We start from the raw sequence: 57,538 nt of genomic DNA on the forward strand, positions 1-57,538 counted from the left end.
CCTGCGCCTGCGCGGCGACAGGCGCAAACATCGCAGCAAGGGTGGCGAGCAGGCGGGAAGGGGTGCGGTGGATCAAGGCTCACTCCGGGAATGGTCGCTGAGACGGCTCATTATGGAAGATACGTAGCTTTGCGTCTCGCGGATGCGGGGAATACCGCCGGCACGCTCCACGCGGCCCGGTCCGGCATTGTAGGCGGCCAGCGCGCGTTCGATGTCGCCGCCGAAGCGGTCGATCTGTTCGCGCAGGTAACGGGCACCGCCTTCGAGATTGGCGAAGGGATCGTCTGGGTTCACGCCCAGATCGCGGGCGGTGCCGGGCATCAGCTGCGCCAGGCCGCGCGCACCCACCGGGGAACGCGCATCCGCGCGCCAGCGGCTTTCCTGCCATACCAGCGCCTCGATCAGGGTCGGGCTGAGGTCATAGCGCTGGGCCAGTTCGGCGACCTTGGCGGCATAAAGCTGCGGCACGATGCCAGCGCGCCCGGCGAGCATCGCAACGGCATGGTCGGGAACAATGCCCGCTTCCAGGGGTACTTCGGCCAGCGGTGCTGCTGACCCCGTTGCCGGCACCAGTTCGGAGCCGCCCGTCAGCCACACGACTTCGCCCGACGCACCAATCTCCAGCACATCGGCATGTGCCGGAATGCTGGCGATCATCAGCATGGTTGCCATGGCAAAAGGTGCAGCGCGCAGAATCATTGGTGCTCCAGAAAGCGCGCCAATGCTTATGCCAGATGACAGCGGCGTGACACAACCGGCTGTGTCGACAAGCAAATTACGAGGTTTGACCGGATGGCGCACCGGCCATCCGGTCACCTAGGGTCATCGACGTGCCAGCAACGGTCGGTCAGCAAGGCCGGCCTGCGCCAGCCGCGCGGCACGGCGCGAGTCGACCCAGCGGCCATCTGCCAGTTCCAGATCGTACCGGGTGTTGCTGACCGCAGCCGCCTCGAAAGCGGTCTGCGCTTCCGCCATCCGGCCGAGGCGCAGATAGGCGCTGCCGAGATTGATCAGCAGCGCAGGGTCGCCCGGGCGGGACGCGAGTTCAGCATGGATCACGTCAAGCGCGGCTTCGGTCTGGCCGGTCGCCAGCTCCTCATATGCGACATCGCGCAACTCGGTGATCCGCAGGTCGGGCCCGGGCACGGACGTGATCGGCTGGCCCACAAGGACCGCTGCGGCAAAGAATGGGATCAGGGACATGGGCACTCTCCGATTATCGTTTCTGGAGTGATGCTACGCCCGCCGCACCCAAATGCAATGAAACCGTCACATTGTCATAAAACTGTAATTTCGTGTGATGGAGCATGCGATGATGCGCTGCAAAGAAACTGTCACAGCATGGTCGTAGGCGCCGGGCAGCGACACTGATCGCACGAATTGATTCTCGCCTTCACATGGGGGATGTGCTGTGACCTACCTGACCCGTTCGCTTGCAATTGGCTGCAGCCTGCTTGCGCTGTCTGCCTGCGGGCCTGACGAAATCGCCTCCCCCGGAAGTGGCGGGACCGTGATCATCAATCCGCCTGCAACTCCGGCGCCGTCGCCGGCTCCGACCCCCGCACCCACGCCGGGGACCGGCGTCACCCCGGCCAGTGGTTGCCCGACGATTGCCGACACGCAGGGCCTGGCGGATGAAGGCACGATCACCGGGCCGACCGGCAGCTATCGCGTCTGCTCGCTGCCGCCGCGCATCAACGCTTCCAGCCAGCTGCCCTATGTGGCTGGCGTGCTGTACCGCATGAATGGCCGGGTGGATGTCGGCACCGATGGCGGCCCGGCGGCCGACGCTTCGGACGGGCAGTCCGACACGAACGTCACACTGACGATCGATCCCGGCGTGATCATCTACTCCGCGGGCGAGAGCTTCTTGAACGTCAATCGCGGCAATCGCATCAGCGCGGTCGGCACCGCCACCCGTCCGATCATCTTCACCAGCCGTGACAATGTCGTCGGCCGCAACACCGATGCCTCGTCCGGCCAGTGGGGCGGCGTGGTGCTGAGCGGGCGCGCGCCCGTGACCGATTGCGAGGCAAGCGGCGCCGACAACGGTTCCGTCCAGTGCGAACGCCAGGTGGAAGGTGCCGCCACCCCGGCCTTCTTCGGCGGTGCAACCCCCAACGACAATTCGGGTCGCCTGAGCTACGTGCAGCTGCGCTTCTCCGGCTTTACCCTGACGGGCGGCAGCGAATTGCAGTCGCTGACGACCGGCGGGACCGGCAGCGGCACCCAGTTCGATCACATCATGAGCTTCAACAGCTCGGATGACGGGATGGAGCTGTTCGGCGGCCTGGTGAACATGAAGCACCTGATCGTGGTCGGTGCGGAAGATGATTCCATCGACACCGACACCGGCGTGAAGGCCAATCTGCAATACGTGATCGTGGCGCAGAACACGAACGTCCACGACACGATCATCGAAGCGGACTCGGCCGCCAACCGCGACTTCGTGCCGCGGCAGAACACCCGCATCGCCAACTTCACCTTCCTGACGAATGGCACGGCGATCGATGGTGGCGCCTCGCTGCGTCTGCGTGGCGGCACCGATTTCGCGCTGGTCAACGGCATCATCGTCAGCCCGCAGGACGAGTGCCTGCGACTGGAGCATGCCGAAACGGTGCAGGGCCCCAATGCGGCGCTGGACGAGCTCGGCGTGCCGATCTTCCAGTCGGTGGTCATGCAGTGCTCTTCCACCCCGTTCATCGGTTCCAGCGGCCCCAGCGCGGCTGACGTGCAGAGCATCTTCACCAGCGGCAGCTCGAACAACAGCTTCACCTACACGCCGACGCTGACAAACCTGTTCATCAATGGCGCGAACGAAAGCGCCGTGGTGGCCTCCAACCCGCAGGCGCTGAGCAGCTTCTTCGACAACACCAGCTATATCGGTGCGGTGCGCAATGCCGAGGACACCTGGTACGCCGGCTGGACCTGCAACTCGGCAACGGCCAATTTCGGCGCCAACAATACCGGACTGTGCACCAGCCTGCCGGTCTACCAGTAAGAACTGACGGTCGCGGGGCGCGCCATCCGGTCCGGGTGGCGCGCCCTGTCGCGCATGTTCCGGGCTTTCGCCCACGCTATCCTGTCTGATGAAGGTGCCTCGATCATGACCATTGGCCAGCAATTGAGCGGGTTGCTGCTGCTCACCTCCGCGCTGACCGCGCCGGCCGTTGCCTGGGCGCAGGGCACCACGGGCGATGCCAATGCCGGCATCCCCGGCAGCGTGCCGGTGCAGCAGCCGCCGCAGACGAACGGCATGCCCGGGCAGGATGAGCCGGCATTCGAAGAAACCGACATCTCCGCGCCGGGCGCCGGGGAGATCATCGTCACGGGCCGGGTCAACCGCGACCCCACCCGCAATTCGACGCAGGTCCTGTCCGTCCTGTCGGCGGAGCAGATCGCCCGCACGGGCGAAGGCGACATCGCAGGTGCGCTGGGGCGGGTGACCGGCCTGTCCGTACAGGGCAATGGCTATGTCTTCGTGCGCGGCCTTGGCGACCGGTATTCGCTGGCCATGCTGAACGGTCTGCCGCTGCCCAGCCCGGAACCGCTGAGCCGCGTGGTGCCCCTGGACATCTTCCCCACCAATGTCATCGCCTCGTCGCTGGTGCAGAAGACCTTCAGCGCCAACTATCCAGGCGAGTTCGGTGGCGGCGTCATCAACCTGACGACGCGCGCGGTGCCGGCGGAAAGCTTCCTCAGCATCGGTGGCGGGATCAGCGGCAATACTGAGACCACGGGCCAGGTCGGCTACAGCTATTTCGGGTCGGACAGCGACTGGACCGGCTTCGACGACGGATCGCGTGACCTGCCCGGCTCGCTGCAGGATTTCCTTGGCAGCGGGCAGCAGATCAACGAGGTGGACCGCCCGACGCAGCGCACGCTGCTGAAGGATCTGTCCAACGCCAACTTCACGACCCTGCAGCGGCTGAACCGCCTGCCGGTCAACTTCTCGGGCTCCATCACCGGTGGCACCAGCACCGATGTGTTCGATGGTGGGCGGCTGGGCGTGATCGCCACCGCATCGCTGAACAACAGCTGGCGCAACCGGCTGATCTCGCGCGACTTCGCGGCTGATCAGGATCTGGGGGTTCTGAGCACATCCCAGAATTACACCACGGACAATCGCGTGCTGGTCAACGGCCTGCTGGGCGTCGGCCTGGAGATCGCCGAACATCGGTTCCGCTGGACCAACCTGTTCATCCGCGACACGCTGAAGCAGTCCGTGCTGGGCATCGGGCAAGATCTCGAGAACACGCAGGACGAGGTGACGCAGGACACCTCATGGTTCGAGCGGCAGCTGCTCGACACGCAGTTCGTGGGCGAGATGGAGTTCGGCGATCTGGAGGTCGACGTTCGCGCCGGCTACGCCCAGACGCAGCGCGAGGCGCCGTTCGAATACAGCTTCTCCTATTTCCGCACGCCGGACTCGATCTATGGTGACCTGTACCGCAACACGCTGGACGGTCAGCGCAGCGACGCGACCGTCGCCTTTTCCGATCTGACCGAAGACCTCTACAGCGCGGGGCTCGATCTCAGCTACCGCCTGCTGGACGGCGTGACCGCGACGATCGGCTATGCCTATTCCAAGACGGACCGCTATTCCAGCCGGCGGGAATTCCGCTTCGCTTCCAGCAACCTGCCGGCGGCGTTCAGCCTGTTCAACCCGGCCAACCTGCTGAGCGATGCGATCATCGACTTCGGCGAGGATCCCGCCAACACGACGCCCTATCTGCTGCAGCTGATCGAGAACACGCAGGCGACGCCGGCGTTCATCGCCGGGCTGGAGGTCCACGGCGCCTATGGCCAGCTGCTGCTGCAGCCGCTGGACGGGGTGACGCTGGATGTCGGCGTGCGTTACGAGACGGCCGATCAGGATGTGCGCCCGGACACCAGCGTGTTCACCTCCGGCTCCATCGTCGATGCGTCCACCGCGCTCAGCAATGATTACTTCCTGCCGGCAGCGACCCTGACCTACGAAGTGGGCGATGGCCTGCAGGCGCGGGTCAGCGCGTCCAAGACCATCGCGCGCCCGCAATTCCGCGAGCTGATCTTCCAGCCCTATACCGACCCGGAGACCACCCGGCAGTATACCGGCAATCCGCTGCTGACGGACAGCACGCTGATCAACCTGGAAGCCCGGCTGGAATATTACATCGGCGGCGGCAGCCGGGCGACGGTGGCCGGCTTCTACAAGGATATCGACCGCCCGATCGAGGCGTACAATATCCTGGCCGACAATCGCGTGCGCACCAGCTTCGCCAATGCGCCATCCGCCAAGCTGTACGGCGCGGAGTTCGAACTGCAGTACAATCACGAGCTGATCGACCTGGGCGGTTTCTTCACCAACAAGGAAGCGCTGGTCGTCGCCAACTACACTTACACGAACTCGGAACTGAGTGTGAAGCCGGGTGACCAGACGGCGGTATTCGGTTCGTCGGTAAACGATGCTTCGCTGTATTTCCGCGATGGCGCGCCGATGACGGGGCAGTCCGACCACCTGCTGAACCTGCAGCTGGGGATCGAGGACACGGAAATGCTGCAGCAGCTCACCTTCCTGGTGAACTATGCCAGCGAGCGGGTCGTCAGCCGCAGCTACAACTTCCAGCCGGACGTGCTGGAGGATCCGGGCCTGAGCTTCGACATCGTCGCGCGGCAGGGCTTCACCGTCCGGGGCAAGGAAGTGCAGCTTAAGCTGGAGGCGCGCAACATCTTCGGGGAAGATCACGAAGAGTATCTCGACAATGGCGAGAACCGGATCGAGTTCAACACCTACGACATCGGGACGACCTTCGCCGCATCGGTCTCGGTGACCCTGTAAACGGCGAAAACGGGGCGCCCTGCTAGGCGTCCCGTCCGGTTACAGGATGTCGAGCACGTAGCCGCGACCGTGGACCGTGCGCAGCAGGCTCTGCGCGCCGGCGACCTTCAGCCCGAAGCGCAGCCGCTTGATCCACACATCTACCGTGCGCAGGTAGTCGGGATCACCCGCCTTGCCCAGCGCGGCCACCAGTTCCTGCCGGGTGAGCACGCGGTTCGGGTGTTCGACCATGAAGCGCAGCACACGGAACTCGTTGGGGCGGAGCGGTATGAGCCGACCCTGCCACGTGGCCTGCTGTCCCGCGACATTGACTTGCAGATCCCCCAGGCTGAGCTGCTGTTGCGGCGGAGTCGTGGCCGGACCGGTGTCCAGCGCCAGCACGCGATCCAGCATGGTCCGCCGGCTGAGTGGGCCTACGGCGTAATCATCCGCTCCTGCAGCCAGCGCCCGGCGGCGATCTTCCGTGCTGTCCTCCTCCAGCAGCATCGTGACATGCGCCGACTGCAGCCGGGGATCGGCCCGCAGCCGGCGGCACAGTTCCAGTCCCGACAGGTCTGGCAGCAACCAATCGATGAACAGCCACACGCTGCCGTCGATCAGTCGCACCGGCGCCGTGGAGCCCAGGGCGTGGAAGAAGTAGGTCGTTTCCCCGTGTCTGAAGGGCGGAAAGCCGGCGCAGCCGGGATCGGTGCCGTAGATACTGACCTGCTTGCCCATGTCTGTCCTGCCGCTGCCTCGTCCGCGTCGTTGCAACAGCCGTATGACCGGTCTGTGACGGAGCAGCGCTTGGCGCCCTGGTTGACCCGGGGCCAAGCGTGGCTACACGATCATTATGTTCGAACACGCAACCCTAAGTCCGCCGCCCTCCCTGCCTGACCTGTGCCGCGAGCGGCCGGTGGCGTTGTTCCTGGATTTCGATGGCACGCTGGTCGATCTGGCCCCCACGCCCGACAGTATCAGCGTGCCCGCGACGATGGCGGACGATCTCGCCACGCTGAGCGAACGGCTGGATCATCGGCTGGCGCTGGTCAGCGGGCGCGCCATTCCGGATCTGCAGCGCCATCTCGGGCCCTTGCGCGTGGCCCGGGCCGGGTCGCACGGCATTGCGCGCGAGCTGGCAGACGGGTCGGCCTTGGGCGAGATGCCCGCTGCCTTGCCGGAGGAGGCGGCAGCATCCTTGCGCACCTTTGCGGCAGAGCACGGCTTTGCGCTGGAGGAGAAGCCCCATGGCGCGGCGCTGCATTTCCGCATCGATCCCGGGCTGGAACCCGCCGGTCTGGCTTACGCGCAGCAGCTGGCCAGCGTGCATCTGCTGGAGGTCAAGCGCGGCAAGAGCGTGATCGAGCTGGTGCGGCCCGGCGTCAGCAAGGAAGGCGCCGTGCGCGCCTTCATGCAGGTGGCGCCGTTTGCGGGCGCGGTGCCGATCTTCATAGGGGACGACATAACGGACGAGGACGGCTTCCGCGCGGCGGATGATCTTGGCGGCTTCGGCATCCTGGTAGGGGATCGCACGCCCACACGCGCCCGTTATCAGTTGCCCGATACGGCCGCAGTGCACGACTGGCTTGCCCTGTGAGCGGCGGCACGCCCGCCAATCTGGAGCTGTGGCCGGTCGGCAATTGCCAGGTCTCCGGCATGATCGACGAGCGGGCCGGGCTGGTCTGGGGCTGCATCCCGCGGGTGGATGGCGATCCGGTATTCTGCGCGCTGCTGCATGGCGACAAGCCGCACCGGGGCGTGTGGCGGTTCGAGCTGGAAGGACAGGTGCGCGCCAGCCAGACCTACGAACGCAACACCCCGATCCTGGTCACCCGGCTAGAGGCGGAGGATGGCAGCGCGGTGGAGATCACCGACTTCTGTCCGCGCTTCGAACGGTCGGGGCGCATGTACCGCCCGGTTGCCTTCACACGCATCGTGCGGCCGGTGGCAGGCGTGCCGCGGCTGAAGATCACGATGGCCCCGCTGCACAGTCATGGGGCTGGGGAGCCGGGCACCACCAGCGGCAGCAATCACATCCGCTACCTGCTGGGCGAGGAGGCCATGCGCCTCTCGACGGACGCCCCCGTAGGCTATGTTCAGGCGGGCAAGACCTACCGCGTAGAGAGCGACCAGCATTTCTTCCTGGGGCCCGACGAGCCGTTCGTCGGCAATCTGCGGGCCGAACTGCGCCACATGGAGGAGCAGACCCGCAAGTACTGGCGCCTGTGGGTGCGCGGGCTGGCGACGCCGTTCGAATGGCAGGACGAGGTCATCCGCTGCGCCATCACGCTGAAGCTGTGCCAGCACGAGGAGACAGGCGCCATCGTCGCGGCGCTGACCACCTCCATCCCGGAGGCACCGGGATCGCAGCGCAACTGGGATTACCGGTTCTGCTGGATCCGCGACTCCTACTACACGGTGCAGGCGCTCAACCGCCTCGGTGCGCTGGACGTGCTGGAGAAGTATCTCGGCTATCTGCGCAACATCGTTGACGATGCGCGCGGCGGGCAGATCCAGCCGCTCTACTCGGTGATGGGTGTCGCCGAACTGACGGAGAACGTCGCACCCGATCTGTCTGGCTATCGCGGCATGGGGCCGGTGCGGATCGGCAATGCAGCCTACCATCAGGTGCAGCACGATTGCTACGGCCAGATCGTGTTGCCCACGGTGCAGGCCTTTTTCGACCAGCGCCTGTTGCGCATGGCGGACGACCGTGATTTCGCCCGGCTGGAGCAGGTGGGCGAGATGGCGTGGAAGATGCACGACCAGCCCGACGCCGGACTGTGGGAATTTCGCACGCGGGAGGAGGTCCACACCTATTCCGCGGTGATGTGCTGGGCCGCCTGCGACCGGTTGCGCAATGCCGCGGAGCGGCTGGGCAAGCCGAACCGGGCAAGTTTCTGGCAGGACCGGGCGGACGCGATCCGAGCCCGGATCGACCGCGATGCCTGGGTGCCCGACACGGACGAGCGTGACGGCTTCTACAAGGCGAGTTTCGAGAGCGAGTATCTGGATGCCAGCTTGCTGCAGATGCTGGAGCTGCGTTTTCTGGAGGCGGACGATCCACGTTTCGCCAGCACGATCGACGCGGTCGAGCGCGACCTGCGCCGGGGCGAGCACATGCTGCGCTACCAGAAGGAGGACGACTTCGGTCCGCCCGAAACCGCTTTCAACATCTGCACCTTCTGGCTGATCGACGCACTGGCGCGGATGGGCCGGAATGGCGAGGCGCGCGAACTGTTCGTGACGATGCTGGGCCATCGGACCCGGTCGGGGCTGCTGTCGGAGGACATGGACTTCGTAACCGGGGAGCTGTGGGGGAACTTCCCGCAGACCTATTCGCTGGTCGGGGTGATCAATTGTGCTGGTCTGCTGTCAAAGAACTGGAACACTGTCCGTTGAGCCGTCTTGTCGTAATTTCGAACCGCGTCGCAGTCCCGAAGGCGCGGGGGGCGGCTGGCGCGCAGGGCGGCCTTGCCGGCGCGTTGAATTCGGCATTGAAACAGAATGGCGGGATCTGGTTCGGCTGGTCCGGGCAGGAAACCGACACCTTCACCGGCAACATCAATGTGCAGCGGTCCGAAGGTGTCACCACCGCCACGATCGACCTGGAACAGGCGGATGTCGAAGAATATTACAACGGCTATGCCAATTCGACGCTGTGGCCGCTGTTCCATTACCGCATCGACCTGACGGAGTACGAACAGGAGTTCGGCCGTGGTTACGAGCGGGTCAATGAACGCTTTGCCGAAAGCGTGCTGCCGCTGATCGAGCCGGAAGACACGGTATGGGTGCATGATTATCACCTGATGCCCTTGGGCGAGCGGCTGCGGTCGCGCGGGGTGAAGAACCGGATCGGTTTCTTCCTCCACATTCCGTGGCCGCCGACGCGGCTGTTCGTCTCCCTGCCGTTCCACGAACGGCTGGTGCGGGCGATGCTGCATTATGACCTGATCGGCTTCCAGACGAGTGAATGGCTGGAAAGCTTCATCCATTATTGCGAGCGCGAGCTTGGCGCGGTGGTCGATCATGATGCCTGCGTGATCGAGCTCGACGGCCGCCGGACGGTGGCCAAGGCCTATCCGATCGGTGTCGATTACGATCACTTCATGGCGCAGGGCCAGACGATGGCCGCGAAGACCGCCTATCGTCGGCTGGCCGATTCCTCCCGCACCCGCACCGCGATGATCGGGGTCGACCGGCTGGATTATTCCAAGGGCCTGCCCGAGCGGATGGACGGGATCGGCCGCTTTTTCGACACCTACCCGGAACGGGTGAAGGATCTGCTGTTCATCCAGATCGCGCCGCCCAGCCGGGAGGATATCGGATCCTACCAGAAGATCCGCACTACGCTGGAACAGAAGACCGGGCAGATCAACGGCGCGCGCAGCGATGTCGATCTGGTGCCGATCCGCTACGTGAACCGGGGTTACAGCACGGCGGAGCTGTTCGGCTTCTATCGCGCGGCCAAGATCGGGTTGGTGACCCCGCTGCGTGACGGCATGAACCTGGTGGCGAAGGAGTATGTGGCGGCGCAGGATCCGGAGGATCCGGGCGTGCTGGTCCTGTCGCGGTTCGCAGGCGCGGCCTTGCAGATGGGCGAGGCGCTGCTGGTCAACCCGTACAGCCCGGATGACGTGGCGCACAATATCCGTCTGGCATTGGACATGTCGCTGGCGGAGCGCAAGGCTCGGTGGGAGCAGCTGATCGTCACCGTGCGCGACGACAATGTGCTGCGCTGGACCGAGAACTTCATCAACGATTTGGAAGGTGTATCCCCGCAGGCGGACGGCTGAAGCGGTTTCAGCCGACGCTGGCGAGCACCTTCGCGAAGCTGGCCGCATCGGTATTGCCGCCTGACAGGATCAGCGCGGTGCGCCCGTCCAGCGGCACCCGGCCGGCCAGCGCCGCCGCTAGCGCAATCGCGCCGCCGGGTTCCAGCACCAGTCGCAATTCGGCGAAGGCATAACGCTGCGCGGCGCGCACCTCGGCTTCGCTGACGGTGGTGGCAGTGACGCGATCACGCAGCACGGCGAAGTTGACCGGCCAGGTCGCCGGCGTCTGCAGCGCATCGCAGGAGGTGGGCGGCGCATCGGTCGCCACGCGCTGGATGGAGCCGGCCGCCAGGCTGCGCCCGACATCGTCCCACCCCACAGGCTCGACCGCGACAATCTGAGCATCCGGGCAGGCCAGCGCCAGACCTGCGGCCAATCCGCCGCCGCCGCAAGGCGTGATGATGCGGGTCGGCCCGACGCCCGCCAGCGCCTCCATCTGCAGGGCCAGTTCCACGCCGACGCTGCCTTGCCCCTCGATCACCCACGGATCGCCAAAGGCATGGACCAGCGTGGCGCCACGTTCCGCCGCCAAAGCTTGCGAGATGGCGTCCCGATCCTGGGTCGCGCGATCGTAAGTGACGACCTCCGCCCCGAGCTCCCTCACGCGGGCCAGCTTCACCCGCGGGGCATCCGCCGGCATGACGATCGCCGCCTGCATCCCCAGCCGCCGGGCCGCCCATGCGACGCCCTGCGCATGGTTGCCGCTGGAGACCCCGACCACGCCCCGCACGCGTTCCTCCGCGCTCAGGTCCGACAGGCGGTGCCACGCCCCACGGATCTTGAACACGCCGATCGGCTGCAGGCACTCGGCCTTGGCCCAGACCTGCAGGTTGCCGATGGTGAAGGGCAGCAACGGGGTGGGCGGGAGGATCGCGGCGACCTTCTCCGCCGCGCGCAGCACGCCGGCCTGTGTCGGAGTTCTGACCGGGGCGACACTCATCTTGCTCCTCCTGCGCTTTTCCGTAAACGGGCGCCATCATCGCGCTGGCACCGGCGACCGGGCCCAAGCGTTAGGCGCGTAAGCACGCATTTTCGAGATGGGAGTATCCATGTCCACAATCCTGGTGATCGGCGCAGGTGGGGTGAGTTCGGTTGCAGTCCACAAGATGGCCATGAACCCCGGCATCTTCAGCGCGATCCATCTGGCCAGCCGCACGAGATCCAAGTGCGATGCGATCGCCGCGAGCGTGAAAGAGCGCACGGGGCAGGACGTCGCGACGTATGAGATCGACGCGGAAGAGGTGCCGGCGATGGTCAATTTGATCCGTCGCGTGCAGCCCAAGCTGGTCGTCAATCTGGCGCTGCCATACCAGGATCTGCCGATCATGGATGCCTGCCTGGACGCGGGTGTCGACTACTTGGACACGGCCAATTATGAGCCCAAGGATCAGGCCAAGTTCGAATATCACTGGCAGTGGGCATATCACGACCGGTTCAAGGACGCGGCGATCATGGCGCTGCTGGGCAGCGGATTCGACCCCGGTGTGACGAGCGTGTTCACCATGTGGCTAAAGAAGCACAAGCTGAAGACCATCCAACGGCTGGACATCCTGGACTGCAATGGCGGCGATCACGGGCAGAGCTTCGCCACCAACTTCAATCCGGAAATCAACATCCGAGAAGTGACCGCGCCGGCCCGCCATTGGGAAAATGGCGAGTGGGTCGAGACCCCGGCGATGAGCGTGAAGCAGGGCTTCGACTTCGAAGGCGTCGGCCCCAAGAACATGTACCTGATGTACCACGAGGAGCTGGAAAGCCTGGCCCGCTTCGTGCCGGAGCTGGAGCGGGCGCGGTTCTGGATGACCTTCGGAGACGAGTACATCAAGCACCTGACCGTGCTGCAGAATGTCGGCATGACCCGCATCGATCCGGTCATGTATGAAGGCCGCCCGATCGTGCCGCTGCAGTTCCTGAAGGCCGTGCTGCCGGAGCCTTCCAGCCTGGGATCCACGACCAAGGGCAAGACCAATATCGGCGTGATCGCCACGGGCGAGGCGCTGGACGGTTCGGGAGAGCAGACCTTCTACATCAAGAATATCTGCGACCACGAGGACGCCTTTGCCGAAACCGGCAACCAGGCGGTCAGCTACACCACCGGCGTGCCGGCGATGATCGGCAGCGCCATGGTGCTGACCGGCGCGTGGAAGGGCGACGGCGTGTTCAACATGGAGGAGTTCGATCCCGATCCCTTCATGGACATGCTGAACAGCCAGGGCCTGCCCTGGACCGTGGAGCAGATGTCCGCTCCGGTGGAGTTCTGACGGTGCGCATCATGCTCATGGCAGGTTTGGCCGTCTTGGCCGCTTGCGCACCCGTGCCGGCGGAGCAGTCGGCACCGGTCGGCCCGAACTCAACCATGGCAGACAACGCTGCAGCTGAATGCCGTGCGCTTGGCGGAGTGGTGGAGCGGCGCGGCCGCCTGCAAGCCGAACTGTGCGTGCGGCCCTTCGCCGATGCGGGAAAGACCTGCACCGATGGCGACCAGTGCGCCGGCGATTGCGTGACCGAAACGGCGCATCAGGATGGCGCGCCGGTTACCGGGCAGTGCCAGGCGGATGACCGTCCGTTCGGCTGTTTCGCCAAGGTGGAAAATGGCCGGGCGACCGGCGGGATCTGTATCGACTGATGGAAACCAGAGCCGGCGATCCGGGCGCCTTTGCCCAATTCGACCTGAGCCGGGTGGACAGCCCGGCCTTCGTCATCGACGCGGCGAAGCTGCGCGCCAATTTGCAGATGCTGGCGGACGTGCGCGACGCTGCCGGCATCAAGGTGCTGGCGGCGCTGAAGGCGTTCTCCATGTGGTCGGTTGCGCCGATCATCGGGGAATATCTGGACGGCGTCTGCACGTCCGGCTTGTGGGAGGCGCGGCTCGCTTCGGAGTTCTACGATGGCGAGATCGCAACCTACTGCGCCGCCTACAAGCCGGAGGACCTGCCGGAAATCTGCCGGCTGTCGGACCATGTGATCTTCAATTCGCCCGCGCAGCTCGAACGCGCCAGCCTGATCCTGGACGATGCCCGCGTGCGCGGCGGGAACTTCGATATTGGCCTGCGCATCAACCCGCTGCATGCCGAAGGCGAGGTGCCGCGTTACGATCCGTGTGCGCCGCACAGCCGCCTGGGTTGGCCGGTCGACCAGCTGACCGAGGAGCACATGGCGCTGGTGGACGGCATCCACCTGCACACCTTGTGCGAACAGGATCTGGAGCCGCTGAAGCGGACCTGGGACAAGCTGTTCGACCATCTGGAGCCCTATTTCGGGCAGATCAAATGGCTGAACTTCGGCGGCGGCCATCACATCACCCGCGCCGATTACCAGCGCGAGGAGCTGGTCGAGTTCCTGCGTGACGTGAAGGAGGATACCGGAGCCGAGATCTACCTGGAGCCGGGCGAGGCGGTGGCGCTGGATGCCGGCATCCTGGTCGGCACGGTGCTGGACACGCACTGGAACGCCATGCCGCTGGCCATCACGGACGTTTCCGCCACCTGCCACATGCCCGACGTGATCGAGGCGCCATACCGCCCGGCCATGCTGGGCGAGGTGGAAGACGGGCAGGGTGATCCGGTTCGGCTGGGCGGCCCGTCCTGCCTGGCGGGTGACGTGATCGGCGATTATCGCCTGCCGGTGCCGGCGCAGCCGGGTGCGCGCTTCGCCTTCCTGGATCAGGCGCATTACTCGATGGTCAAGACCACCACCTTCAACGGCGTGCCGCTGCCCTCCATCTGGCTGTGGGACAGCGAGACGGATGCGCTCGAATGCATCAAGCGCTTCGAGTACGAGGATTTCCGCAATCGGCTGAGCTGACGCGCTACGGACCGCTGTCGATCGTGGCGGCGAGCAGGCCGATGACCACCTCGTTCGCACGGGCGCGGACCGTAAGCGATTGGAGGGTGCGCGCCGGGTCGAGTTCGAGGCCGAGCACGGTTGCGGACCCGCCCTCGATCCTCGCTTCGGGCCCGGTGCCCGCACCCGCTTCGCCGCCCTGCCGCACGCGGGCCGTCGCCAGATCGACGCGCAAGGGACGGGGGCCGGGAACTCGGAACTGGTAGTCGTCGGGCAGGTAGTCCCGCTCGATCGGCCACCAGGTTGTGGGATTGTGCAGCGCCAGCCGAGTAGTGGTGCAGTCGGTATAAGTGACGACCACCTCGCCATTGTCGATCCGGCTTTGCATGGCATTGGTGGTTCCGGCCATCAGCAGCCGCAGGAATTGGCCGCTGCCGGACAGGGGCAGGGTAACCTCGTCCGGGTAGTTATCCCACTTCGATACGAACAGCGCATTGTCGCGGTCGGCGGGCAGGGCGAAGCGGCCGCCATCGGGCAGGGTGAACCAGCCATCGCCGGCGCGAGACGCCTGCCGCAACCCGCTATCGTCAATTGTGGCAGAGGCATTCACGTGCCCCGCCCAGGCGCCAAGCCCCTGCGAGGGCAGCGCCAACGAAGCGAAGGGCGAACGGGGGCTGACATACTTGCCCGGCGCGAAGATGTTGGTGACCGCGTCGTTGTAGGACTGGGCCAGCTCCACCGCGCGCTGCGACCCGGTCGGCGCCGCGTCAACCAGCGTCGGGAAGGTGGCCTCTTGCATGGCGGGGCCGACCGGCGCCCACCAGCGCATGGCGCCCTGCTGCCATTCGGCAAAGCGTGTGCCGGTGCCATTGGGCTGGGCGATCGGGTCGCCGGCCCAGCGCACGACCAGTTCCGCCTCCGCGCCCAGCAGTGCGTCAATCAGGATCGCCGGCGTGCCCACAGCTTCGGTGTCCACACGCCATTGCACCGGCTTGCCGGCCAGGGTGACGGAAGCGACCTGATCGGATCGCGCAGGCAGGCGCAGGTGCAGTTGCGCGAAGCGATCACCGGTCTGGGTGATGCTCCACCGCTCCTCCGCTCCAGTGCGGCGGAAGGTGAAGGACAGATCGGGGTGGTGCAGTTCCGCATGGTCCCATTCCGCCGGCAGGCCGGGCTGTATGGTCAGGTTGCGGGCCAGCGCGTCCGGCTGCAGCCCGAACAGCCCTTCCACCATCGTCCGCGCCATCACGCCCGACCCATCGGCAAAGTCGCGCTGCGCCTCCCGGCGATAGACGTCGAGATAGTTCATGGAACCGACATTGCCGGGGCTGATCCCCATGAACATGCTGGCAAGCAGCGCACTGCGGGCCAGGGTATAGGCCTCCTCCGCCCGGCCGGCCTGCCACAGGCCCAATGCGGTATGCAGGTTCTCCCCCATGACCACATTGTTCACCGACCAGGTGTAGGGCATCCAGGTGCTGCTGGCATAGAGGCCGTGGCGGCGATCCTGCGGCACGCCCGGACCTCCCACCGGCAGCAGCGGCATGGTGCGCCCGATCGCCTCCGCCATGCGCCATGCCTCCTGCCGGTCCGGCACGCCGGAATCCAGCACGTGGTAGAAGCTCCACAGCCCGGCCGCCGGATGTGCGGCCTGCTCACCCAGCCAGTCGCGATATTCGGCGAATTGCCCTCGCTCAGGCAGCCACAGATGCGCGCGCATCCCCTGTCCGATCGCTTCCGCCTCCGCCTCGTACGGCGCCGCATCCTCGCCCAGCGCGCGGGCGAGGCGCGCCGCCTGCCGGTTGTGGAACAGGTTGTAGGCGGAGGCATAGGCGACGCCGCCGCCATTGTAGCCGATATCGTCGCTGGCCCAGATCTGGGCATAGGCTTCGTACAGCGGCAGCCCGTCAGGGCCGAACGGGCGGCGGAACAGCCGCCTCTCCCACGCAAGGTGGCGCTGGATGGCGGGCCAGGCCTCCCGCGCAAAGTCCAGATCACCGGTCCAGGCGATGTGCCGGAACAGCGCATCCACGAACACGGCATTCATGTCGTAATGCGCGTTCGCCAGGTCGCCATTGGAATGCAGCGCGGTCTCGTTCCGGGCAAGGTTGCTGTCGCTGTCCGCCGGCGGGATCACATCGGGAATCGGGTCGGTGTTCTGGCGCGGCAGCCAGGCGCGGAAATTAGCGCGCGCGCGATCGTGCCAGCCGAGCGCATCGAGCGAATAGGGCCCACGCCAGCCGACGAGCTTCGTCCGCCACGCCACCGCGCCGTGCATGATCGCCGATTGCGGGCCGTCCCATACCGCGTCCGCCGCGACGTTCAGCGCAGCCGCAGCTGCGTTCAGCCACGAATCGGGAGTGACGATCCGTACCTGCCCGCGCAATGCCGCGAAATGCGCGCGGGCGTCGGCCAGAACCTGCGGCAAGGCATTCGCCGCATAGCGCCGGGCCAGAGGCGGCAGCGGCGCAGGGGCCCGCCGGTCGGCGCTGACCTCGGCATAGGTGGTGAGATCGGCATTGGCTGCCGGCGCATAGGCGGTGCGCTGCAGGACCAGATAGCCGCCTTCGCCGCCCAGTTGCAGGCTGCCGGTCATCACAGGCCGATCCGGCTCATCCGCGGTGCCGGCGAACAAGGCGGCAGGTGTGTCCCACGCCTCGCCGGGCGCCGTGCCGGTGACGCTGCCTTGCAGCAGCGTGCCGGTGATCGTGCCGGGCTTGCCCGTCAGGGTGAAGCCGCTTTCCAGCAACCCGACGGAATTGTCCTGGGCGAAGGCGGGCTGGAAGCCGAACCATTCGCTGATCGGCACCTTCTCCGTCCCGATATCGCCGTCACGCGTGCCGCGCTGGCCATTGATCCCGCCAAAGGCCCAGGCAAGCTGTACACCGCCGGCAAGGCCCTGGCCCCTGGCATGGATCGCCAGCCCTTCGGTCTCGGCGAGGGCCACGGCCACCAGCTCGATCGCGCCCGTGCCCAGACGGGGGTCTGTGATACGGTACGTCAGTTCGCCCGGGCGGTAATGGGTGGTGATCGCCGCCGCGTCATGCAGCCACCAATGCGTGCCGTCCGCCAGCCGCACGGCGAAGCGCAGATTGCCGCCGCGCCCCGGCAGGTAAAGCACGAACTCCGGCCGGTCCCCGCCATCCACGCGGAAGGCGGTGTTGCCCCCGTAAAGCGGGCGGTTGTAGCGTTCTGTCCCGTTCTCGATCCTGAAGGCGTCGCCATCGGGCGTGTAGCGTACCGGGCGGGCCAGCTCGCCTTCCCGGTTGGGCGTGACGCCGCCGGTTGCGACGAGTGTCTGCGCCAGCGCCGGGCGGGGCAGGGCAGACGTCAGGGCCAGCGCGCTTGCCAGCAAGATGAACGGGCGGGTCATGTCCGTACTCCTCGACCAATAGGGTGCCGGCACAAAAGCCAGTGAAAAGAACGCCCGACCTCCCTGAAGAGGCCGGGCGAAGTGTCCTCGGGGAGGAGGAGCTAGAGGTCGGCGATGATGCCGAAATAAAAGGTGCGGCCGCTGAACAGCGAGTCATACATGTACGGTGTTCCGCCACCAATGACGCGGAACTGGTCGGGCACGTACTTCTCGATGGATGTGTTCAGAAGGTTCTTGCCTTCCACGAACAGCTGCAGCTTCGGCAAGATGGCGTAAGATGCGCGGGCATCGAGGTTCTCGGTACCGTTCTTGTAAACGGGCGAGATGTACTTGAAGTAGCTCGCAGCCGTTGATCCATCGAGATCCGCGGACGAAGGTATGCGGTTGCGTCCATCTGCGTTTGTCTGATCGTAGAAGAGATCGCGGCGCTGATAGGCAACACGGGCGTTGAGCTTCCCGTCATCGTACCAAAGGTTGACGTTGTAGTAGTACTTCGACTGAGACCGCGGCGGGAGGGCGATGCCGGTGAACAGATCGGTTTCCCGCGTGTCCTCGTTCGACTCTGTGTAGGAATAGTTGAAGCCGCCGCCGAGATACTGAAGCGGTCCCGGCAGGAAGGTGAACGCGGTTCGACCAGCAATCTCGAAGCCGCGCTGGGTAAGCCCGCCCGGACCGTCACGAAAAGTATCCACCAGATAGGCAGCATCGTCGAGCTCGTATCCATCGGTCTGGAAGTTCTCGGGCCGGCCGGTCTTTACCGCGATCTGGTAGATTGCTGCGGTCAGCTGGGTGTCGCCGTTCGGATACCATTCGAGCGACAGGTTCTGCGTGGTCGCGCCGTAGCCTGCCAGTTCCGGGTTGCCGATCCGGCCCGAGCAGCGATTGACGAAGTTGGCCAGCAGATTGCCGGATTCGCCCTCGTCATCATTGCTGGGATCATCGTCCTGGATGCGCCCGGGGAAATTGGCGTTGAAGTCCTGCAGTTCCTCCAACAGACCCGGCGCGACGATGGCGCAGTTGGACACGCTTGCGCCGGTCAGCTGCTCCATGCTGGGACGTGCACGCTGCTTGGCGATGGAATAGCGCAGACCAAGTACGTCCTCGATTGGCCATGCCGCAAGGTTGAAGCTGGGCAGGAAGTCGTCGCTGGTACGGCTGACAGAACCAACATCGCGTCGGAGCAGAGCGGTGCTTACGACATATGCAGGCAGACCGTCCGCTGCGGTGATGCGCGTTGCCGTGCGGTTCGAGAAGTCTATGACCGGTGCGGCATCCACCTTCACGCGCTGGTAGCGTATACCAGCATTGCCTTCGAACAAGACACCGAACGGTCGCACGGCAAAGTCCGCCATGATGTAGGCTGACGATGTGATCTCGTCCGTGTGGTAGGGTGGCCGTTCGTAGGTGTTTCCATCGGAAGCGATGCATTCGTAGACGCAGCTGAGATTGTGATCGCTGGTGTCCGCGACTTCGCCCAGGCGATCAAAGAATGTCTTGGCGTCGATCGTACCCCATACAGGAAAACCGTCATCCCGCTTGCCACCCGGCATGGTGATCAGGGCTGCGTCGATCAGGCTGCGGTACTGATCGACAGTAAGCGTGTGGAGCTTGTACAGGCGGTCCGCCGTGGTGTTGAAGTTGGCTGGCGTGATTGCGCGCGGCACGGAGCCGAAGACGCAAGGATTGCCGGCAGCCGCCGCGATCGCCGGGTCGCAGGCGCGGATCTGGTCAAGGCTGCGGGCGCGTGACAGGACCGTGCCAGGCTCGATGATGTAGCCGGTTTCATTGTAGTTGTCGGTTTCGCGTGCGCGGTGCTGGACGCCCGCCTTGATACGGGTCAGCGGGCCGAAATCTTCGAAAAACCGTTCGACATCCAGCTGGTAGTTCCATTCCGCATTGCGATTCGCCGCCGGGATGTAGTCGAGTTGCGGGCTGGAACTATATCCGGTGGCGCCGATCACGGGGTAGTAGGAAGCCGGATCGAACAGGTCGACGCCGGGCGTATCGATAGTCCACAGGCCGGTTTCGGAATTGACCCGGTAATTGGCCTGCTCGATCGGCGCGTAGAACTGGAACGCCAGATCCTCGCGCTCGAACTTGGCGAGACTGTACTGGACGCGAGCTTTGGCGGTCCAGGATCCGGATTGAAAGTCGATCCCGGCCTGCGTGTAGTACTGCTGGATGTCACGCTCGATATCGCGAACCTGCGTGGTGACGCTAGGGTCGGTAACGTAACCCAGACCCGTGCCGCGGACGACGTCGTAGGCTGTGACGTAATGGTTCTCGTTTACCGTGACGTTGCGGATCGTGGAAGTGGCGAGCTGGCCGGCGGCATTGGTCGTGCCAACAGGTTCGGTTACACTCCAATTGTAATCTTGCGAGCTCACTTTGCGAAAGTTGGGGTTGTAGGAGACGAAGGCTACGAAGTCGTCATTCACCTCCCAATCCACGCGCGCCTGGAGCGAGAACCGGTCCTCTCCGCGGATCTGGCGACCGGGCCGGACGAAGGAAGGCACGAAGTCCTCCCATTGAGCATAGCAGTTGAGGCGGCTGTTGACGCCGGTGGTAGGCAGCGCGGCGCATCCCGCCTTGTCGGTGACTGCCGCCGCCGCGGGATCGAACGGAGTGGTGAAGCTCTTCTCCGGCGAGTTGTCCAGATCGCCCAATGGTATGTAGCCGACCCGTGAGCGAGACACGCGGGAGTAGTCGAACCCGAACTCCTGCTTCTCGTAAGTGCCGTTGATGATGACGCCGACACGGTCATCGAAGAATTTCTGCGTCGCGATGGCGTTGATGCGCGGCATGAACGCTTCGCTCAGCGTGTTGTAGCCCGTCTGAAGGTTCAGGCGGTACAGCGGCTCCTTGAAATCGAGGCCGCTTCGCTGTTCGATACGCACAGTGCCGCCGACGCCACCCGGTGTCATGTCGGCCGTCTGACCTTTGATCACGTCGACGCTCTTGATGAGGTCGGACGAAAGCTCCCCCACCGATGCCGCCCGCCCGCCGCCATCGCCATTTGCTGACAGCGTTGTCATCCCATCCACTTCGATGCGGATCAGATCGGCAGACTGGCCACGGATAGTAAAGCCGCCCTGTTCGCCGGAATCGCCAACGTCCAGTGCGACGCCGGCGATGCGGGCGATGGCCTCCGCCGCGTTCTTGTCGGGGAACTGGCCGATATCGTCCGCCACGATCGAGTCCTGCGCGGTGCGCGCGGTGCGTTTGCGTGTGATCGCCGACTGTTCTGCCTGCCGGACGCCGGTAACCAGGATCTCGTCACCCCCGCCTGCGCGCTGGACAGGCTGGTTGCCTTCTTGCGGAAGCGGGCCGGAAACGGTCTCGTTCGCGGGGACGGTGCTGTTGGCCACCCCCGGGCCGGCAACGGCCGAAGTCTGGGCCGTGGGAGTGTTGCCATTGGTGGGCGAGGTCGCCTGATTGCTGACGGGTACGCTCTGCTGTTGCGGCGCATTCTGGGCATGCGCGGCGTGTCCGCCACCTGTAACGGCCAGCGCCAGCAGCGAGATGGCCGATTGCGTGCGGACCTTGCGCAACACCGAACCGCGCGGCGATCGCCTTCCGCCTGTCGTCTTCAGGATACGCGTCCCTGCGCGCGCACCAAGCCCCTCGTGCATCATCCGCTCCTCATGACACCGGTCTATTGCGCCGGTTGATCGAAGATGTATGACAACATTTTGCAGATGGCAACGAAATTTATTAGCGAAAGCTTCAGTTTTGGCTTCGTTGCGAATAGCGAACTCACGTCAGCATCAGATCCGCTGCGTTCTGTATGATAAGAAGATGAGATGCAGAACAGCTGGCGAGCAAGGGAGAGGGAGAATGGAAATGAGAGGTGGGCATGCGAGCCGGTCAGGCATATGCGGCGCGGCCATGCTGCTGGCGCTTGCGACATTGTCCGGCACAGCGATGGTCAGTCCAACTACCGCCAGGGTGATCGGCACGAACGTACCGGCTCCGCCGCTCGATGCAGCGCGGATCAGCGCCTTGCCGGCGGCCGAGCAGCAGGCCTGGTTCGATTATCTGCAGCGCTCCGTCATGCAGATGCGTGCCGACCAGGCCTCACTTGCGGCAGAACTCGCGCCAGGTGCCATCCGCCCACCCGCGCCTGCGCCGCATGGTGCCGGGATCAAGTCCATGCCGATGGATCGCGAGCCATCATGGTACGCGACTGCCGAGGCGCGGCGGATCGCCGATACGGTGATCAGCTTCCAGACGCCGGCCGGTGGCTGGAGCAAGAACCTGGATCGCGCAGGTCCGCCGCGTCTGCCGGGTCAGCGCTACAGCAGCGATGGCGGGCCAGCCGTACGCGACGCCGCCAATTTCGATCAGCCGGATGACAGGAACTGGACCTATGTCGGCACCATCGACAATGGCGCGACCACCGGTGAACTGCGCTACCTGGCGCGGGTCGCCGCCGCCTTGCCCGGAAGTGAAGGTGACCGATACCGGGCCAGCTTCGCCAAGGGAATCGGCTACCTGCTCGCGGCGCAATATCCCAACGGCGGGTGGCCGCAGGTTTGGCCGCTGCAGGGCGGCTACCATGACGGGATCACCTTCAACGACAACGGCATGGCCGAAGTCATGATGCTGCTGTCCGATGTAGCAGCCGATCCGCAGTTCGCTTTCGTCTCGCCGAATCTGCGCAGGCAGGCCGGCAGCGCTGTGGAACGCGGCACGGCCGTGATCCTGCAGGCGCAGGTGATGATGGACGGGCGGCGCACCGGCTGGCCGCAGCAGGTGGACCCGCTGACGCTGGCGCCGATCTCCGCCCGCAACTATGAACCTCGCTCGATCGCGGCCGGCGAGACGACCGACATCCTGCTGTTCCTGATGCAAAATCAGCAGCCATCGCCCGAAATGCGCGCGGCGATCGAGGACGGCATGGCATGGTTGCGGAGCAAGGCTGCGTATGATGTCGCCTTCACGCGCGTGCCGGGGGAGGGGCGCAAGCTCATCCCGCAACCGGGCGCCGGGCCGATCTGGTCGCGCAATTACGATCTCGTGAGCGGCCAGCCGATCTTCGGCGACCGGGACAAGAGAATCCACGACGATGTGAACCTGGTCTCCGAAGGACGCCGCAACGGCTATGCCTGGTGGGTCACCACACCGCAAAGGGCGCTCGACGCCCACGCTGCCTGGCAGGCGCGGATCGACCCGGCGGGTTGATCGTGAACGGAATGGTCGGGGAGACAGGATTCGAACCTGCGGCCCTCTGCTCCCAAAGCAGATGCGCTACCGGGCTGCGCTACTCCCCGACCGGCCCGTGAGGCCACGGCATATGCGATGGTGGTAGGCCTGGCAGGATTCGAACCCGCGACCTAGCCGTTATGAGCGGCCAGCTCTAACCGCTGAGCTACAGGCCCATTGCACCGCATGTGCTGCCGCTGCGCCTAGCTTGCGGCGGCGATGCAGGCAAGCTGCGTCTGCGACCCGACGAGCTTTGTGACGCAGCGGCCCCGGCCTGTTGCAATCGCGTTGAATTGCGGGCATGGACAACTTTGTTACCCGCACCCATGTGCAAACGCGTGTTAACTTCCAATCCTACATGGTGGCGAGGCTGAGAGAGGAACTGATGGCGACGCTCGATTCGATCGATCGCAGGCTGCTTGCCGAATTGCAGGCGGAAGGCAGAGTGACCAATGTCGATCTGGCAAAGCGTGTCGGCCTGACCGCACCGCCATGCCTGCGCCGCGTGCGCGGGCTGGAACTGGCGGGCGTCATCCGCGGCTATCATGCCGATCTCGACGCTTCCAAGCTGGGCTTCGCCATCACCGTGTTCGCCATGGTCAGCTTGAAGAGCCAGGCCGAGGAGGATCTGCGTGCGTTCGAGGATCACATTCGGCTGCTGCCTGAAGTGCGCGAATGCCACATGCTGAACGGCGAGATCGATTTCATCCTGAAGATCGTCAGCCACGACCTGCAAAGCTTCCAGGAATTCCTGACCAGCAAGCTGACGCCGGCGCCCAATGTCGCCAGCGTCAAGACGTCGCTCACCATCCGCACCGCGAAGAGCGAGCCGGGCGTTCCTTTCGACTGAAAGGTGCCCGGCCCGTTCTGGTCAGTGATCGCGCCGGGCGAGCCAGTCTTCCAGCCACTTGATGGAGTAGTTGCCGCTGAGCACGTCATCTTCGTGCAGCAGGGCGTCATGGAGGGGGATGTTTGTTTTCACCCCTTCGATGACCATTTCATTCAGCGCACGCCGTAGCCGCATGATGCAGCCTTCACGCGTCCGGCCATAGACGATCAGCTTGGCAATCATGCTGTCGTAATAGGGCGGGATGGAATAGCCGGCATACAGCCCGCTATCGACGCGGACGTGCATGCCGCCTGCGGCGTGATAGGCCGTCACCTTGCCCGGCGACGGGCTGAAGGTGAACGGGTCTTCCGCATTGATGCGGCACTCGATCGCGTGGCCGGTGAAGGTGATCTCGTCCTGCTGGAACGATAGTGGCTTGCCGTCGGCGACACGGATCTGCTCGCGCACCAGATCGACGCCCGTGATCGCCTCGGTGACCGGGTGTTCGACCTGCAGGCGGGTGTTCATCTCGATGAAGTAGAACTCGCCGTTTTCCCACAGGAACTCGATCGTGCCCGCCCCGCGGTAGGCCATGTCGGCCATCGCCTTGGCGACAATGCCGCCCATGCGGCTCCGGTCTTCCTCGGACAGGATGGGGGAAGGGGCCTCTTCCAGCACCTTCTGGTGCCGTCGCTGCAGGGAGCAGTCGCGCTCCCCCAGGTGAATGGCGTTGCCCTTGCCATCACCGAACACCTGAAACTCGATGTGTCGCGGATTGCCGAGATACTTTTCCAGGTAGACGGTGTCGTCGCCAAAGGCCGACTTCGCCTCGTTCTTGGCCTGGCGGATCAGGCTTTCCAGCATATCCGGGCCGGGCACGACCTTCATGCCGCGGCCGCCGCCACCGCTCGCCGCCTTGACCAGCACCGGGTAGCCGATCTCCTCCGCGACCCGTGCCGCTTCCTCGATCGATTCCACCGCACCGGCGGATCCGGGCACCAGTGGCAGGCCGAGCGCACCCGCGGTACGCTTGGCCTCGACCTTGTCACCCATGGTGCGGATATGTTCGGGTTTGGGCCCGATCCAGGCGAGGCCGTGCGCTTCCACGATTTCCGCAAACTGCGCATTCTCGGACAGGAAGCCGTAGCCCGGATGGATGGCATCCGCCCCGGTGATCTCCGCCGCGGCGATGATCGCAGCCGTGTTCAGGTAGCTTTCGGTGGCCGAAGGGGGACCGATGCAGACGGCATGGTCGGCCAGCCGGACATGCATCGCCTCGGCATCGGCGGTGGAGTGCACCGCCACCGTCTCGATGCCCATCTCGTGCGCGGCACGATGGATACGCAGGGCGATCTCGCCGCGATTGGCGATCAGGATGCGGGAAATGCCCATCCGTTCAGCCGATTACCATCAGCGGCTGATCGAACTCGATCGGCTGGGCGTTGGTGATCAGGATCTCGCGCACCACACCTTCCTTGGTGGCGGTGATCGGGTTCATGACCTTCATCGCCTCCACGATCAGCAGCGTGTCACCAGCCTTCACCGTGTCCCCCACCTTCACGAACTGGGCAGAGCCCGGCTCTGGCGAGAGATACGCCGTGCCCACCATGGGGGAACGCAGGGCATTGGACATGTCCGGCGCAGCCTCCGCGACCGGGGCCGAGGGGGCAGAGGCAGGGAGGGCTGGCGGCGCATAGCTCGCCGCAGCCTGCGCCACCGCCGGTGGAGCCGCAGCCACGATGTTCTGCCGCACTACACGGATGCGCCGCGCCCCTTCCTCAACCTCGATTTCGGTCAAACCGGTATCGACCAGCATCTCCGCCAGCTCGCGCACCAGCGTGCTGTCGATCTTCATCGCGGGGCCGGCAGTGTCTCCGCTGCTATCTGCCACCATGGGTCCTCCAAGCTTCAAACTGCTAAACGGCGCCCTATGGGATCAGCCATCGGGCAAAGCAAGGGTCGGCAGGGCCGCACCCGCGGTCGAAGAACCGTCAGAAGCGGCTGACGGCCTGCAAGGCCAGCTCGTAGCCGAGCGATCCCAGCCCGGCGATCGTGCCCTTGCATGCCATGCCGACATAGCTGTGATGGCGAAAGGGCTCGCGGCTGTGAGGGTTGGACAGGTGAACCTCCAGCACGGGGGTGCGGATCGCCTTGATCGCGTCGTGCAGGCCGATGCTGGTATGGGTCAGCGCGCCGGCGTTCAGGATCACGCCCTTTGCATCCCGCGCTTGCGCCTCGTGCAACCAGTCGATCAGATGACCTTCATGGTTGGACTGGCGCAGATCGACCGTCAGGTTCAGCGGCTGCGCCAGGTCGTCCAGGCGGCCGGCAATATCGTCGAGCGTGTCGGAGCCGTAGATATCCGGCTCCCGCGTGCCGAGCAGGTTCAGATTGGGTCCGTTCAGGACGAAGACGATCTGGCTCAAGCAACAACTCCCCGGCGCGATGGGCGACGATCATCGCCATAGCGCCGGGGGAGCAAGGGGGTAAAGCCGTGCGTGGCAGCTTACTGCGCGGCGACCTTTGCCTTGCCCCACTGACGGGCTGCGGTGTAACCAAGGTAACCGGTGCCGAACAGGACGTAGAGTTCTTCCGGCAGGCCGTTCAGGTAGGTGTTCATGCCGCGGGCGATCCCATCGGCCATCTCGGGGCGAAAGGCTGACAGGACGCCCATGGGAATCGCCATTAGGATCATGATATACATGACGTAGAGAAAGGACGGCCGGGCGCGGCTGGTCCAGGGATCCTTGGATTCCGCCTCGGCCACGATGGCCGAAAGGCGGGACCGGATGGCCTCCAGCTCCTGTGTGCCTTCTAGCTTCAGCAATTCCAGCTTGGCGCGCGCCTGCGCTTCCTTGTCGGGGATGATCTTGTCGATCAGGGCGGCGATGGGAGAGATCAGGGTTTCGAATACGGCCACGGCTTGCGCTCCGGATGTGAGTCGGGAGCAGCCGAATGAACCGCATCGGTTAATGTAGGAAAGCGCTTTCGCATGGAAGCGCACTCCGCCGGGTAGCTGGCGCCACATCGATCAGCAAAGCGGAGGGGGGTTGCCACTGGTCGGGACGAGAGGATTCGAACCTCCGACCCCCACACCCCCAGTGTGATGCGCTACCAGGCTGCGCTACGTCCCGAGCCAGTGGAAGCGGGCCTATAGGCGCGGCTTTTCGCTGTGGCAAGTGCGGGCGGACAGGCAGCCAAAACTGTGTCCTGTGGCGCTTCATTGCGCGGGCGGTGCATTGATGCTAGGCGCCGCGGCCACTTATCAGGCGGGTGAACAACCATCATCTGCCTGACAATGCCGGCGCTTCCAGTGCCGTTACAATCAGACGGATCGAACACACGATGCTTGACCTACTTGCCGCCGGTGCGGGCGGTTCGGCCCCGCCGGGATGGCTGCAATTCCTGCCGATTATCGGCATGGTGGCGATCTTCTGGTTCCTGATCATCCGTCCGCAGATGAAGCGCCAGAAGAGCCATCAGGCCAAGATCGCTTCCGTGAAGCGGGGCGACCAGATCGTCACGGCTGGCGGGATCATCGGCAAGGTGGTGCGGGTCGATGATGATGCGGTCGAGGTCGAGATTGCGCAGAACGTGCGTGTCCGCGTGGTGAAGGCAACGATCGGCGACATCATGGCGCCCGGCGGCAAGCCGGCGAACGACTGAACCGGACGCTACGCTGATGCTCGATTTCCCGCTCTGGAAGCGTGTCTGGCTGTGGGCGCTGACCGCCATCGGTCTGTTGTGTGCCCTGCCGAGCCTGGTGGCCCTGTCCGGGGGCAACATGCCGGGCCCCACGGTAAATCTGGGCCTCGACCTTGCCGGCGGCTCGCACATCATGCTGGAGGCGGAAGCCAGCCAGGTTGCGGCGCAACGGCTGCAGACGATGGAAGAAAGCGTCCGCGACGTGCTGCGGCAGGCGAGCCCGCGCATCCGTCACGGCGATATCTCCACCAGCGGCGGGCGGCTGACCTTCATGCTGGAGGATCCCGGCCAGGTTGATGCCGCTCGCGGCTTGCTGGAACCGCTGACCACCGGAGCGGGCCTGACGGGGCAGCGTGACTGGACGATCGAGGTCGTCGACGGCACCCGCTTCGTGCTCACCCAGACCCGGGCCGGCCTTGAGGTGGCGACCTCGCAAGCGATGGACAGCGCCACCGAAGTGGTCCGCAAGCGCATCGATGCGCTCGGCACGCGGGAACCGACCATCATCCGTTCCGGCGAGAACCGCATCGTGGTGCAGGTTCCCGGCCTGGAGGATCCGCAGGCTCTGAAGGAGCTGTTGGGGCAGACCGCCAACCTGGAATTCAAGCTGGTCGATACCACCGCGCTGCCGTCCGACATCGCGCAGGGCATTGCGCCCCCGGGCAGCGAGATCGTGCCCTATGCGGCAGATTCGCAGTTCACCGGCGGCATCGCGGTGCGTCGGCTGGGCGGAATTCGCGGGGACTCGCTCACTAATGCGCAACAATCCTTTGATCCCCAGAACAACTCGCCTGTGGTCACGATCACCTTTGACCCGCAGGGTGCCCAGCGCTTTGCGCGGCTGACAACGGAGAACGTGAACCGGCAGTTCGCGATCGTTCTGGATGGGGAAGTGCTGTCCGCGCCGACGATCAACGAACCGATCCTGGGCGGAACGGCGCAGATTTCCGGGAACTTCACGACCGAATCAGCCAACCAGCTGGCGATCGCGCTCAATTCAGGCGCGCTGCCGGTGGAACTGACGGTGGTGGAGGAGCGGACCGTTCGTGCGGAACTCGGAGCCGATTCGATCAGCAAGGGCGCGATCGCCATCGGGGTGGGTACGCTGGCGCTGGTGCTGTTCATCTTCGCCACTTACGGCCCGCGCTTTGGCCTGTATGCGAACGCTGCGGTCGTCATCAACGTGCTGATGATCCTGGGCGTGATGGCGGTGCTCGGCGCCACTCTGACCTTGCCGGGCATCGCCGGGTTCGTGCTGACAATCGGTGCGGCCGTCGACGCCAATGTGCTCATCAACGAGCGCATCCGCGAGGAACGTGCGCGCGGACGTCGGCCCGTGCAGGCGGTGGAGAGCGGCTATCGCGAGGCGAGCAGGGCGATCTTCGACGCCAATATCACCAACGTGATCGCGGCGGTGCTGCTGTTCCTGTTCGGCAGCGGGCCGGTAAAGGGCTTCGCCGTCGTTCTGGTGATCGGCATCATCACGTCCGTATTCACCGCCGTGACCCTGACCCGCATGTGGGTCGCCGGCTGGCTGCGCCGTGCGCGGCCGTCTGATCTCGTGCTGTAAGGCAGGCTGCGATGAAACTGCTGAAGCTGGTTCCCGACAACACCAACATCCACTTTCTGCGATGGCAGTGGCCGTTCTTCATCGTCAACGTGCTGGCGATGCTGGGCGCTGTGGTGCTGTTGTCCACAAACGGGCTGAACCTGGGCATCGATTTCGTCGGCGGCCAGATGATCCGCACGACCTTCACCCAGAGCGCGGAAGCGCCCGTCACCGAACTGCGCGAGGACATCGCCGCGCTCGGCTATGGTGAGCCGGTGATCCAGGCTTTTGGTGAGCCGAACGAGGTTTCCATCCGCATGCGCCTGCCGGAAGGGGCGGACACGCAGCCGGAACTGTCGGCAGAGATGACCGAAGCTGTCACCCGCGCTATCCGCGCCAATCATCCGGATGCCCGGATAGACGGCGTGGACGCGGTGTCGGGCCGGGTCTCGGGTGAGCTGTTCGAAACCAGCATGAAGGCCCTGATTCTCGCCTCCATCGCAATCTCGATCTACATCTGGGTCCGGTTCGAGTGGCAGTTCGGCGTCGGCGCATTGTTCGCGCTGGTGCAGGACGTGTTGCTGACGATCGGCATGTTCTCGCTGACGCAGTGGGAGTTCGACCTCAACATCGTCGCCGCGCTGCTCACGCTGATCGGCTACTCGCTGAACGACAAGATCGTGGTCTATGACCGCATCCGGGAAAACTTGAAGAAGTACCGGCGAATGCCGTTGCCCGAGCTGCTCGACCTGTCCGTGAACGAAACGCTGTCTCGCACCATTGTCACCTCCCTGTCGCTGTTGATCACGCTGATGGCGCTGCTGATCCTGGGGCCGGACGTGATCTTCGGCTTCACCGCCGCGATCACTCTGGGCATCTTCATTGGCACCTATTCGTCGATCTTCATGTCAGCACCGATCCTGATCTGGCTAGGCGTGACGTCCGACAGCTTCGTGCCCAAGGAAAGCGAAGCCGACCGGCAGGCGCGCAAGGCGATGAGCAAGGCCTGATCGCAGCTACAGGCGGCGGACAAGCATCTCCGCCACCGCGATCCACGGCGGGTTGTCGACCACGACCTGCAACTGACCGGCGAGGGGCGGCAGCAGGCCGATTTTGCTGCCCTCCCGGTTGATCAGTCTGCCAAAGGCGAAGCGCCCTCCTGAGCGGGGGCAGAGCACGTCGCGATTGACCAGCCGGGCGGCATCCTCCGGCGCATGCTGGCGCAGCCACAGCTGATCGCCGGCGCGATACTCACCCTGGGTGGCCTCGACCGCGAGACAGATCAGTGGCGCATCACCGCCCAGCGCGGTCGGCAGGATCGCATTACGCGCCTTGTTCAGCGCCTCCGGGCCACTGTCGGTTAGCCGTGCCACGACCTTGGGCTGTTCAACTCCTGCGTCGCCACGGACCAGTAGATTGGGCTCCACTTCAAGGGCGGCGGCGATCGTGTTCATCCAGTCCAGGCTCAGCTTGCGCGTTCCCGTTTCCAGGCGTCCGATCGTCTGGGCGGTGGTCGGCGGATCGCAGGCCGCGGCCACCTGAGCCAGCGTCAGCCCTTTTTCCTTCCGAATATCGCGGATGCGGTTGATCATGCTGGCCTCAAAAAAAAGTTAACCTGTTTGGTTTTCCGTTTTCCTACACGCCAACGGATTTGGCAACCCGGCTGCATCGACGACAGGGGATTCGCAGACATGATGCAGCAGGAACTGGTGACGCGCGAGATGACCAGCGATGGACCGGTGCGCGCCCGCAGGGTTGGCGCACGGGGCGCGGCCACGAAGAAGCGCAGCGTGACCGTCAATATCGCCGAATCGCCGCTCACCTGGCTGCACGCGCACGGCCATCTGGAAGACCGGCTGTACGAGGCGGGCGAGCGCCTGCGTGCCGATTGGGAGCGTGCCCAGCTTGGTCCCAGCATCACGATGAGCTGGGATGTCGTGCGCATCCGCGGCACCGGCGATGCCGGCCTTTCCGCCACCGAGCGCCAGATCGCGGCCAAGCGCCGATTTGATGAGGCTTGCGCGAGTGCGGGCAAGGGGCTGCAGGACATTCTGTGGCGGGTGGTCTGCAGCGGCGAAACGCTGCCGCTCGCGGAAAAGGCGCTGGAATGGCCGGCCCGCAGCGGCAAGCTGGTGCTGAAACTGGCGCTCGAGCGGGTCGCGGATTACTACCGCATCAGGTGAAGTGACGGGGAGGGGGGCTCAGCCCTCCACCTGTTCCGCCAGCTCCAGCCATCGCTCTTCCGCCGCATCCTTCTCCGCCCGTGTCTGGTCCAGCGCGGCGGAGATGCGCGCGAATTTGGCCGGATCGCTGCTATAGAGCGCCGGGTCGGCCAGCGCCGTCTCGCCCTTTGCAATCAGGCCATCCAGTTCCTCGATCCGCTTCGGCAGCAGATCGTAATCGCGCTGATCCTTGTAGCTGAGCTTGTTCGATCGAGGCGGAGGCGGCGCTGGCGGAGCAGCTTGTGCTGCCGGCCTGGCCTTGCCGCCGCCAGCGGGTTGCCGCACCTTGCGCTTTGCCACCCAGTCCTCGTACCCGCCGGCAACGATATCGACATCGCCGGAGCCATCCAGTCCCAGCGTGACGGTCACTGTTCGGTCCAGGAAGTCGCGATCGTGGCTGACGATCAGCACGGTACCTTCGTAGTCGGCAATCACCTCCTGCAGCAGGTCCAGCGTCTCCAGATCGAGATCGTTGGTCGGTTCGTCCAGCACCAGCAGGTTGGATGCCTTGGCAAATTCGCGCGCCAGCAACAGGCGGCTACGCTCCCCACCCGACAGGACGCTGACCTTCATCTCGACGATCGCCGGATCGAACAGGAACTCCTTGAGGTAGCCCTGCACATGCTTGCGGGTGCCGCGCACGTCGATCCAGTCGCCCCCTTCGGCCAACACCTGTCGCACGGTCAGGTCGCCCTGCATCAGCGCGCGCTGCTGGTCGATCATCACGCCGTTCAGCGTCTTGGCCAGCGTGATCTGGCCCGTGTCAGGCTCGATCTCGCCCGTCAGAAGCTTCAGCAGCGTGGTCTTGCCTGCGCCGTTCGAACCGACGACGCCGATGCGGTCGCCACGCTGGATGCGCAGCGTGAAATCGCGGATCACGGTCCGTTCGCCGTAGGTCTTGCCGACTTTCTCGGCCACGATCACCGATTTCGTTCGGACCTCGTCATCGGTGGCGAGGCCCAGCTTGGCGGTGCCGGCAGGGTTGATCATCGCTGCCCGCGTGGCGCGCATCTTGTACAGCGCTTCGAGCCGGCCCTGATTGCGCTTGCGCCGGGCAGTGACGCCGCGTTCCAACCAGTGCGCCTCCAGCTTCAGCCTGGCGTCCAGCCGCTCGGCCGCGCGCGCCTCCTCGGCATAGACCTGTTCTTCCCATGCCTCGTAGCCGCCGAAGCCGATATCCTTGCGCCGCATCGAGCCGCGATCGAGCCACAGCGTCGCATTGGTGAGCCGCTTCAGAAAGGTCCGGTCATGGCTGATGGCGATGAACGCGCCCCGATAGCGTTGCAGCCAGCTTTCCAGCCAGTCGATCGCGGCGAGGTCCAGATGGTTGGTCGGCTCATCCAGCAAAAGCAGGTCAGGCTCCATGGCCAGAGCACGGGCGATCGCCGCACGCCGCCTTTCCCCGCCACTGGCCGTCGCGGCGCTGCGCGAGAGGTCGATGCCGAGCTGTCCCGCAATCGCATCCACCTCGAACCGCGGCGGTGCATTGGCGCCACCGAGCGCGAAATCCATCAGCGTGTCGAAGCCGGTAAGGTCCGGTTCCTGCTCCAGCATGACGATACGCGTGCCCGGCTGCACCGACCGCGTGCCCTTGTCAGCCTCGATCCGGTCAGCGACCAATTTCAGCAGGGTGGTCTTCCCGGCGCCGTTGCGCCCGATCAGGGCCAGTTTGTCACGTGGGCCGACATGCAGCCCCAGATCGGTAAACAGCCAACGGCCGCCCTGCTGCAGGGAAAGACCTTCCCAGGAAAGAATTGGTGCATCTGCCATGATCAAGGCGGGCACCTAAGGGTTCCGTCTGGCGTACACAAGCGGCGCGCAAGGCGCCGGTCCATGGCAGTCGCGAGTTCATGGGCCGGTCATCCCCCGTGCCGCAGCAGGAACGCAGCAGAGACAAAGGAGAGTATCCGCGATGAAGTTGTTCATGCCCGCCGCGGGCTTCGTGGCCAGCGCCATCGCCGCTGCCGCGATCATCAATGCGCCCGTGCAGGCTGCCGAGGTCCAGATTGCTGCGACCGGTCCGGTCGTCGAACTGACGGTGACGGAGAATATCGAGGCTGAGCCTGACGAAGTTACCATCAGCGCAGGCGTGACCAGCGAGGCAGCCACTGCGGTTGAGGCTCTCCAGGCGAATTCGACACAGATGGAGCAGGTGATCGCGCGGCTGCGACAGCTCCGAGTACCGGCGCGTAACATCCAGACGGCAGGCATCAACCTGGGCGCGCGATACGATTACGATCAGCAGACCCAGCGGCAGGTGTTTCGCGGTTATTCCGCATCCAACCGGGTAAGCGTGAAGCTGGATGGTGTCGATCGGGTCGGCGAGGTGCTGGATGCGCTGGTCGCGGCGGGGGCCACCGACCTGTCCGGGCCTGACTTCGCCATTGCCGACGATACCGCCGCACGGGCGCAGGCGCGGCAGGCGGCCATGCAGACCGCCATGGCGCAGGCGCGCGACTATGCCCGGATGGCCGGCTATTCCGATGTCCGGCTGCTGAAGCTGGAGGAAGGCATCGCGCCGGGCATGCCCCGGCCGATGATGCGCACGATGGACGTGCAGGAAACAGCCGCCAAGGCGGCACCGCCGGTGCAGCCCGGACTGGTGCAGGCCGGGGTCACCATCGTGACCACGTTCGAACTGACCCGCTGAATGCCTTGACTGCAGGTCGGCCCGGCAGGCCGGCCTGCATGACATTCAGTTCTTGTTCAATGGCCTGGGTCCAGTCACTATCGGGCCATGCGCACATTTCCTGCCTCGCTTCTTGCCGCCGCCGTGATCGGACTTGTGCCGTTCATCGCGGTCGATGCCGCCGCACAATCGAGGGAGGATCAGCAGAGCGTTCGCACGCACATGCAGGCGGGGCGGGTCATGTCCGTGCGGGAGATTGAGCGGCGGATCATCCCTCAAATGCGCGGAAACGAATATCTCGGTTTCGAGTATGATGGGGTCGCCACGGCCTACCGCCTGAAATTCATCAAGGACGGGCAGGTGGTGTGGGTTGACGTGGATGCACGCACCGCCCGCGTGCTGCGGGTATCGCGCTGACCCGCTGCGCGCCGCGGCCGGAAACAGCCGGCTTGTTGACGCGTTCATCCCGAAAGCCCAGAGCAGTTCCGGGGTCAATCGCAGGGAAAACTACATGCGCATCCTGATCGTCGAGGACGAGCCGACGCTGGGGCAACAGCTGAAGACCACGCTGGAGCAAACCGGCTATGCGGTGGATCTGTCGGTCGATGGGGAAGACGGCCATTTTCTCGGTTCGACGGAGGAATATGACGCCGTGATCCTGGATCTCGGCCTGCCGGAGATTGACGGGCTGACGGTGCTGGGCATGTGGCGCCGGGAAGGGCGCAAGTTTCCCGTCCTGGTGCTGACCGCGCGCGACAGCTGGAGCGACAAGGTGGCCGGGCTGGATGCCGGGGCGGACGATTACCTCGCCAAGCCGTTCCAGACGGAAGAGCTCATCGCCCGCCTGCGTGCGCTGATCCGCCGGGCGACTGGCAATGCCAGCAGCGAGCTGATCGCCGGCACGGTGCGGCTGGACACACGCAGCGGCCGGGTGACGCTGGCGGGCGAGCCGGTGAAGCTGACCGCGCAGGAATACAAGCTGCTGAGCTACCTGATGCACCACAAGGGCAAGGTGGTCAGCCGCACCGAGCTGATCGAGCATATCTACGATCAGGATTTCGACCGGGATTCGAACACGATCGAGGTTTTCGTGACGCGCATCCGCAAGAAGCTGGGCGCCGATGTCATCACCACCATCCGTGGCCTTGGCTACAGCCTCGACGATCCCGACGCCCCCCGCGGATGACCTGCGCGACGCGGCAGCTGGCGCTGCTGCGCCGCCGGTGACGCAGGCGGCGGGCGGCGCACAGCCGCAGACGGGCAGTCTTGCCCGCCGCATGCTGCTGATCGCGGCGGCATGGATCGGCGTGCTGCTGCTGCTGGGCGGGGTGGCACTGGACCGCACGATCAATTCCCTGCTGACCAACCAGTTCGACGAGCAGCTGGAATATGTGCTGACCAGCATGATCGGCTCGGCCGAGATCGGGCCGGAGGGGGAGGTCTACTTCAATCGGGCGCTGGGCGATCAGCGCTTTCTTGAGCCGAACAGCGGCCTGTATTGGCAGATCAGCGGGCAGGGACACGAGAACTGGCCATCGCGATCGCTGTGGGACCGGACGCTGCAGCTTTCCGGCGAGCGGCACGTCTACCGGCCACACTACTATGATACGGACCAGTTCAAGGAAGAGCCGCTGCGCGTGGTCGAGCGTACCCTGCGGCTGCCCGGCAGCAACACCGAATGGCAGTTCGCCGTGGCCGCCGCGCGTGGGGAGCTCGACGCGCAGATCACGGACAGCCGTTCCATCCTGGTGTGGAGCTTCGCCGTGCTGGGCCTCGGCCTGTTCGGCATGGTCGCATTGCAGACCTGGTACGGCCTGGTTCCGCTGCGGCGCGTGCGCAAGGCGATCGCACGCATCCGCACGACGGGCGCCAATCGCGTGACCGATCCGCTGCCGCAGGAAGTGCAGCCCATGGTGGAGGAGCTGAACGCGCTGCTGGCGCATACCGATCGTCAGGCGGAGGAGGCGCGCACTCATGCCGGCAATCTCGCCCATGCGCTCAAGACGCCGCTCACCGTGCTGACCAATGCCGCCAGCGCCCAGGCGCCCGACCTGAACGAGGCAGTCCTGCGCGAAGTGGCGACCATGCGCCGGCATGTCGATCACCATCTGGCGCGCGCGCGCGCTCTGGGCCGGCGGGCGATCGGTCTGTCGCGCACCAATGTCATGGACAGTGCCCGTGCGGTGGAGCGCGCCGTTGCGCGGCTTTACCCCGCAGTGCGTTTCGACATCGCGGGATCGGCCCGGGCGGAAGTCGCCATCGAGCGGCAGGATCTGGACGAGGTGCTGGGCAATTTGATGGAGAACGCCGCCAAATATGGCGGGGGCAGCGTGTTCCTGACCGTGGATGCGGAGCCGAGCGATTCGACCTGCACGATCTGGGTGGAGGATGACGGCATGGGCATCCCCGAACAGCAGCGCGACGGCATGTTCGGGCGCGGCGCGCGGCTGGATACCGGCAAGCCGGGCACCGGGCTGGGGCTGGCCATCGTGCGCGATGTCGTCGGCATCTATGGCGGCACTGTGGATCTGGACGAGAGCGAGGATCTGGGCGGCGTGCTGGTCCGCCTGCGTCTGCCCCGCGCCGGACTGCCGGCCTAGCCGGTTTCCGCCTCTGCCGCGGCGTGGCGCTGGTGGTGGCGGATCACCTCCTCGATGACGAAGCGGATGAACTTCTCGCTGAATTCGGGATCGAGATCGGCATCTTCCGCCAGGCTGCGCAGCCGTGCGATCTGCCGTGCCTCCCGCCCTGGATCGGCCGGCGGCAGCTGCGCTCGTGCCTTGTACTCGCCAACCGCCTGCGTGATGCGGAAGCGTTCGGCCAGCATGCAGACCAGCGCCGCATCGATATTGTCGATCGACCGGCGAAAGCCCGCCAGCACCGCATCGGTGCCGGCCTGTTCCGGTTCGGCTGCCTGCCTCTGCATCGTCGCCCCTGATCCGCTACCCGTGCCTGACCTGCTAGACAGGGATTCCGCGCTTGCCAAGCAGGGGAACCTTGTCCATCTGCACGGGCATGAGCGCCGAGGTTGTATCGCTGCCCGCCAGAGCACCGTCGCTTGGCCCCATTCTGTCGCTGACGCAGACGTCGATGAATGCGGTCAACCAGATCATCCTGGACCGGATGCAGAGCGAAATTCCGCTGATCCCCGCGCTGGCCGGTCATCTGATCGCCGGTGGGGGCAAGCGGATGCGGCCCATGCTGACGCTGGCGGGGGCCGCAGTGTGTGGATATCACGGCACGCGCCACCACCGGCTGGCCGCCGCGGTGGAGTTCATCCACACCTCGACCCTGCTGCATGACGATGTGGTGGATGGGTCGGAAACGCGTCGGGGGCAGTCCACCGCCAACATCGTGTTCGGCAATCCGGCCGCCGTGCTGGTGGGCGATTTCCTGTTCGCCCGCGCCTTCGAACTGATGGTGGAGGATGGCAGCCTCCGCGTGCTGAAGATCCTCAGCTCCGCCAGCGCGATCATCGCGCAGGGGGAGGTCGATCAGCTGGTCGCACAGCGCAAGATCGAGACGAGCGAGGATCGCTATCTTCACATCATCGGCAGCAAGACCGCCGCCCTGTTCGCCGCCGCCAGCCGGATCGCTGCCATTGTCGCCGAAACCGGTGATGCCGAGGAGCAGGCGCTGGACGATTACGGCCGCAATCTGGGGATCGCCTTCCAGCTGGTCGACGATGCGATCGATTACGACAGCACCGCGGCGGAGATGGGCAAGGAAAAGGGGGACGATTTCCGCGAGGGCAAGATGACCCTGCCGGTGATCCTGGCCTATGCCCGCGGTGACGAGGAGGAGCGACAGTTCTGGCGCGACGCCATCGCCGGCTTCCGCACGGAAGATGAGGATCTGGCCCATGCGGTGACGCTGATACGCCAGCATGGCGCCATCGATGCAACGCGCGAACGGGCCCGCCACTTTGCGGAGCGGGCATGCGATGCCCTGTCGATCTTTCCCGACAGCAAGGCCCGCGCCGCCATGATTGACGCCGCCCGCTTTGCCGTCAGCCGGGGCTACTGACCCGGGCAGCCTGTCTCGCCGCGTAAGCGGTCAGGGTCTGCCTTGATTTCACACTTGCCCGCAGCCGAATGTCTGCCACCTTGTTGTCGTACAACATGACATGCGAGGGAGAGACCATGCCGCACATCAGGCCCGGCCGGGCGGTGCGCCGCACTGCGCAGGTGATGGCGGCGCTGTGCTGCCTCGCCGGGACGACCGTTCTTCACGCGCAGTCGGCAGCAGATGGCGGCGAATTGTGGCAGGGCTTCAGCGAACCGCCTGCGGAGGCGCGGCCGATGATGCGCTGGTGGTGGTTCGGCCCGGCGGTCGCCCCGGGGGAGATCGACCGGGAGCTGCGCGCCATGAAGGCAGGCGGTATCGGCGGGGTGGAGATCCAGCCGGTCTATCCGATGCAGCTGGATCATGCGGCGCAGGATGCGGCCAATCAGCGCTATCTGTCACCGGAGTTCCTGGCCAATCTGCGCCATGCAGCCGATACCGCGCGTGCGGAAGGGCTGCGGGTCGATGTGACCGGCGGCAGCGGCTGGCCTTATGGTGGGCCGCACATCCCGGTCGACCGCGCTTCTGCCGAAATCCGCCTTGTGCGCGTGCCCGTGGCAGCGGGGCAAAACGCGGTGATCCTGCCTGACGTGAATGCGGGCGAGCGCATCCTGTCTGCCATGATCGGCCCTGTCGCCGAGAAGACCGCCGCTCGCCCGCTTGCTCCGCTGGCGCATGAGGGCGCACGCGCCGATCTGACGTCGGCGGATGAGCCGCGGGAGGCGCTGGTCTTCATTGCCGGTCGCACCGGGCAACAGGTCAAGCGGCCGGGTATCGGCGGGGAAGGCTTCGTGCTCGACCATATGGACCCGGACGCGCTGCGATTGCATCTGGCCGAGGTCGTGACCCCGCTGCTGTCCGCCTTCGCCGGCACGAAACCGCCGCATGCGCTGTTTTCGGACAGTCTGGAGGTGTACGGCGGCAGCTGGACGCCCGACTTGCCGGCCGAGTTCGCCAACAGGCGCGGCTATGACCTGCTGGATCATCTTCCCGATCTGTTCCTGGACACGCCCGATAGCGGAGCGGTGCGGCACGACTGGGCGCTGACCCTGTCGGAGCTGGTGGACGAGCGCTACCTTGCGCCGCTGAGTGAATGGGCGAGGGAGCATGGCACGCAAGTGCGCGCACAGGTCTATGGCTACCCGCCAGCGACCCTGTCCAGCAATGCGCTGATCGCCTTGCCCGAAGGGGAGGGCGAGGATTGGCGTGACTTCAACTCCACGCGCTGGGCCACTTCGGCAGCCCACCTGTATGACAAGCCGGTCGTCTCGTCGGAGACCTGGACCTGGCTGCATTCGCCGTCCTGGGCCGCCACGCCGCTGGACATGAAGATGGAGGCGGATCGCCACTTCCTGCAGGGCGTGACGCAGCTGATCGGGCATGGCTGGCCCTACAGCCCGCCCGGTGAAGCCGAGCCCGGCTGGTCGTTCTATGCCGCGGCAGCGCTGAACGATCACAATCCATGGTACCCGGTGATGGCGGATGTCAGCCGTTATCTGGCGCGCACCTCGTGGATGCTGCGGCAGGGGGCGCCGGCAAATGGCGTGGCGCTGTACCTGCCGATCGAGGATGCCTTCGCGGCGATGGTTCCGGCGCGCCCTTCCGCCAACGTCAAGGTGGGCGAGCTGCTGCCGGACACGCTGGTGAGCGACATCCTGGATTCCGGCCACGGCCTAGACTTCGTGGATAGGGGCGTGTTGCAGGGACGGACCTTGCCGCACCGCGTGCTGCTGCTGCCCCATCTGCAGCGGATCGATGCGGATGCCTTCCGGAAGATCGAGCAATGGGTCGGGAGCGGCGGGCGGCTGCTGGCAATCGGCGACCTGCCGGAGACAGCCGGAGGGCTGCACGCCGAGGAAGACAGCGCGGCCGTGCAGGCCATCAGCCGTCGCCTGCTCGCCAGCGGTGCTGTGACCGTGATCGACCCTGCGGAGGTCACGCCGGCACTGCGGGCGGCCGCGACGCCCGACGTCACCCTGGCCATGCCCGACCCGGATATCGGTTTTATTCGCCGCAACACGGCGGACCGGGACATCTTCTTCATCGTCAACAGCGGCAACCAGCCGGTGCATACCAGTGCACGCATCGCCAGCCGGTTCGCCGCTGGCGAGTGGTGGGATCCGATGACCGGCCGCCGCTGGCCGGCGGGTGGCGGAGATGCGGTCGAGCTGACATTGGCGCCGTACCAGTCGCGGTTCCTGATCTTCAGCGAGGAAGCGGGGCCCGTGCAGGCAGTCGGCGTACCAGAGCGGCGGCAACCGCTGGCGGGGGGCTGGACCTTGTCGATCGACGGCCGCCAGATCGCGGAAGATGTCTGGCGCGATTGGGCGACGCGCGATGGCCTGCAATATTTCTCGGGCATCGGGACGTATCGGACCGAGCTGCCGATTGCCGGCCTCGATCCGCAAGCCTGCTACGTCCTCGATTTCGGGGAAGCACGGCCCGCTCCGGCACCGCCCCGCGCTCGCCATCAGGCAGAGCTCGCGGCTCCGGTGCGTGATGCGGCAATCGTCAGCGTGAATGGCGCGCGCGTCGGTTCTGCTTGGGCCCCGCCTTACCGCCTCGACATCACGGCGGCGCTGCGGGACGGAGCCAACCGGATCGAGATCGATGTGGCGAACACGATGATGAACCATCTGGCCGGGCAGCCGCGCACGGATCATCGCCTGCTGCATGCCCGCTATGGCGAGCGTTTCCAACCGCAGGATCAGGACAGCATCGCGCCGCAGCCGTCCGGATTGCTGCAAGCGGTCGACCTGATCACTGTGCCGGCTGACGCGGGGACTTGCGGGCGCTAGGAAGTGACTGATGCCTTAGCGGCCGGCCCATCCCGCAGGACGGACCGGCCGCGATCCTGAAGCGTCGGCTCAGCTCAGATGCCGACGATCCCGCCATCATCCTTGGTGACGGCGATCAATGCGGAACGGGGGCGCCCAGCGCGATCGCCGGACTGGCTTTGCGGCCAGTGGCTGGTGGGGGCGGTCGGCTCCCCGCCTTCGCCGGGATGCTGGATACCGGCGAACAGGGTGCGGCCATCAGGCGTGGTGTCGACGCCGGTCAGCTCGCATTCTACGGGGCCGACCAGGAAGCGCTTGATAGTCGCGGGCGTGGCCGCCGCGCCGACAAAGGTCGCCTGCTGCGCGGTGGCGCCGTTCGTGCTGGTGTTGGTAATGGTGCGCGCGCCGCCATCACCCACGCGCCCGGGGAAGGCGGCCAGCATCTGGTTGTTGGTGCGATCGGTCATCGCCCCATCATCCGTCTGCAGCCACATCAGCGGCTTGCCCTGACCGGCCGGGTTGGTCGGACGGGAGAAGTACAGGCCATCCGGGCTGGAGAAGGAATTGCTGTCGTCCAGGCCGGAGACGTTCACGTTGGCCCGATCGGCATCCACATTGTCCGCCCCGAACAGGTAGATGTCCCAGGTGAACGCCGGCGCCGCGCCGTCATTGCCATCTTCCCGCAGACGGATGATGTGGCCATTGGGATTGCCGACCTGGGAAACGGTGGCGTTCTCGTCCAGATCCTCGAAGCCCGGGCGGGCCTTCGGGTCGTCGTAATGCCGCGGATTGGCGGCATCGGTGCCGTTCAGCGGACGGCTGGATGCGTTCGAGTTGGTCAGCGTCAGGTAGATCTCGCCATTGCCGGGGTTCACGCCCGTCCATTCGGGCCGATCCATCGGCGTGGCATCCAGCGCATCGGCAGCCAGGCGGGCGTTCACGCAGATGTCGGCCTGGTTGGCGAAGGCATATTCCGGCTCGCTGCCCACGGCCGGGCGGTTCGGCACCTTGCCGAATACCAGCGGCAGCCAGGTGCCGGTGCCGTCGGGATCGAAGCGCGCAACGTGCAGCGTGCCCTTGTCCAGGTACTTGTCACCGATCGCCAGCGGATCGGTCGCACCGGCATCCGCCGGGTTCCAACTCGCCTCGGACACGAATTTGTAGAGATATTCTCCGCGGGAATCATCGCCCATGTAGACCGCGACCGGCCTGCCGGAGACAGGCAGGCCCATCCAGGCGCCTTCATGGCCGAACCGGCCCAGTGCCGTGCGCTTGCGCGGGGCTGCGGCGGGATTGTACGGGTCGAATTCGACCACCCAGCCATATTGCTGCGGCTCGTTGCGGTAATCTTCGGTGGCGCTGGCGCCGGTGGCGCGCGCGTCCCACTTGCGGAACACCGCATCGCCCGATTGCACGGTCGACCAGGCATAGCTGCCGGTCGAACTGGTGACACCATAGCGGCGCAGGCTCGTCAGTTCGCGGCTGGAACGATTGGCGTTGTCGCTGCTGGCACCGCTGTTCGGGCGGCGGAAATATCCGGCCCAGTTCTCCTCGCACGTGATCATGGTCGCCCAAAGGGACACGCCGATGGCACAATTGTTGATAGTGCCACGACCATCAGTGCCGGCGGGGGAGTAGACGGTCTTCAGGAAGTCCGACCCGCGCGCGGGGCCATGCATCACCATCGGCGTCATGGGCGTCAGCCGGCGGTTAAAGCTGCTGTCCTGCACCCAGGTCCATCGCCGGTCGCCGGTGTCGCGGATCTCGGTCACGGCCACGCCATGCGCCTCGATCTCCTTCAGCGCCTCGGCAGCGGGGCGCGGCCCGGTGGAGACGTTGGTGGAGCCATTCACATGCAGGTACTGGTGGTTGATGTTCTCGTGGTTCTGCGCGATCAGGCCGCGGGTGGAGGAGGTGAGATCCTTCTGCCCGGCGCCGTTCAGTCCGAAATAGGCGAACCCATCGTGATGGTCGCCGATCCGCTGCGCGAAGTTCGTGTCCGTCCCGTCATTGCGATAGGCCGGCACGCCCGCGGCGATCGGGTCGCCGGTGCGCATCAGCACGGTCACGCTGTAACCTTCGGGCACGGTCACCACGTCGGCGCGGTTCTTGGCCACTGCCGTGAAGGCCAGGGTCGCCGGGGTGATGGTGATCGTGGTGGTGTCGGCCGCCAGCACGCCGTCTGCGTTGCGCGCGTCGAACGAAAACACCAGCGGCGTATCCTGCGCCACACCGGGTGCCAGGAAGGTTAGGGTGTCACCACTGCCGGTCAGCTCCACGGTCGGCCCGCTGATCTGGCGCCAGCCACGCTCATTCGCGGACCCGTTTGTCACGGCGCCTTGCAGCGTTACCGTGCGCCCGGCCGGGACAGAGGCATCCTGCCCGGCATTGACCAGGAATGCCTCGGCACTGTCGCCACCGAAGTCGCAGGCGGCCAGCAGTCCGGTGCCCAGGAATGCCGCGGCTGAGGCCTGCAGGCTGCCCATGATGGTCTGCCGCCGGCTGAACCGTTCGGCCGCCATGCTCTCCAGAGAGCGCTTGCCCGTCCGGTTGGTGTCGGTATCGCCGTCCCAATAGCCGCGATGATCGAGCTGGTTGTCCATAACGTTGTCCCCCGTGCAAGTTGATGGGACGGCGCTATCGTTGCACTGTTACATCATTTTGCGATTGCTGAGACAGTTTCGTGACGGCGCGCTGATGAGCCCGAGCGGGCGTAGCGGAACACCAGCAGCATCATTGCCGCGCCAAGGACGAAATCCACAAAGGTGCTGTAGAACAGCCAGACATCCGTGCTGGCATAAACGGCGACCGCATAGTTCAGCCCGGCCATGACCAGGCCGAGAAGGCCGAAGCCCAAGGCCAGCCGGCCCGGGTCGATATCAGTGTAGGGCAGGTAGCGGACCATACCCTTGCCCAGGCGATTGCCGCCCAGCAGCCCGTCGCCCAGGAACAGCACCGCGCTGATCACACCCAGGATGGTGGTGCGCATCTTCACGGCCATGTCATCCTGGAAGATCAGCGCCAGCGCAGCCGACAGCAGCAGCATGACGACGCCGAACATGGCCAGGCCACCCAGCAGGTCGACCTTCACGAAGCGCTGCACCACCACCAGCGCCAGCCCGATCACCGCGCCGGCGAGCGCCGCTGTCGTCAGATCGGTCAGCTTCGCGATGACATAGAACAGGATGCCCAGTGCCAGATCCACCAGCAGCGGCACCTTGTTGGCGTTGTAGCGGCTCATGTCGATATTGGGGTCGGACACCATCTTCTTGGCGCTTGCGGGATAGGCGATGCGCCGGCCGGGATGGCTCTCGTGCAGCAGCGTGCCGTCTTCCCGGACGGCAATGCCGACATTCACCCAGTTGATATATCCTGCTTCCACCTGCAGCAACGTGCCATCGGGCAGGGTGGCCGCCAGCTGGTGATTGCGCGTTGACTCCGCACCGGTGGCAGGCGTGCTGTCCCGCGCAACAACGGTGCCATCGACTGCCAGCTCGCTATGCATGCCGGCGAAATCGGCACGGACAATCGCTTCGCATGGCAGGCCATGCGCAAGGAAAGGACGGCGGTACCGGGCAAGGGTCAGGTTCATCGGTCAGCCCCGCAAGAGCAATTGTTTACTGGTGGACGAGTTGTTCCGCTGCGGCTGCCGCCGCGTCCCGATCCCGGTCGGCCCGGCTGCGCTTCTCCGCAGCGGTCTTCAGCTGGCCGCAGGCTGCATCGATATCGCGCCCCCGCGGCGTGCGCACCGGGGCGCTGATGCCCCCTTCGAACACAATGTCGGAAAAGCGGCGAATACGTTCCGGCGTGGAGCATTCGTAGCCGGAGCCTGGCCACGGATTGAACGGGATCAGATTGACCTTGGCCGGCAGGTCATACTTGCGCAGCAGGCGGACGAGTTCGTGCGCGTCTTCGTCGCTGTCGTTGCGATCCTTCAGCATGACATATTCGAAGGTGATGCGCCGGGCGTTGGAGGCGCCGGGGTAGGCGGCGCAGGCGGCCAGCAGATCCTCGATCCCGTATTTGCGGTTGAGCGGCACCAGCTCGTCACGCACTTCCTTGCGCACCCCGTGCAGCGAAACGGCAAGATTGACCCCGATTTCCTGTCCGCAGCGCTCCATCATCGGGATCACGCCGCTGGTGGACAGGGTGATCCGGCGCTTGGACAGCGCCAGCCCGTCGCCATCCATCACCAGCTGCAATGCGTCCCGCACATGGTCGAAATTGTACAACGGTTCGCCCATGCCCATCATCACGATGTTGGTCAGCAGGCGTCCGTCAGTGGTGTAGCCGCCTTCATCCTCCTCGCCATCCAGCCCCACCATCGTCCCGCGCGGCCATTCGCCGAGGCCGTCGCGGGCCAGCATGACCTGGCCCACGATCTCCCCCGGGGTCAGGTTGCGGACCAGCCGCATCGTGCCGGTGTGGCAGAACGAACAGTTCAGCGTGCAGCCGACCTGGCTGGACACGCACAATGTGCCGCGGTCGGCATCGGGAATGAACACCATCTCGAAATCGTGGCCGTCGGACGTGCGCAGCAGCCATTTGCGCGTGCCGTCGGTCGAATGCTGCGCCTCGACCACTTCCGGCCGGCCGATCACGAAGCGTTCGGTCAGCCAAGGCCGCATCGTCTTGGCGATGTCGGTCATCGCCTCGAACTCGGTCACGCCGCGATGATACAGCCAGTGGAACAGCTGGCGCGAGCGGAGCTTGGCCTGTTTGCGATCGAGCCCGGCCTGCTCCAGCAGCTCGGCAATGCGCGGGCGGGGCAGGCCGATCAGGTCGATACGGCCATCGCCACGGGGGGTGACTTCGCGCGCGACGGGCACCGGATTGAGCGGACCGGGGATGGGCATGAGGGCAGTGTCTGGCATGATCGCCGACATATAGTCCACGCGGGCACGAAAGCCAATTTGCACCGGTTCCCGGACGAGCACGGCGCAACTCAACGGTTCGTCGCCCCACTGTTGCAGTTCATCGACAAAGATGTGGCAGATTTGTCACTCCCTTTTCGTTGTATTACGTTCATGAAACTGACGGGTGTGTCCAACATTCAACGGGTCCGCAGGCTGGGAAAGATCGGCTGCGCGTTTGGACAAGTTGGAGTTACGATTATGAATAAGGGTCTCGCACTTCTCGCCGCCGGTTCCGTGATCGCGTTCGCCGCGCCCGCAATGGCGCAGCAGAACCCGACCTTCACCGGTCCTCGCGTCGAGGCGCTGGTGGGCTACGATATCAACAAGCCCGGCAGCTCGCAGGACATCGACAACGCCGATGATCTGGACCAGTCGATGGAAGGCGCCAGCTACGGCGTCGGCGTCGGTTACGATTTCGCTGCCGGCGGTGCGCTGCTCGGGATCGAGGGTGAGTACATGGGCTCCTCCGCGGAAACCGACTATGACACGGCCGCCGCCGAAACCTTCGGCGTCGGTGCGGTAGAAGCCGGCCGTGACCTGTATGTCGGCCTGCGCGCCGGCATCCTGGCAACCCCGCGGGCACTGCTCTACGTGAAGGGCGGCTACACCAATGCCAGCTACAACGTGCTGACGCGCGCTGGCGGCGACACCACTGATACCGACATCAACCTTGATGGCTATCGCATCGGCGGCGGCGTGGAATATGCCCTGGACACCAACCTGTTCCTGAAGGGCGAGTATCGCTACTCCAACTACGGCGATGGTGAAGTGCGCGGGCCGGACGGCATCCGCAGCGACCGTTTCGATATCGACATGGATCGCCACCAGATCATGGCGGGCCTCGGCTACCGCTTCTGATCGGCTGAGCCATCTGGCCGCAACGGCCTTGCAGCGGGCGCGGGGGGCAACCTCCGCGCCCGTTTGCGTTTGCTTAAGCGCCAGGATCGTACAGGTACGTCGTTCGTGACAGGGGATTGCCGACAATGGGATGTGAAGGCTGTAAGGACTGGGCTGCGTTCGGCGTCGCGATACGCGCAGCATTCCAGCCCATCGTCGATCTGGAGAGCGGAGATGTGTTCGCCTACGAGGCGCTGGTTCGCGGGCCTGACGGGCAGGGCGCTGGCTGGGTGCTGGACCAGGTGGACGATGCCAACCGCTACACCTTCGACCAGGCCTGCCGGGTGGTCGCAATCAGGGATGCGGTCGCCGCCGGCCTGCTGGAAACCGAAGCCATGCTGTCGATCAACTTCCTGCCGAATGCCGTCTACTCACCGCAGGCCTGCATCCGGCTGACACTCGCCACCGCGCGAGAGCAGAACCTGCCGACAAGCCGGCTTATGTTCGAGTTCACGGAAGGCGAGCGGCTGGACGCGGCGCATGTACGCAACATCGTCGAAAGCTACCGTTCCTATGGCTTCATCACAGCGATTGACGATTTCGGTGCCGGCCATGCCGGGCTGGGCCTGCTGGCGGATATTCAGACCGACTTCCTGAAGCTGGACATGGCGCTGGTTCGCGGCGTTGAAAGCAGTCAGCCACGCCGGTTGATCGTCGCCGCCATGGTGCGGCTGGCACGGGCGATGAACATCCGCGTGATCGCCGAAGGGATCGAGAGCGTCGCCGAACTTGAGGAGCTGCGCCGGTTGGGTGTTCGCTACGTTCAGGGCTATCTCCTGGGCCGGCCGGCGCTGGGTGCGTTGCCAGTACCGGACCCTGACCTGCTGCAGCGATCCCACGCCGCCTGAGCGATCTGGCGGGCCATGTTGCATTGCGGCATGCAGACCCTCATCTTGGCCCCATGATGCATGGCTCCTTGCAGCAACGCCCCGATGTCCTCGTCCTGCAGGGCGGCGGCGCGCTTGGTGCCTATCAGGCCGGCGTTTACGAGGCGCTGCACAAGACGGGGTTCGAGCCGGACTGGATTGCCGGCATCTCGATCGGCGCGATTAATGCCGCGATCATAGCGGGCAACCCGCCAGAACGGCGAATGGAACGGCTGCGGCAGTTCTGGGATCTGGTTTCTTCCGAATGGCGGGCCGAACCGCTGGTGCCGGACGGCCCCATGCGTCAATGGTTCAACGAGTGGGCCGCCGCCGGCATCATGACAGGCGGCGTGCCGGGCTTCTTCCGGCCGCGACTGCCGGGCGAATGGCTGCTGCCCGAAGGCATGCAGCCTCTGGGCGTGTATGACACCAGTCCGCTGCGCGACACGTTGCTGCAGCTGATCGACTTCGACCGGCTGAATGATGGCGCCATGCGCTTCAGCGTGGGGGCGGTGAACGTCCGGACCGGCAATTTCAGCTATTTCGACAATCGCGAACGGCAGATCGGTCCGGAACATGTGATGGCCAGCGGCGCACTGCCGCCCGGCTTTCCGCCGGTGATGATCGATGGGGAGGCCTGGTGGGATGGCGGGCTGGTGTCCAACACGCCGCTGCAGCACGTGCTGGATACCTCCGCGCAGGCGGACCTGACAGTGTTTCAGGTGGACCTGTTCCACGCACTGGGCGACCTGCCGACAAATCTCTCGGAAGTGCTGCAGCGGGACAAGGACATCCGTTACAGCAGCCGCACCCGCATGAACACCGACCTGCAGCAACAGCTGGAGGAACTGCGCCTCGCGGCCGCCCGGCTGCTGGCCAAGCTGCCGCCGGAGCTGCGCGACGATGCCGATGCGCAGACGCTTTCCGCCTTGCCGCGGCCGGGCGCGGTTTGCGTGATGCATCTGATCAATCGCCGCGAACAGTTCGAAACGCAGAGCAAGGACTACGAGTTCAGTCGCGCGACGGTGAACGGCCATTGGGCGTCAGGCGTGACGGACGCCGTGGAATCGCTTGCCCATCCGTTGTGGCAGGAACGCGACCAGTATCAGCGCGGCATCGTGACCTTCGACCTGACCCATCCCGCCGGTCCGCAGGTGCGTTGCGGCACGGAGGCGCTGCTTACGCGTAGCTGATCGCCACCACTTCCCACTCCTTTTCTCCCGCCGGCAGGCGCACGGTGCGAAGATCGCCCACGCCAGCCCCGCGCAGCGCGCGGGCGATCGGCGCGCTCCAGCCAATGCGGTCGGCGGAGGCATCCTGCTCGTCATCCCCCACCAGCGTCAGCGTGCGGTGATTGTCATCCTCGTCCGCGATGGTGATGGTTGCACCGAAGAAGGCACGGTTGCGATCGGGTGTGGCCGCCGGGTCGATCACGCGCGCGGCCTTCATCCGCCGCGCAAGATGCGCCAGTTCGCGATCGATCTCCCGCATCCGCTTGCGCCCATAGAGGTAGTCGCCATTCTCCGACCGGTCGCCATTGCCGGCGGCCCAGCTGACAATGGCGACGATCTCCGGCCGCTCGGTCCCCAGAAGGTGGTCGTAGCGGGCCTTCAGCGCGCTCAACCCCGCCGGGGTGATGGGATTGCCTGGCTGCTTCATCGGCTCGGCCGTAGCCTCAGCGCAGGAAATCCTCCACCCCGCGCGCGCGGCCGAACGGCGCCTTCTCGGGATAGAGCTGTTCGTAAACCACGGCATTCTCGATCACGCGGGTGACATAGTTCTTGGTCTCGAAGAACGGGATCCGCTCGATCCAGTCGATCCACGAGACGGAACCGGTGCGCGGATCGCCATTGGCGGAAAGCCACTTGTTCACATTGCCGGGACCGGCATTGTAGGCCGCGATCGCCAGCGGCCAGCTGCCATAGCGGGCATAAAGCCGCTGGATGTGATTGCCTCCCAGCGTCATGTTGTACCCGGCATCCTCGATGAGGCTGGACTGCTGATACGCGATACCGGCCTTGTTCGCCTCTTCCTGAGCGGTGCCGGGCATCAGCTGCATCAGCCCCCGCGCGCCTGCATGGCTGATCGCGTTCTGAGCAAACTGGCTTTCCTGGCGGGCGATGGCGTGAACCATGGTCCAGTCCGTGCCCGCCGGCGGGATCACCGTAGGAAAGCCGATGCGGGTGAACCCGGTGTGCCCGTCGGCCACCGCCGAATCCAGCAGGTTCACCGCCAGATCCCGCCGGCCGATCTCCCGCGCCAGCTCCGCGACCAGCAGGTTCTCGCCCACGGTGGTCGCCTGATCGGCCAGCTCGCGGTAGAAGCGGATGCCGGTGCGCCAGGGCGCATCGCGCGCCACTTCCATCACGGCCGCGGTGATCGGCTTCTGGCGGAACAGTTCGCGCTCCTGCGCCGTCGGTTCGCCCACCGGCCCGGCGGGGAAGGGCGGCACCGGCCGGCCCAACGCCGTCAGTGCCAGCAGGCCGTAGAAGCGGTCCGGATAGGCGGCCGCCATTTCGTAGTATCGTTGCGCGCCCGCTGCATCGCCGGCCCGGGCTGCGGCAAAGCCTGCCCAGTAGAACCCCTTGGACCGGGTCGGACCGGTCCGCGCCGCGTTGCCATAGCGGTAGAATAGCGGCGCGGCGCTGGCCGCGTCACCCAGCTGCCACAGCGCCTGCGTGCCGCCCAGCCACACCAGGGAGGTATAATCGTCGCGCAGCTTGTAGGGCTTCGCGCTGATGTCGGCCCCGGCCTCGAACGCCTCGTCGATACGCGCGGCGATCGCCACGGCGGAGCGAGCGTCGGCAGCCCGCGCCACGGCCAGCTGCTCCTCCACCCAGCGGGTCTGGTCGAAGGGCAGGCGCGACAGTTGCGGATGCTGGGCGGCCAGCATCACTGCCTCTCCGCTCCGGTTCTCCTGCCGCAATTCGCGGCTGCGATTGTACAGCCAGCCCGGATCGGCCCTGGCGCCGGGATCGGCGATCGCGCCATCGCCGCCCTGCAGGATGGCAAGCCGGGCCGAGAACACCGGCTGCGCCGCCGGCGAGGTCCAGACCAGCTGCCGCTGGGCTGCCAGCGCATCCCGCTGCCACAGCAGCGCATCCATCCGGGCATCGTGATCGGCTTGCGTCAGCTGCGCGCCATAGCTGCCCTGGATCGTGGCGGCGGCCGTCTCGGCCATCTCGCCGCCGCGCCAGGCCTGCACGGCGACATCCGCCGCGGCACCCGGCCGCACTGCCATCAGCGCCAGCGCATATTGCGCGCGTGCCGCATTGCCGAGCGGCGGGTAGCGATCGAAGAACGCGACCACCTGACCCGGATCGGCATATTCCTGGCTCAACCGCCCTTCGGCAAAGCCGCGCATGCGCGTTTCGTCCGGCATGCCGGGATATTGCATCAGGAAGCCGGCATAATCGTTGAAGGAGAACGATCCGACCGCACTCAACGCCTGCCAGCGCGCGATTGCGTTGGCCATCGGGCCGGGCTGCATGGCGGCCAGTTGCGCGCGATTGCGGTCATATTCGGCGGCGACCGCGGCCGGGTCGCTCACTTGTGCGGTTGCGGGGAGAGGGAAAGCAAGCGCGCTGGCCAGCAGCAGCGCGGCAAATCGGGTGTGAAGCATGCTGGACATCGTGCCGGGCGGCTCCTTATCAGGCGCTTAACGAAAAGGGGTGGGCGGCCGAATGGCCGTGCTGCAGCCTTGGTTACCGGACAAGATGAAAGCGGCGCAATGTTTTCTGGCTCAATTCCTGCACTCATCACTCCGTTTCGCGCTGGGGCCGTGGATGAAAACGCCCTTCGGCGGTTGGTGGACTGGCAGATCGACAGCGGTTCCGCCGCGCTGGTCGCCTGTGGCACGACGGGCGAGGCATCCACTCTCGACAATGAGGAGCATCACCGCGTCATCGGGCTGGTGGTGGAGTTCGCCGCCGGGCGGGTGCCGGTAATTGCCGGCTGCGGCAGCAACGATACGCGCACCGCCCTGTGGCACCTGGAGGAGGCGCAGAAGCTGGGTGCCGATGCCGCGCTGTGTGTCGCGCCATACTACAACCGGCCGAGCCAGGCCGGGCTGCTGGCGCATTTCTCCGCTCTGGCGGAGGCGTGCGATCTGCCGATCATGCTGTACAACGTGCCCGGCCGTACCGTCACCGACCTGCTGCCGGACACCGTGGCGGAGCTGCACCGGCGGCACCCGCAGCGGATCGTCGCGTTGAAGGACGCCAGCGGTGACGTGACCCGGATCGTCACGCATCGGCTGGGCGCGGGCGAGGGACTGTGCCAGTTGTCAGGCGACGACCCGCTGGCACTGGCGGGCCGCGTGCTGGGCCAGACCGGGTGCGTGTCGGTAACCGCCAATGTCGCGCCGGCCCTGTGCGCCCAGTTCCACGCAGCGTGCGACGCCGGCGACTGGCTGCGCGCGCGGACATTGAACGACCAGCTGTTCCCGCTGCATCGCGCCCTGTTCGCGGATGCCAGTCCCGCGCCCACGAAGTACGCGCTCGCGAGGCTGCACGACTGGCTGACTGACGAGGTGCGGCTGCCGATCGTGCCGTGCGGAGAGACCGCACGGGCGGCGGTTGATGCCGCCCTGGCTGCACTGGGCCAGCCCGGCTAGCACCAACATCTCGCATGGCGGGGCTTCCCGCCGGTTGCTTTGCGTCCTACATGCGCGGCTCCCATGGCCAGACCCAAACCCGCCACTTTCGACAAGCAGAAGACCGTCGCCGAAAACCGGCGCGCGAGATTCGACTATTTCATCGAGGAAACCTTCGAGGCCGGCATTGCGCTCAGCGGCACGGAGGTGAAGTCGCTGCGGGGTGGCGAGGGGTCGATCGCCGAAAGCTATGCCCAGGTGAATGATGGGCAGGCGTGGCTGATCAATGCCAATGTGCCGGAATTCAGCCACGGCAACCGCTACAATCACGAGCCCAAGCGGCCACGCAAGCTGCTGCTGCACAATCGCGAGATCGAGAAGATGATCGGCGCGGTGGAGCGCAAGGGCATGACGCTGATCCCCCTTTCCGTCTATTTCAACAGCCGCGGGAGGGCCAAGGTGGAACTGGCGCTGGCCAAGGGCAAGCAGGTGCATGACAAGCGCCAGACGATCAAGGATCGGGACTGGAAGCGGGACAAGGCGCGCCTGATGCGGGATCGCGGCTGATCCGCTGATGTTTGCGCTTCCGCCCGCTTCCGCTCCCCTGCCGAAAGTGTATGGCGCGGCGCATGGCTGATGGCGAGAAATGGTGGAAGCCGCGGATGATGACGCGGGAGGAGATGGGGCAGAACCGCTGGCTCGCCCCCATCGCCCATCGTTTCCTCAGCCCCGAGCTATGGCGCTTCACCCGCCGGTCGGTGCCGCGCGGCGTGGCGCTGGGCCTGTTTGCGGGTTTTATCGTGCCGGTCGGGCAGATCTTCCTGGCGGCATTCCTGGCATTGCCGGTGCGCGCGAACGTGCCGGTGGCGGCAGCCGCGACCTTTCTCACCAACCCGTTCACCTTGCCCTTCTTCCTGGTGCTGGCCAACCGGCTGGGCCACTGGGTGCTGTTCCTGGATCAGGCCACCGGCGGGCAGGCGCCGGAGCGGCTCGATGGTGACGCCTGGGCGTTCATGGGCTGGTTCGTGGAAGTCGCGGGTGCGACGGCGCTGGGCTACCTGATCCTGGCGATCGTGGGCGCGATCATCGGTTATGCCGTGGCCGCGCTGGTGTGGCGGCTGGTCGTGGCGCGCAAATGGAGCCGCCGTGCCCTGCGGCGCGAACGCCGGCACTCGGGGCCGGTCGCACCTTGAGCGCCGGCGACCGGGCCCGGCTGACCTTCGGGGAGTGGCTGGCACTGGCCGCTGCCGTCGCGGCCAGCCTGGCGCTGCTGCATTACGCCACGGGCAGCTTCCTTCTGGTGAGCGCCTATGCCGGGGGCTTGCTGACCCTTGGCGTGCTCGCCTGGGTGCTGCTGCGGCGCCGGCTGGAGCAACCCGCCACCGGCGAGGTGCTGCTGCCGGACTGGTCGGTCACGGCAGGCGCCATAGAGGTGGATGGCGTGGAGAGCGGTGCCGCCATCGCCATCACCGATCGGGCGAACCGGCTGGTCTGCGCCAACAGCATCTATGTCGCGGGCTTCGGCGCCACCATCGCGCCCCCCCGCGTGTCGGGCGAGGAGGCGATGGTGGACGCTCTGGGCGCCGCGATCCGCACCGCCTGGCGTGATGGCACCGGCGGCCCCGTTGCGGTCACGGGACGGAACGGCCGGTGGACGGCCACTGTCCGCCGCACAGGTGCCGGGGAGGACCACCTGATCTGGCGCTTCCTGCCGGCCGAGCCGCCGGATCCTGCTGTCGCCATGGCCGACCAGCTGGGCGGCGGCGTGGGCCAGCTGCTCTCGACCGCCGGGATCGAGGCGGCGCTGGTGGCTCATGATGGTGCGCTGGCAGCGGTGACGCCGGGTTTCGCCGCGAAGGCAGCCGGTGACGCCGAGGCCAACCTTGCCGGGCAGGAACTCGCCAGCCTGTTGCGGGCGGACGAGCGCGAGCGGATCTATTTCGCCCGTGAAGGTCGCGACGGGCATCCGCATGCGATGATATCCGCGCCGCTGCCCGATGCCGGCGGCACGCTGGTGCTGCTGGTCGATGCCGGTGCCCAGCTGGCTGGCTGGGGCGTCGAGCCGCCGGAGCAGGCGGCGCAGCTGGAGGCGGTGTTGGCGTCGCTTCCGCTGGGCCTGGCGGTGGCGGATCGCGACGGACGGCTGCTGTTCGCCAATCCGGCCTTCGTCCGCGCGGCTGGCGTGCAGAGCCAGCCTCTCCCGACCTATCCCACCGACCTGGTTGTGCGACAGGACAAGGCCGACCTTTCCGCTGCCGTCCGCCGTCATGCGCAAGGTGCGCCGACATCGGACGAGATCGCGGTGCGCCTGCGCTCCGGCCCGGAAGAACCCGTCACGCTTGGCTTTGCCGGGGTGCGCGGACTGGGGGACGCCGCCGTGCTGCTGTCGCTGATCGACAGCACGGAGCAGAGCCGACTGAAGCGACAGGTGGCGCAGGCCAGCAAGATGCAGGCGATCGGCCAGCTGGCGGGCGGTGTCGCGCATGATTTCAACAATGTGCTGACGTCCATCATCGGGCAGTGCGACCTAATGCTGATGCGCCATCTGCCCGGCGACAGCGACTATGGCGAAATCCAGCAGATCAAGGCGGATGCCAATCGGGCAGCCTCGCTCACGCGCCAATTGCTGGCTTTCTCCCGCCAGCAGACGCTGCAGCCGCAGGTCCTGCAATTGCCGGACGTGCTGGCGGAGGTCAGCCAGCTGCTGAAGCGCTTGCTGGGCGCGCATATCACGCTGGAGGTGCGGCACGACCGCGACCTGGGGGTGGTGCGCGCCGATCCGCGCCAGCTGGAGCAGGTGATCGTGAATCTGGCGGTCAATGCGCGCGACGCCATCCAGGCGAAGCGCGGCGATCATGCGCGCGGCACGCTCAGCTTTACCACCCGGCGGATCGGCGCGACGGATATTGCCCGCATGGAGAACCAGATCATCCCGCCGGGCGAGTACACGGCGCTGATTGCGGAGGATGATGGCGGCGGCATCCCGGAACAGCACCTGGCAAAGATCTTCGAGCCGTTCTTCACCACGAAGGAGCAGGGGAAGGGCACGGGGCTGGGCCTGTCCACCGTCTACGGCATCGTGAAGCAGTCGGGCGGGTTCATCTTCGCCGACAACGTGGCCGGGCCGGGTGCTGCGCCGGGTTCGCCCAGGGGGGCGCGTTTCACCATCTTCCTTCCCGTCCATCGCGCCACCGCGGAGGAGCTGGACCGGCTGGCGGCGCCCCCGCCCGCGCCGGAGCCGCCCGCAGCCGAATGGTCGGGTGGCGGCCGCATCCTGCTGGTGGAGGACGAAGATATGGTCCGCCTGGTCGCGCAGCGTGCCTTGCTGCGGGCCGGGCACGATGTCGTGACCGCCGGCGATGGCGAAGAGGGGCTGGAGCAGCTGCGTACCGCACTGGCGGCGGGGCAGCCCTTCGATCTGGTGGTCAGCGACGTGGTGATGCCGGTAATGGACGGCCCGGCCATGGTCCGCGCCATCCGGACGGTGGTGCCCGACATGCCGGTGCTGTTCATGTCCGGCTATGCCGAGGCGCAGCTGCGCGACGAGATCGACGAGCCGCACATGCACTTTCTGGCCAAGCCCTTCAATGTCGCGGAGATTGCCGCCAAGGTGGGCCAGGTGATCGCCGCCCGCTGATTCGATCCGCGGGGCGGCGAACGGGGGAGGGGCCTGGATGACGCGTCACGACAGATTGATCGCCTGTGCCGGCGTGCTGCTCTGCGCGGCGGTGACGGCGCAGGCGCAGGATGCCTCCACACCGCTGGGCGCAAGCGCGCAGGGCGAGGTTTCCGTCACCATCTACAATAACGATCAGGCGCTGGTACAGGATGTGCGGCAGCTGGCGATCCCGCAGGGACGCAGCACGGTCGTCCTGCCCGACGTGTCCGCCCGGATCCGGCCGGAGACGCTGGGCTTCGCCGCGGCCGATGCCGGGATCGTCGAACAGAACTTCGACTTCGACCTGCTGACACCCGGCAGCCTGATGGACAAGGCGGTCGGCCGCCAGGTCACGCTGATCCGCACCAATCCCGGCACAGGGGCGGAGCTGCGCGAACGCGCCACCGTGCTGTCCACCACGGGCGGGGTGGTGGTGCGCATCGGCGACCGGATCGAGGTGCTGCGCGACGATGGCTTGCCCGTCCGCGTGATCTTCGACGAGGTGCCGCCCAACCTGCGCGCCCGGCCGACTCTATCCGTCACCGTGGACAGCACCGCCGCCGGCACGCGGCCCGTGGCAATCCGCTATCTGACCACGGGTCTGGCGTGGAATGCCGATTACGTGGCCCTGTTCGACGAAGCGGCCGGCACGATGGCGGTGCAGGGCTGGGTCACCCTCAACAACCAGACCGGCACCACCTTCGCCAATGCCCGCACGCTGCTGGTGGCAGGATTGCCGGGTGTCAGGCAGCAGGTGAGGCAACAGGTGCAGTCGTCCATGCGCCAGGCCGGCTTCGGGCCGCTGGTGCCCGGGACCGAAAGCACGGATCGCGAACGGGTGGGCGACTACTACCTCTACCCGCTGGCGCAGCCGACCACGATCGCCAGCAACCAGACAAAGCAGGTCAGCTTCCTGGATGTGCAGGGCGTGCCGGCGCGACGCGCATTCTTCCGCGACGTGCCATGGCTGACGAGTGACGAGGCGCCGGTGAATGTCACCAGCCTGATCCAGTTCAGCACGGGCGGTGCCAGTGCCGGCGGAACGGGGCTGGGCGATGCGCTGCCGGCCGGAACGGTGCGCTTCTATCAACGGGACCAGGCCGGCAATCCGCAGTTCGTCGGCGAGGATCAGGTCCCGCACAGCCCGGCCGGCAGCCAGCTGGGCCTGACCACGGGGGAAGCCTTCGACATCACCGTGCAGGCGCAGGTGACGGCGCGAGAGCGGATCTCCTCCGGCGAGTTCGTCGCCAGTGCGCGCTATCGGGTGACGCAGGATGACGGTGCGACCAGCACGGCGACGGTGGAGCAGGCGGTGGAATATTGGCGCACCACCATGCGCTACACGCTGACCAATGCGCGCAGCCAGCCGGTGGAGGTCGATCTATTGCAGAGCGGCCTGTCCCGCGGCTTCTGGCTGAACGACACGCGCGTGGTGCAGGAAAGCGCCACGGGGCAGCAGCTCGACGTCGATCGCCGGCTTTATGTTGTGCCGGTGCCGGCCAACGGCCGGACCGAACTGACCGTCACTTACGAAACCCGTTACTGATCCGCGGCGGGGGAGGGGCGCCATGCGCGCGACGATCGCCGGATTGCTGGCCATGGCTTTTGCCGCGCCGGCTTGCGCGCAGGCGGTCGTCGATGCCTCCGCCCCGCTGGGCCATGCGGTAACGATCTACCGCGATCCGGAGCGGCGGCCCACCACGGCCATGAACCGCAGCCGGCCACGTGGTTTCGCCATGATCACCGAGCGGCGCCAGGTGACCCTGCCGGTCGGCCAGTCCACCATCCGCTTCACCGGCGTGGCGGAGGGGATGGTCGCAGTCAGCGCCATTGTC

Annotated in this window: 47 protein-coding genes and 3 tRNA genes (1 of these 50 cut by a window edge); 29 read left to right on the forward strand and 21 right to left on the reverse strand. The window is 65.8% G+C overall.

Annotation, left to right across the window (positions count from 1 at the left end):
• Nucleotides 1–72: 72 nt before the first annotated feature.
• On the reverse strand, nt 73–672 hold the full coding sequence (locus D5S08_RS13860; RefSeq protein ID WP_241557419.1) for a lytic transglycosylase domain-containing protein: 600 nt from the start codon (nt 670–672) through the stop codon (nt 73–75).
• A gap of 150 nt (nt 673–822) precedes the next feature.
• Nucleotides 823–1,203: a tetratricopeptide repeat protein gene (locus D5S08_RS13865; protein WP_241557420.1), complete on the reverse strand. Its 381-nt coding sequence runs from the start codon at nt 1,201–1,203 to the stop codon at nt 823–825.
• A 307-nt stretch (nt 1,204–1,510) separates the two neighbouring features.
• Here D5S08_RS13865 and D5S08_RS13870 point away from each other — a divergent pair, with 307 nt between their 5' ends.
• Complete coding sequence (locus D5S08_RS13870) at nt 1,511–3,001, forward strand: hypothetical protein (protein ID WP_421757469.1); 1,491 nt, start codon at nt 1,511–1,513, stop codon at nt 2,999–3,001.
• Between the two features lie 105 nt (nt 3,002–3,106).
• Nucleotides 3,107–5,821 (forward strand): TonB-dependent receptor domain-containing protein, encoded by a 2,715-nt coding sequence (locus tag D5S08_RS13875; RefSeq protein WP_121119707.1) that lies wholly within the window; start codon nt 3,107–3,109, stop codon nt 5,819–5,821.
• A 39-nt stretch (nt 5,822–5,860) separates the two neighbouring features.
• On the opposite strand, the gene D5S08_RS13880 is transcribed toward D5S08_RS13875, so the two are convergent.
• Entirely contained in the window at nt 5,861–6,538 is a 678-nt protein-coding gene (locus D5S08_RS13880; protein WP_121119600.1) for a response regulator transcription factor, read from the reverse strand.
• Nucleotides 6,539–6,653: 115 nt separating this feature from the next.
• Between D5S08_RS13880 and otsB the strand changes: the two genes are divergently transcribed.
• From otsB to D5S08_RS13895, 3 genes are read left to right on the forward strand one after another with little or no spacing between them, the layout of a single operon-like run.
• On the forward strand, nt 6,654–7,397 hold the full coding sequence (gene otsB / locus D5S08_RS13885; protein ID WP_121119602.1) for a trehalose-phosphatase: 744 nt from the start codon (nt 6,654–6,656) through the stop codon (nt 7,395–7,397).
• Nucleotides 7,398–7,456: 59 nt separating this feature from the next.
• Complete coding sequence (locus tag D5S08_RS13890; RefSeq protein ID WP_121119709.1) at nt 7,457–9,202, forward strand: glycoside hydrolase family 15 protein; 1,746 nt, start codon at nt 7,457–7,459, stop codon at nt 9,200–9,202.
• On the forward strand, nt 9,199–10,596 hold the full coding sequence (locus D5S08_RS13895; protein WP_121119604.1) for an alpha,alpha-trehalose-phosphate synthase (UDP-forming): 1,398 nt from the start codon (nt 9,199–9,201) through the stop codon (nt 10,594–10,596). The genes D5S08_RS13890 and D5S08_RS13895 overlap by 4 nt, the downstream gene beginning before the upstream one ends.
• Before the next feature lie 7 nt (nt 10,597–10,603).
• On the opposite strand, the gene D5S08_RS13900 is transcribed toward D5S08_RS13895, so the two are convergent.
• A complete protein-coding gene (locus D5S08_RS13900) occupies nt 10,604–11,575 on the reverse strand; it encodes a threonine ammonia-lyase (RefSeq protein WP_121119606.1) in 972 nt (323 codons plus the stop codon).
• A 109-nt stretch (nt 11,576–11,684) separates the two neighbouring features.
• Here D5S08_RS13900 and D5S08_RS13905 point away from each other — a divergent pair, with 109 nt between their 5' ends.
• From D5S08_RS13905 to D5S08_RS13915, 3 genes are all read left to right on the forward strand, one after another.
• Complete coding sequence (locus D5S08_RS13905) at nt 11,685–12,896, forward strand: saccharopine dehydrogenase family protein (RefSeq protein ID WP_121119608.1); 1,212 nt, start codon at nt 11,685–11,687, stop codon at nt 12,894–12,896.
• Between the two features lie 95 nt (nt 12,897–12,991).
• On the forward strand, nt 12,992–13,261 hold the full coding sequence (locus D5S08_RS13910) for a hypothetical protein (protein WP_206610352.1): 270 nt from the start codon (nt 12,992–12,994) through the stop codon (nt 13,259–13,261).
• Nucleotides 13,261–14,439 (forward strand): carboxynorspermidine decarboxylase, encoded by a 1,179-nt coding sequence (locus D5S08_RS13915; RefSeq protein WP_121119610.1) that lies wholly within the window; start codon nt 13,261–13,263, stop codon nt 14,437–14,439. The genes D5S08_RS13910 and D5S08_RS13915 overlap by 1 nt, the downstream gene beginning before the upstream one ends.
• 4 nt (nt 14,440–14,443) lie before the next feature.
• Here D5S08_RS13915 and D5S08_RS13920 read toward each other — a convergent pair whose 3' ends face one another.
• Both D5S08_RS13920 and D5S08_RS13925 read right to left on the reverse strand, forming a co-directional pair.
• Entirely contained in the window at nt 14,444–17,791 is a 3,348-nt protein-coding gene (locus D5S08_RS13920) for a DUF4450 domain-containing protein (protein WP_121119612.1), read from the reverse strand.
• 101 nt (nt 17,792–17,892) lie between these two features.
• Entirely contained in the window at nt 17,893–21,345 is a 3,453-nt protein-coding gene (locus tag D5S08_RS13925; RefSeq protein ID WP_162301984.1) for a TonB-dependent receptor, read from the reverse strand.
• 370 nt (nt 21,346–21,715) lie between these two features.
• On the opposite strand from D5S08_RS13925, the gene pelA reads away from it, so the two are divergent.
• Complete coding sequence (pelA, locus tag D5S08_RS13930) at nt 21,716–22,975, forward strand: pectate lyase (RefSeq protein ID WP_241557421.1); 1,260 nt, start codon at nt 21,716–21,718, stop codon at nt 22,973–22,975.
• A gap of 12 nt (nt 22,976–22,987) precedes the next feature.
• Here the strand turns inward: pelA and D5S08_RS13935 are convergent.
• Nucleotides 22,988–23,064 (reverse strand) — tRNA-Pro (locus D5S08_RS13935).
• Nucleotides 23,065–23,096: 32 nt separating this feature from the next.
• Nucleotides 23,097–23,172, reverse strand: a tRNA-Ile gene (locus D5S08_RS13940).
• A 209-nt stretch (nt 23,173–23,381) separates the two neighbouring features.
• Between D5S08_RS13940 and D5S08_RS13945 the strand changes: the two genes are divergently transcribed.
• Nucleotides 23,382–23,846: an Lrp/AsnC family transcriptional regulator gene (locus tag D5S08_RS13945; protein WP_121119616.1), complete on the forward strand. Its 465-nt coding sequence runs from the start codon at nt 23,382–23,384 to the stop codon at nt 23,844–23,846.
• Between the two features lie 21 nt (nt 23,847–23,867).
• On the opposite strand, the gene accC is transcribed toward D5S08_RS13945, so the two are convergent.
• The 5 genes from accC to D5S08_RS13970 all read right to left on the reverse strand — a co-directional run bounded on the left by accC (nt 23,868) and on the right by D5S08_RS13970 (nt 26,959).
• Entirely contained in the window at nt 23,868–25,217 is a 1,350-nt protein-coding gene (gene accC / locus D5S08_RS13950) for an acetyl-CoA carboxylase biotin carboxylase subunit (protein ID WP_121119618.1), read from the reverse strand.
• A 4-nt stretch (nt 25,218–25,221) separates the two neighbouring features.
• A complete protein-coding gene (accB, locus tag D5S08_RS13955; protein WP_121119620.1) occupies nt 25,222–25,680 on the reverse strand; it encodes an acetyl-CoA carboxylase biotin carboxyl carrier protein in 459 nt (152 codons plus the stop codon).
• Nucleotides 25,681–25,816: 136 nt separating this feature from the next.
• Nucleotides 25,817–26,251: a type II 3-dehydroquinate dehydratase gene (gene aroQ, locus D5S08_RS13960; protein ID WP_121119622.1), complete on the reverse strand. Its 435-nt coding sequence runs from the start codon at nt 26,249–26,251 to the stop codon at nt 25,817–25,819.
• Between the two features lie 80 nt (nt 26,252–26,331).
• Complete coding sequence (locus tag D5S08_RS13965; RefSeq protein WP_121119624.1) at nt 26,332–26,745, reverse strand: holin family protein; 414 nt, start codon at nt 26,743–26,745, stop codon at nt 26,332–26,334.
• 137 nt (nt 26,746–26,882) lie between these two features.
• Nucleotides 26,883–26,959, reverse strand: a tRNA-Pro gene (locus tag D5S08_RS13970).
• A 211-nt stretch (nt 26,960–27,170) separates the two neighbouring features.
• Here D5S08_RS13970 and yajC point away from each other — a divergent pair.
• The 3 genes from yajC to secF are packed head-to-tail and all read left to right on the forward strand — an operon-like array spanning nt 27,171 to nt 30,089.
• Nucleotides 27,171–27,491 (forward strand): preprotein translocase subunit YajC, encoded by a 321-nt coding sequence (gene yajC / locus D5S08_RS13975; RefSeq protein ID WP_121119714.1) that lies wholly within the window; start codon nt 27,171–27,173, stop codon nt 27,489–27,491.
• 16 nt (nt 27,492–27,507) lie between these two features.
• Entirely contained in the window at nt 27,508–29,100 is a 1,593-nt protein-coding gene (secD, locus tag D5S08_RS13980; RefSeq protein WP_121119626.1) for a protein translocase subunit SecD, read from the forward strand.
• 11 nt (nt 29,101–29,111) lie between these two features.
• Nucleotides 29,112–30,089, forward strand: a complete 978-nt coding sequence (gene secF, locus D5S08_RS13985) for a protein translocase subunit SecF (protein ID WP_121119629.1) — start codon at nt 29,112–29,114, stop codon at nt 30,087–30,089.
• A 6-nt stretch (nt 30,090–30,095) separates the two neighbouring features.
• On the opposite strand, the gene D5S08_RS13990 is transcribed toward secF, so the two are convergent.
• Complete coding sequence (locus D5S08_RS13990; protein WP_121119631.1) at nt 30,096–30,671, reverse strand: helix-turn-helix domain-containing protein; 576 nt, start codon at nt 30,669–30,671, stop codon at nt 30,096–30,098.
• A 102-nt stretch (nt 30,672–30,773) separates the two neighbouring features.
• Between D5S08_RS13990 and D5S08_RS13995 the strand changes: the two genes are divergently transcribed.
• Entirely contained in the window at nt 30,774–31,262 is a 489-nt protein-coding gene (locus D5S08_RS13995) for a DUF6456 domain-containing protein (RefSeq protein ID WP_121119716.1), read from the forward strand.
• An 18-nt stretch (nt 31,263–31,280) separates the two neighbouring features.
• On the opposite strand, the gene D5S08_RS14000 is transcribed toward D5S08_RS13995, so the two are convergent.
• Nucleotides 31,281–33,071 (reverse strand): ABC-F family ATP-binding cassette domain-containing protein, encoded by a 1,791-nt coding sequence (locus tag D5S08_RS14000; protein WP_121119633.1) that lies wholly within the window; start codon nt 33,069–33,071, stop codon nt 31,281–31,283.
• 142 nt (nt 33,072–33,213) lie between these two features.
• On the opposite strand from D5S08_RS14000, the gene D5S08_RS14005 reads away from it, so the two are divergent.
• The 4 genes from D5S08_RS14005 to D5S08_RS14020 all read left to right on the forward strand — a co-directional run bounded on the left by D5S08_RS14005 (nt 33,214) and on the right by D5S08_RS14020 (nt 36,530).
• Nucleotides 33,214–33,951, forward strand: coding sequence for an SIMPL domain-containing protein (locus D5S08_RS14005; RefSeq protein ID WP_241557422.1), 738 nt, complete (start codon nt 33,214–33,216; stop codon nt 33,949–33,951).
• Nucleotides 33,952–34,038: 87 nt separating this feature from the next.
• On the forward strand, nt 34,039–34,347 hold the full coding sequence (locus D5S08_RS14010; RefSeq protein WP_121119635.1) for a hypothetical protein: 309 nt from the start codon (nt 34,039–34,041) through the stop codon (nt 34,345–34,347).
• 94 nt (nt 34,348–34,441) lie between these two features.
• Nucleotides 34,442–35,116 carry a response regulator gene (locus D5S08_RS14015; protein WP_121119637.1) on the forward strand — a complete coding sequence of 225 codons (675 nt, stop codon included), beginning with the start codon at nt 34,442–34,444 and terminating at the stop codon, nt 35,114–35,116.
• Nucleotides 35,070–36,530, forward strand: a complete 1,461-nt coding sequence (locus tag D5S08_RS14020; protein ID WP_421757470.1) for a sensor histidine kinase — start codon at nt 35,070–35,072, stop codon at nt 36,528–36,530. Before D5S08_RS14015 ends, D5S08_RS14020 begins: the two co-directional genes overlap by 47 nt.
• On the opposite strand, the gene D5S08_RS14025 is transcribed toward D5S08_RS14020, so the two are convergent.
• Complete coding sequence (locus tag D5S08_RS14025) at nt 36,527–36,856, reverse strand: chorismate mutase (protein WP_121119641.1); 330 nt, start codon at nt 36,854–36,856, stop codon at nt 36,527–36,529. The genes D5S08_RS14020 and D5S08_RS14025 overlap by 4 nt on opposite strands.
• Before the next feature lie 89 nt (nt 36,857–36,945).
• On the opposite strand from D5S08_RS14025, the gene D5S08_RS14030 reads away from it, so the two are divergent.
• Nucleotides 36,946–37,956 carry a polyprenyl synthetase family protein gene (locus D5S08_RS14030; protein WP_121119643.1) on the forward strand — a complete coding sequence of 337 codons (1,011 nt, stop codon included), beginning with the start codon at nt 36,946–36,948 and terminating at the stop codon, nt 37,954–37,956.
• Nucleotides 37,957–38,072: 116 nt separating this feature from the next.
• Nucleotides 38,073–40,793, forward strand: a complete 2,721-nt coding sequence (locus D5S08_RS14035; RefSeq protein ID WP_206610353.1) for a glycosyl hydrolase — start codon at nt 38,073–38,075, stop codon at nt 40,791–40,793.
• Between the two features lie 74 nt (nt 40,794–40,867).
• On the opposite strand, the gene D5S08_RS14040 is transcribed toward D5S08_RS14035, so the two are convergent.
• The 3 genes from D5S08_RS14040 to rlmN are packed head-to-tail and all read right to left on the reverse strand — an operon-like array spanning nt 40,868 to nt 45,646.
• A complete protein-coding gene (locus tag D5S08_RS14040; protein ID WP_121119645.1) occupies nt 40,868–43,375 on the reverse strand; it encodes a PhoX family protein in 2,508 nt (835 codons plus the stop codon).
• A 53-nt stretch (nt 43,376–43,428) separates the two neighbouring features.
• Complete coding sequence (locus tag D5S08_RS14045) at nt 43,429–44,364, reverse strand: septation protein IspZ (RefSeq protein WP_121119647.1); 936 nt, start codon at nt 44,362–44,364, stop codon at nt 43,429–43,431.
• 25 nt (nt 44,365–44,389) lie between these two features.
• Nucleotides 44,390–45,646 (reverse strand): dual-specificity RNA methyltransferase RlmN, encoded by a 1,257-nt coding sequence (rlmN, locus tag D5S08_RS14050; RefSeq protein ID WP_121119722.1) that lies wholly within the window; start codon nt 45,644–45,646, stop codon nt 44,390–44,392.
• A gap of 240 nt (nt 45,647–45,886) precedes the next feature.
• On the opposite strand from rlmN, the gene D5S08_RS14055 reads away from it, so the two are divergent.
• The 3 genes from D5S08_RS14055 to D5S08_RS14065 all read left to right on the forward strand — a co-directional run bounded on the left by D5S08_RS14055 (nt 45,887) and on the right by D5S08_RS14065 (nt 48,644).
• Nucleotides 45,887–46,546, forward strand: coding sequence for an outer membrane protein (locus D5S08_RS14055; RefSeq protein WP_121119649.1), 660 nt, complete (start codon nt 45,887–45,889; stop codon nt 46,544–46,546).
• A 125-nt stretch (nt 46,547–46,671) separates the two neighbouring features.
• Complete coding sequence (locus D5S08_RS14060; RefSeq protein WP_121119651.1) at nt 46,672–47,433, forward strand: EAL domain-containing protein; 762 nt, start codon at nt 46,672–46,674, stop codon at nt 47,431–47,433.
• A gap of 53 nt (nt 47,434–47,486) precedes the next feature.
• A complete protein-coding gene (locus D5S08_RS14065; RefSeq protein ID WP_121119653.1) occupies nt 47,487–48,644 on the forward strand; it encodes a patatin-like phospholipase family protein in 1,158 nt (385 codons plus the stop codon).
• Here D5S08_RS14065 and D5S08_RS14070 read toward each other — a convergent pair.
• Nucleotides 48,631–49,110 carry a GreA/GreB family elongation factor gene (locus D5S08_RS14070; protein WP_121119655.1) on the reverse strand — a complete coding sequence of 160 codons (480 nt, stop codon included), beginning with the start codon at nt 49,108–49,110 and terminating at the stop codon, nt 48,631–48,633. The genes D5S08_RS14065 and D5S08_RS14070 overlap by 14 nt on opposite strands.
• Before the next feature lie 16 nt (nt 49,111–49,126).
• A complete protein-coding gene (locus D5S08_RS14075) occupies nt 49,127–51,082 on the reverse strand; it encodes a lytic transglycosylase domain-containing protein (protein ID WP_121119657.1) in 1,956 nt (651 codons plus the stop codon).
• Nucleotides 51,083–51,181: 99 nt separating this feature from the next.
• On the opposite strand from D5S08_RS14075, the gene dapA reads away from it, so the two are divergent.
• The 6 genes from dapA to D5S08_RS14105 form a co-directional block, all read left to right on the forward strand.
• Nucleotides 51,182–52,066: a 4-hydroxy-tetrahydrodipicolinate synthase gene (gene dapA / locus D5S08_RS14080; protein ID WP_121119659.1), complete on the forward strand. Its 885-nt coding sequence runs from the start codon at nt 51,182–51,184 to the stop codon at nt 52,064–52,066.
• Nucleotides 52,067–52,129: 63 nt separating this feature from the next.
• Nucleotides 52,130–52,612: an SsrA-binding protein SmpB gene (smpB, locus tag D5S08_RS14085; protein ID WP_121119661.1), complete on the forward strand. Its 483-nt coding sequence runs from the start codon at nt 52,130–52,132 to the stop codon at nt 52,610–52,612.
• Between the two features lie 62 nt (nt 52,613–52,674).
• A complete protein-coding gene (locus D5S08_RS14090) occupies nt 52,675–53,238 on the forward strand; it encodes a DUF2062 domain-containing protein (RefSeq protein WP_241557423.1) in 564 nt (187 codons plus the stop codon).
• Entirely contained in the window at nt 53,181–55,682 is a 2,502-nt protein-coding gene (locus tag D5S08_RS14095) for a hybrid sensor histidine kinase/response regulator (RefSeq protein WP_121119663.1), read from the forward strand. Before D5S08_RS14090 ends, D5S08_RS14095 begins: the two co-directional genes overlap by 58 nt.
• A 37-nt stretch (nt 55,683–55,719) precedes the next feature.
• Complete coding sequence (locus tag D5S08_RS14100) at nt 55,720–57,249, forward strand: DUF4139 domain-containing protein (RefSeq protein ID WP_121119665.1); 1,530 nt, start codon at nt 55,720–55,722, stop codon at nt 57,247–57,249.
• A gap of 22 nt (nt 57,250–57,271) precedes the next feature.
• On the forward strand, nt 57,272–57,538 hold the 5' end (the start) of the coding sequence (locus D5S08_RS14105; RefSeq protein WP_121119667.1) for a DUF4139 domain-containing protein. The gene runs 1,320 nt beyond the window's last position; only the first 267 of its 1,587 coding nucleotides appear in the window; the start codon lies at nt 57,272–57,274; its stop codon lies off the right edge, out of view.

This window comes from Croceibacterium ferulae (genome assembly GCF_003660445.1).
Taxonomy (GTDB): domain Bacteria; phylum Pseudomonadota; class Alphaproteobacteria; order Sphingomonadales; family Sphingomonadaceae; genus Croceibacterium; species Croceibacterium ferulae.

Excerpts from the sequence above, each read along its gene's own strand:
- D5S08_RS14090 (WP_241557423.1), top strand. The coding sequence starts at position 52,675 with ATGGCTGATGGCGAGAAATGGTGGAAGCCGCGGATGATGACGCGGGAG.
- D5S08_RS14065 (WP_121119653.1), top strand. The coding sequence starts at position 47,487 with ATGATGCATGGCTCCTTGCAGCAACGCCCCGATGTCCTCGTCCTGCAG.
- D5S08_RS13920 (WP_121119612.1), bottom strand. The coding sequence starts at position 17,791 with ATGACCCGCCCGTTCATCTTGCTGGCAAGCGCGCTGGCCCTGACGTCT.
- D5S08_RS13880 (WP_121119600.1), bottom strand. The coding sequence starts at position 6,538 with ATGGGCAAGCAGGTCAGTATCTACGGCACCGATCCCGGCTGCGCCGGC.
- D5S08_RS13900 (WP_121119606.1), bottom strand. The coding sequence starts at position 11,575 with ATGAGTGTCGCCCCGGTCAGAACTCCGACACAGGCCGGCGTGCTGCGC.
- dapA (WP_121119659.1), top strand. The coding sequence starts at position 51,182 with ATGTTTTCTGGCTCAATTCCTGCACTCATCACTCCGTTTCGCGCTGGG.
- D5S08_RS14035 (WP_206610353.1), top strand. The coding sequence starts at position 38,073 with ATGCCGCACATCAGGCCCGGCCGGGCGGTGCGCCGCACTGCGCAGGTG.
- D5S08_RS13945 (WP_121119616.1), top strand. The coding sequence starts at position 23,382 with ATGGCGACGCTCGATTCGATCGATCGCAGGCTGCTTGCCGAATTGCAG.
- D5S08_RS13990 (WP_121119631.1), bottom strand. The coding sequence starts at position 30,671 with ATGATCAACCGCATCCGCGATATTCGGAAGGAAAAAGGGCTGACGCTG.
- D5S08_RS13915 (WP_121119610.1), top strand. The coding sequence starts at position 13,261 with ATGGAAACCAGAGCCGGCGATCCGGGCGCCTTTGCCCAATTCGACCTG.
- secD (WP_121119626.1), top strand. The coding sequence starts at position 27,508 with ATGCTCGATTTCCCGCTCTGGAAGCGTGTCTGGCTGTGGGCGCTGACC.
- D5S08_RS14070 (WP_121119655.1), bottom strand. The coding sequence starts at position 49,110 with ATGAAGCAGCCAGGCAATCCCATCACCCCGGCGGGGTTGAGCGCGCTG.
- D5S08_RS14000 (WP_121119633.1), bottom strand. The coding sequence starts at position 33,071 with ATGGCAGATGCACCAATTCTTTCCTGGGAAGGTCTTTCCCTGCAGCAG.
- D5S08_RS14025 (WP_121119641.1), bottom strand. The coding sequence starts at position 36,856 with ATGCAGAGGCAGGCAGCCGAACCGGAACAGGCCGGCACCGATGCGGTG.
- D5S08_RS13875 (WP_121119707.1), top strand. The coding sequence starts at position 3,107 with ATGACCATTGGCCAGCAATTGAGCGGGTTGCTGCTGCTCACCTCCGCG.
- pelA (WP_241557421.1), top strand. The coding sequence starts at position 21,716 with ATGGTCAGTCCAACTACCGCCAGGGTGATCGGCACGAACGTACCGGCT.
- D5S08_RS13905 (WP_121119608.1), top strand. The coding sequence starts at position 11,685 with ATGTCCACAATCCTGGTGATCGGCGCAGGTGGGGTGAGTTCGGTTGCA.
- D5S08_RS13910 (WP_206610352.1), top strand. The coding sequence starts at position 12,992 with ATGGCAGACAACGCTGCAGCTGAATGCCGTGCGCTTGGCGGAGTGGTG.
- yajC (WP_121119714.1), top strand. The coding sequence starts at position 27,171 with ATGCTTGACCTACTTGCCGCCGGTGCGGGCGGTTCGGCCCCGCCGGGA.
- D5S08_RS13865 (WP_241557420.1), bottom strand. The coding sequence starts at position 1,203 with ATGTCCCTGATCCCATTCTTTGCCGCAGCGGTCCTTGTGGGCCAGCCG.
- D5S08_RS14015 (WP_121119637.1), top strand. The coding sequence starts at position 34,442 with ATGCGCATCCTGATCGTCGAGGACGAGCCGACGCTGGGGCAACAGCTG.
- D5S08_RS13860 (WP_241557419.1), bottom strand. The coding sequence starts at position 672 with ATGGCAACCATGCTGATGATCGCCAGCATTCCGGCACATGCCGATGTG.
- D5S08_RS14030 (WP_121119643.1), top strand. The coding sequence starts at position 36,946 with ATGAGCGCCGAGGTTGTATCGCTGCCCGCCAGAGCACCGTCGCTTGGC.
- smpB (WP_121119661.1), top strand. The coding sequence starts at position 52,130 with ATGGCCAGACCCAAACCCGCCACTTTCGACAAGCAGAAGACCGTCGCC.
- D5S08_RS14010 (WP_121119635.1), top strand. The coding sequence starts at position 34,039 with ATGCGCACATTTCCTGCCTCGCTTCTTGCCGCCGCCGTGATCGGACTT.
- accB (WP_121119620.1), bottom strand. The coding sequence starts at position 25,680 with ATGAAGATCGACAGCACGCTGGTGCGCGAGCTGGCGGAGATGCTGGTC.
- D5S08_RS14100 (WP_121119665.1), top strand. The coding sequence starts at position 55,720 with ATGACGCGTCACGACAGATTGATCGCCTGTGCCGGCGTGCTGCTCTGC.
- otsB (WP_121119602.1), top strand. The coding sequence starts at position 6,654 with ATGTTCGAACACGCAACCCTAAGTCCGCCGCCCTCCCTGCCTGACCTG.
- D5S08_RS14040 (WP_121119645.1), bottom strand. The coding sequence starts at position 43,375 with ATGGACAACCAGCTCGATCATCGCGGCTATTGGGACGGCGATACCGAC.
- D5S08_RS14075 (WP_121119657.1), bottom strand. The coding sequence starts at position 51,082 with ATGTCCAGCATGCTTCACACCCGATTTGCCGCGCTGCTGCTGGCCAGC.
- D5S08_RS13890 (WP_121119709.1), top strand. The coding sequence starts at position 7,457 with ATGATCGACGAGCGGGCCGGGCTGGTCTGGGGCTGCATCCCGCGGGTG.
- D5S08_RS14045 (WP_121119647.1), bottom strand. The coding sequence starts at position 44,364 with ATGAACCTGACCCTTGCCCGGTACCGCCGTCCTTTCCTTGCGCATGGC.
- secF (WP_121119629.1), top strand. The coding sequence starts at position 29,112 with ATGAAACTGCTGAAGCTGGTTCCCGACAACACCAACATCCACTTTCTG.
- D5S08_RS14055 (WP_121119649.1), top strand. The coding sequence starts at position 45,887 with ATGAATAAGGGTCTCGCACTTCTCGCCGCCGGTTCCGTGATCGCGTTC.
- D5S08_RS13995 (WP_121119716.1), top strand. The coding sequence starts at position 30,774 with ATGCAGCAGGAACTGGTGACGCGCGAGATGACCAGCGATGGACCGGTG.
- accC (WP_121119618.1), bottom strand. The coding sequence starts at position 25,217 with ATGGGCATTTCCCGCATCCTGATCGCCAATCGCGGCGAGATCGCCCTG.
- D5S08_RS14060 (WP_121119651.1), top strand. The coding sequence starts at position 46,672 with ATGGGATGTGAAGGCTGTAAGGACTGGGCTGCGTTCGGCGTCGCGATA.
- rlmN (WP_121119722.1), bottom strand. The coding sequence starts at position 45,646 with ATGCCAGACACTGCCCTCATGCCCATCCCCGGTCCGCTCAATCCGGTG.
- D5S08_RS14005 (WP_241557422.1), top strand. The coding sequence starts at position 33,214 with ATGAAGTTGTTCATGCCCGCCGCGGGCTTCGTGGCCAGCGCCATCGCC.
- D5S08_RS14095 (WP_121119663.1), top strand. The coding sequence starts at position 53,181 with ATGGAGCCGCCGTGCCCTGCGGCGCGAACGCCGGCACTCGGGGCCGGT.